This window comes from Cohnella abietis, from assembly GCF_004295585.1.
Taxonomy (GTDB): Bacteria; Bacillota; Bacilli; order Paenibacillales; family Paenibacillaceae; genus Cohnella; species Cohnella abietis.
On the sequence record NZ_AP019400.1, the window covers coordinates 2,375,316 to 2,432,986 of the forward strand.

A 57,671-nucleotide genomic window follows, 5' to 3' on the forward strand; every position below is an offset into this window, starting at 1 on the left:
TCCGTCCAATGGCAAGCTCGTTACCGGTCCCGCCAACTCGCCGGAGAACAGCTTTTTTCCGAACGAGGCAGGACAAAATTCCCATGCGTTATCTATGGGACCCGTTATGGACACGATGCTCGTCCGCGAGCTATTCTCTTTCGTCGCCCGATCGTCGCAGAAGCTCGGAATCGACGATGTTTTCCGCGAGAAGCTGGAGGAAGCTTTGGCGCTGCTGCCATCACTCTCGGTTGGACGCGCCGGTCAGCTGCAGGAGTGGCTGGAAGATTACGGCGAAGCGCAACCCGATCATCGGCATCTGTCCCACCTGTACGGACTGTATCCCGGTAACGAAATTACACTTGATCGCACTCCGGAGCTCGCGGATGCTGCGAGGGTAACTCTCGATAACCGGCAACGCGGCTCGAATCTGGAAGACGTGGAATTCACGCTCGCTCTATTCGCCGCGGGAATGGCGAGACTACGCGACGGAGACAAGGCACGCGAGCACTTGGGTTACTTGATCGGCGAGCTCTGCTTCGATAATCTGCTAACGTTCTCCAAACCCGGCATCGCTGGGGCGGAAGCGTACATCTTCGTTGCGGATGGTAACTTTGGAGGAGCGGCGGCGTTCGCGGAAATGCTGCTACAGAGCCATGCCGGCGAAATTCATGTGCTTCCTGCTCTCCCGGCTAGCTGGTCGGAAGGCAGATTTTCTGGTTTGCGCGCAAGAGGCGGTGCCGAAGTCGAGGCAGTTTGGGAAAACGGACGATTGGCTAAAGTCACGATTAAGGCGTCTGCCCCGGTTAATACGAATCTCCGTTACGAAGAACAGTATGTTCTCTTGCAGCTGGAGCCGGGACAATCGGTTTCCTTCGACGGAAGCTTGAGTGAAATCGCGCAGCGAAGCCTATAAACATACGAATGTAACTTTAAGCGACTGCGAGGAAATTCTCGTGGTTGCTTTTCCTTTATCAGATAGACGTGCGGGAAAGCGGTTTTTGTAAGATAATAGGAATAACATCATTGGAAGCGCTAACACTAAATTTCGGGAGGGGGTCTCGAATGAAGAAGTTTTCCAGCGTGTTTAGAAGCTTTCTAATTTCTTATATCGTTATCTTGATCATTCCAAGCATTGCCGGATTTATGTCCTACCGCACTTCCATATCAGTCACCCAGAAGGTATCGATCGAGAACGGTGTCACGCAGCTCCAGAAAAGCAAAGAGATATTGGAGCGGCGGATGGCGGAGGTCGAAGGATTTACGAGGCAGCTCGCTATCAATCCAGATTTGAACGTATTGATGAACGAGAAAAGCTCGGGAGATCAGGCTAACGTGTACGGTATATGGAAAATGCTTCGCAGCGTATTGACGTTCGGCCAGACCAACGATTTTCTCCAGCAGTTTTACATTTATCTGGGGAACTATAACGTCATCTTGACTCCGGGCTCGGCTTATTTCCGTCCCGAGCATTTTTATGACAACTTCCGTTATGAGGACGCCACGCTTTCGGAGTGGAAACAGGCTGTTCTCGGAAAAACTCACCGCAGCGAGATCATGCCTCTTCGCCCGTTCGTCAATAAAGGGACGGCGACTTCGGTCGTGACTTATCTGCAATCGTTTCCGCTAGATAGCTTCAGCGGTTCTTCACCCGCGGTTGCTGTCGTCATTATCGACGAGAAGACGATTGCCAACCTGATGACCGGCATTACCGACCGTTACGGCGGTTGGTCGTTGATCAGCGACGCTGAGGGCCGGACGATCGCTTCCCAGGGAACAGACATGCCGGACATGGCGAAGCTAGCGGAAGACAAGCACTTCGACAAGGACAAGACAAGCCAATTTTACGACGACGACCTCGTCATTACGATCCGTTCCGACACGAACGGCTGGGTTTATCAGGCGGGAATTCCCCGGCAAGTGCTTCTAGAGAACGCGAACCAGATCAAGTTCATGACTTGGACGGTAACTGGAATCGCGCTCGCGGTCGGACTTCTCGTCGGACTCGTGCTCGCTTATCGCAATAGTGCGCCTATCAATCGACTCGTGTCCGTCGTGAAAGAGCAGTTCGGGAAGGAAGAATCGGAAACGGCGAGCCGAAACGATTATGATTTTCTACACGGGAATATCGCGGAGATGATCCGTAACAGCAACCGGTTGGAGTCCGAGCTTCTCCGTCAGGTTCCGCTTGTTCGGGATGCTTTCCTGAAAAGGCTCATTTCCGGTGAGCTGCAGTCGCGGGAAGAAATATTCGCCGCCGCGGCGCAAGCGAACACTGGAATCTACGGTCATTCCGGCTACGTATGTATCGTTCAGATTCAAGGTTATACAGGCATGGACAGCGTCGAGATCCTAAACGAACTGAATGCGGCCCGACTGATTCTGAAGCAAACGCTGCTCGATCTTGCTGGATTTACGCTGGCGACCGACTGGGGCTCTGATCGCGTCGTTATCGTTTTCGCCTCGCGTGAGGCAGAGACGGGAACCGAGTTCGGCAGAACCGAGATCGCCGCCTTGTTGGACCAATTATCTCGTAAAGCGTTCGACGATTATAAAATCACGTTCACTGTCGCGCTCGGCGATCAGTTCGCTGCGGAGACCGAGGTCAATGTTTCCTATGAGCAGGCGAAACAAGCGATCGAGCACGCGCTACATTCGAACCGGAAAGGTATCGTCTGGTACGACGAAACCCGAATGGAAAGCGCCACTTATTATTATCCGCTCGACATGGAGCTGCGCTTGATTGGGACGATCAGGGCAGGAGAAGCCGAGGAAGCGAGGCGAATTGTCCAGTCGGTCGTATCATTGAACACAGAGCAAAGAGAATTGTCCGTCGAGATGTGGCACCAGTTAGTCGGCGAGCTCAAGGGAACGTTGCTTAAGCTGCTCGACCAGAAGATGTTTATCGAATCTGGCGTGTTCGAATCACTTAAGGATCGGATCATTTCGATACAGGCCGCAGACAGACGCGCGATCCAATCGGAGATTGAAGAAATCGCCAACGCGATGTGCGACGTCGTGGTCAGTCGGAAGAACGATAGTCATACGAGAACTGTGGAACAGATCAAAGCTTACGTCGGTGACCATTATTCGGATTCAGAACTGACGCTTTACCGGATTGCGGAGCAGGTGGAACGGCCGGAGAAATACATTTCTCAGCTGTTCAAGGACGTGACGGGATCGAATCTGTCCGATTATTTGGAAACCGTTCGGATGGACTGTGCGGTCAAGCTGCTGCTCGAAAACCGGTATACGGTGGACGAAATCTCGTCCCGCGTCGGCTATAACAGCTCGCATTCGTTCCGTCGCGCATTCAAGAGGGTAACGGGCATATCACCGAGCTCATATCGGCAGTCCGCGGAAGGGTGAAAGGAGGAAACACTTTGAAGAAGCTCCTCAGGTCAGGGTTCGTCGTTATTATGTTCATCGCGTTGTCCACGACCTTATTCGCATGTGATCGTTCCCAACCGGCGGAGGAGGTTACGAAGCCGATTCCAATTAGCATTTTCGCACAGCAGGAAGCGACTTACGATCTAAAGACGAATGAATTTTCCCGTTTGGTCGAAAAGAAGTTCGGCATCGCGTTCGACTGGAAGACGGTTCCTTACGAGGGAGCCAAGGAGAAAAGACAAATTTCGTTAGCGAGCGGCAACTATCTCGATGCCTATCTGCTTACGAGCTATATCGACCAATTCTCGCAAGCGGACGTCATCCGGTACGGGAAGCAAGGGATCTTCTATCCGCTCAACGATTTGATCGACCGCTATGCTCCGCATATTAAGGAAGCGTTCGCCAACGATCCCGGACTTAAGGCGCTCAACACGGCGCCAGACGGTAATATTTACGGCCTCGCCGCGTTTAGCGATTGTTTTCATTGCTCTTATCCGAACAAGCTATGGCTGAATTCCAAGTGGCTAAAGAAGCTGAAATTGAGCATGCCGCAAACGACGGAACAGCTGCGAACCGTTCTTCGCGCCTTCAAGAACGGCGATCCGAACGGGAACGGTCTCTCCGATGAGATCCCGCTAAGCGGCTCGACTGAAGATTTCGGCGTCCGTATTTTGCCTTATCTCATGAATGGTTTTGTCTACGACGACGATCGGACCTATTTATCGGTGAAGGATGGCAAAGTAGGTCTAGTCGCCGATAGTCAAGAGTGGAAAGAAGGGCTTGCTTACGTCAAGTCCTTATACGCAGAAGGTTTGATTGATCCGGGGGCGTTTACGCAAAGCGCGGATGCTTTTAAGCAGCTTGGCGAGAATGAAGGCGCGCAAATTCTCGGGGCGGGCACGGCGATGCATCCCGATATATTCGTGGATACAGGACCGGACAACCGAAGAGGTAGCGATTACGATCCGGTGCCTCCTTTGCAAGGCCCGTATGCCTCCTACTCGGTATTTTATGAAGCCGGTACGAAGCCCGGAGCGAAGTTTGTTATTACGGACAAAGCAAGTCCCGAAGCGCGCATCGCTCTAATCCGCATGGTGGATTATCTTTATACGCCGATTGGGCAAGCCAACGCCGAAGTCGGCAAAGAAGGCATTGATTGGCGAAAGCCCGTCAAAGGAGAAAAGGCGCTTGGCCCGGGAAGCGTGGCGGAATTCACGAGAATTCCGGTCAAGGAAGGCGAGCCTGCACGTAACTCGGGTTGGGGAGGGATGGGGCACTTCTATATGCCTAAAGCTTATCGAGATAGCTGGGTTCAGGACATGAATATTTACTCGCCGGACGGTTACGAACGGAGATTGTACGAGGCAACTAAGTTATACGAAGGGCATGAACCGACCGAGCTATATCCGACATGGCAAGTCTGGATAGAGCCCGGGGTTGCGGACGAGGTGAGTATACTGCAGGCGAACGTCAAAAATGAAATTGACCAGAGCGCATTGCAGTTTATTACGGGAGAGAAGGACTTGAATAAAGATTGGGGAGATTACGTCCAACGATTGCAAACGCTCGGAACCGACCGTTACGTCAAAATTATGCAGCAGGCCTACGATACCTGGTCGCGCGAGAACAAACCAATAAAATGACCCGAACCGATCGCGAGCTTTCCGCGGTCGGTTTTTTTCTATTTTTCCGCCCCCAAATAAGAGCGTTTTCACCAATCGAAAGCCCATCTGAGTATAGTCATGTCAACGTACCCTCATATCGCGGAAAAATGTCCTCCGGAAGTAGAAATGTCCCCCGTAAATCGGGGATTCTGTACGCTAAAAGACGCAATTGTACCTACCTCAGAGACCGGAAAATCACCTATGATCGGTCATATAGAAAGCGCTGTCATTCATCAAGGCACGTTTCAAAAGGGGGGGATCGATATGGAAGCTACAGGCAAACGTCTTAGTACAAGAAAGAGTATCGCAAGGCATTGGCAATTGTATCTCGTCATCGCACCGCCGCTGTTGTTCTTCTTAATTTTCAAATATTACCCGATGCTCAACGCAGTGCTAGCCTTCAAAGATTATTACGTTACGAAGGGGATTTGGGGTAGTCCGTGGGTCGGATTCAAGAACTTTGAATTGTTCTTCGAAAATCCGATGTTCTGGTCGCTCGTGAAAAATACGCTTCTAATTAGCTTTTACTTGCTGCTCGCAGGATTCCCGATACCGATATTGTTGGCCCTCATGCTGAACGAGGTACGCAATCGCAAGTTCAAGAGATTCATGCAGCTTGTGACCTTCGCGCCGTATTTTATATCCACAGTCGTCATGGTATCGATCATTATGCTGTTCTTAGCTCCGCGACTTGGTTTCGTTAATGTATTCATGAACCATTTGGGCATGGATTCGATCAACTTTCTCGGCAAGCCGGGCATGTTCTCTTCTATTTACGTGTGGTCCGATATTTGGCAAACGGCTGGCTACTCCGCGGTCATCTATCTAGCGGCGTTATCGGCGGTTGATCCGACGCTGTACGAAGCAGCTAAAGTCGATGGGGCGTCCCGTTTCCAGAAAATATGGAACGTCGATCTGCCGGGGATTTTGCCAACGATTACGATTATTTTGATTCTGAACGTGGGCAGCGTCATGGCGATCGGATTCGAGAAAATCTATTTGCTACAGAACAACCTCAACATCGCGAATTCGGAGATCATCGCCACATATGTGTATCGGGTCGGATTGTTGAATGCCAACTATAGCTTTGCGACGGCGGTTGGACTGTTCAATTCCGTCATCAATCTCGTTCTATTATTCTCGATTAATGCTTTGGCACGACGGTTCTCCAAATCCAGCATCTGGTGACGAAGAGGTGATCGCATGACAACTGTAACTCACAAAATCAAAGAATCATCGGGCGATAGAACGTTCATGATCGTCGTGTACGCGATCTTGGCCGTCGTGCTGATCGTCGTGCTCTACCCGCTGATCTATATTCTCAGTAGCTCATTTAGCAGTCCGTCCGCCGTATCGGCGGGTCGGGTATGGTTATGGCCCGTTGATTTCTCGTTGAGGGGCTATGAAACGTTGTTCAAAAATCCGCAAGTGCTGACGGGGTACGGAAACTCCTTGTTCTATACGGCGTCAGGCACGATCATTAGCGTCACACTTACCGTGATGATGGCTTATCCGCTGTCGCGTAGATCGTTTTTCGGTCGTAATGCGATCATGATGATCGTTACGTTCACGATGCTGTTCAGCGGTGGACTCATTCCGACGTATATGGTCGTCAGGGAGCTTGGCATGATTGATACGCGTTGGGCGCTGATCATTCCGAACGCGGTCTGGGTATGGCAAGTCATTATTGCAAGATCATTCTTCCAATCCTCCATTCCTGACGAGCTCGTGGAAGCGAGCGAGATCGACGGATGCAGCGATTTGCGTTTTATGGGAAGCGTCGTCATTCCGTTGTCCAAACCAATCATCGCCGTACTCGTCCTCATGTATGCCGTCGGGCAATGGAACGCCTATTTCGACGCGTTGATCTATCTGAAGACCGCGGATAAGTATCCTTTGCAGCTCATTCTGCGCAGCATCATTATCCAGAATAACAGCGGCAATTCGGTGATGGACGCGATGAAGCAGGTCGAGAGGCAGCAGCTGTCGGAATTGCTGAAGTATTCACTAATCGTCGTGGCTACGCTACCGGTGTTGATCATTTATCCGTTCGTGCAGCGCCATTTCGTGCAAGGCATGCTCGTCGGTTCGGTGAAGGGTTAGTCAGCATCAAGAGGAACAATTGCAGCAGCAAGCTCAACAATCGCAATTATTCTCATTGGAAGGGGTGATCGTCATGTAGCGCGCCGTCGGCAACTCCTGTTTACGCGGAACGCTTTAACGCATTAACCTATCCGATTATAAGAAAAGGGAGCGAAAAAAAGCAATGAAAAAGAGAATCGTAAGTCTGTTAGCGCTTGTCTTAATTGCGAGCATGGTCCTGGCAGCCTGCTCCAAAAACAACAACGATGGTGGTAAGTCTTCCTCATCCGCGCCGTCGGATTCCGGTTCATCCGCCGTATCCGAGCAGCCTTCCGGCCCGGTCAAGATAAAGATGTTCGCCGTTCAAGAGCCGAATATCGATCTGGCGACGAACAAATTCACCAAGTTCGCAGAAGAGAAGTTCAATATTAAATTTACTTTCGAAGCAGTTCCTTCGGACGGGGCGAAGGAGAAACGCCAAATCTCGCTCGCGAGCGGAGATTATCCGGATGCTTATATGTTAACAGCTTACGTCGACCAATTTTCTCAGGCTGATCTGTTGAAATATGGTAAACAAGGTGTACTTATCCCGTTGAATGACCTGATTAAAGAGTACGCCCCGAACATCCAGGCGGCGCTGGATAGCAACGCGGATCTGAAAGCGTTCAGCGTAGCTCCGGATGGCAATATTTACGGATTGCCTGCTTACACGCAATGCTTCCATTGCTCTTATCCGAACAAAATGTGGATCAACACGAAGTGGCTCGATAACCTGAAGCTGGAAATGCCGAAAACGACTGAAGATTTCAAGAAGGTTTTGGAAGCGTTTAAGAACGGCGATCCGAACCAAAACGGCGCGAAAGACGAAGTGCCTTTGAGCGGCTCCACGGAAGATTTCGGCGTTCGAGTTGTGCCGTTCCTAATGAACGCTTTCGTCTACGACGACGATCGCAATCATCTGCTTTTGCAGGACGGCAAAGTCGGTTCCGCGGCAACGACTGAGGCATGGAAACAAGGCTTGACGTATATCAAATCCCTTTACGACGAAGGTTTGATCGATCCGGGCGCGTTCACGCAAAATGCTGAAGCGTTCAAGAAAATCGGGGAAAACGGCGACGCGCAAATTCTCGGCGCTGGAGCGGGCATGCATCCGGCGATCTTCGTCAACATCGACGTTGGCAACAAAAACTCGAAGGACTATAACCCGGTAACGCCTTTGATTGGCCCGAGCGGACAGTCGCTCGCTACTCACGATGGCGGTGGGGTATCTCCTGGTGCGAAATTTGCGCTTACGAACAAAGCAAGCAAGGAAGCTCAGATTTCCATGATCAGGTTGGTTGATTATATGTTCACTACGGAGGGTCAGACGAACGCGGCTTCCGGCTTGGAAGGCATCGACTGGAGGAAGCCGAAGGACGGGGAAGTTGCACTCGGAGAAGGCGTAACGCCGCAAGTGGCAACGATACCTGCAGTCGAAGGAGAGGCTCCGCGTAACGCTGGTTGGAGCGGCATGGGACATTTCTACATGCCTAAGGAATACCGCGATAGCTTCGTGCAAGGCACGGACATCTACGAATCTGCCAACTACGAGCGTCGTCTATACCAAGCGACATTGCTCTACCAAGGGCACGAGCCGAAAGAATTGTTCCCGCTGTGGGCGATCTGGCTCGATCCGGCTGACGTCGACGAAGCAAGTATACTGCAGACTAACATCCGCACGTTTATCGATGAGAATGCTCTACAATTCATTACCGGCCACAAAAAACTCGACAAGGATTGGGACGGTTACATCAAAGGCTTAAGCGATTTGAAGCTTGGCCGTTACCTGGAAATTCTGCAAAAGGCGTATGACGGATCTACCTTCAAAAAATAAGGATCGGCACTAGAACCAGGCGCTTTATCGGAGCATAAAGCGCCTGGTTTTTATCTTATTCGATAAGGGAGCTGAATGATGTGATCAGGTTTCGTGCGTTCGGTAAGGTACGGCTATGGCTCATCGTTATCGCAGTAGTGCTGACGCAGTTCGCAATACCGCAAGCTCAGGGTAATGTCGCCCATGCGGCGAATAACGGACTGGGCGCGAAGCCGTATATGGGCTGGAGCAGCTACAGCATGCAAGTGTATTCGAACAGTTCTACATGGATTTCGGCAGCGCAGATTAAGGCGCAGTCCGACGCGATGCACGCTACTTTACAAGCGTATGGCTATGAATACATCAACATCGACGCTGGTTGGAACGGTGGCATCGACGCTTACGGCAGACCGGTGCCGAGTACGACGCTCTACCCGAATGGTTTTCAGGAAGTAATCAATTACGTGCACGCTAACGGTCAGAAGATCGGCTTGTACATGATTCCGGGCATCTCACCTCAAGCGTACAATGCGGACCTCCCGATTTACAACGCCCCCGGTTGCACCATGAAAAACATTGCCGTGCTTCCGCTGAGGACGGCGGACTATTGGAATCTCGGATATAAGATCGATTTTTCCAACCCTTGCGCGCAGAAATATATCAATTCCATCGCCGATTTATTCGGCGCGTGGGGTATCGACTTTTTGAAGTTTGACAGTGTTACGCCGGCTCTGGACATAACGACACGACGATCGACTCACGCGGCGACGTGGCCGCCTGGTCGCAGGCACTTGCCCCGCACGGTATCTGGTTTGAGCTCAGTTGGGCTCTTGACCACAGCTACGTCGATACATGGAAGCAATATGCGAACGGTTGGCGCGTCAATTGGGACGTCGAAGCTTATCAGCCCGGTGTAAAGCTGACCGAGTGGAACAACATCGCGCGCCTTTTTCCGGACGCCGCGACCTGGTGGCGGGATGCGGGACCGGGAGGCTGGAACGACTTCGACTCACTTAACATTGGCAACGGCGCGATGGACGGGCTGACGCAGGACGAGCGGCGTACGGCGATGACGTTGTGGGCAATGTCTTCTGCTCAACTGTACACGGGTAATGACTTGACTAACTTGGACAGCTTCGGCATCGGTCTACTCACGAACGAGGAGGTTATCGCCGTTAACCAGGCGGGACGACCTGCGCATCCGGTATCGACCGCTTCCAATCAGCAGGCATGGTACGCCAATAACGGGGATGGCACATACACGGTGGCGCTTGTTAACCTTGGTAGCTCTGCCGCGAACGTTACCGTGAACTGGAGTGATATCGGCTTGAACGGCGCCGCGACTGTCCGCGATTTATGGACGCATACGGATCTGGGCACATTCAATACCGGATATACCTCGACCAGTCTGCCTTCGCATGCTTCTCGTCTGCTCAAAGTCAGGGCATCGGGCGGTTCGGTGACTGCGAACGACGATGATACAGGTATTAAATATACGGGCAGTTGGCAACGCAGCTACAACCGCGGCTTAGGCGACTATTTGGACGACGTTCATTTTACTCAGACGAATAATGACTACTTTGAATATAATTTTAACGGAACAGGCATCGAGCTCATTACGGAGAAGGACTCTTCGCAAGGCAACGTCGACATCTACGTTGATAACGTCTTTAAGCAAACGGTGAATACCTATAACGCGACCCGCCAGTCCCAACAGACCGTATACGCGATCAGCGGACTATCGAACGGCTCTCATAAGCTGAAAGCGGTGAAGAAATCGGGAACATACATGCTGCTGGACAAATTGCGTTTTAGCGTGCCATCGGCGATTCTGGTCAACGATACGGACGGGGCAATTACTTATTCGGGGACGTGGATTTACAATGGCAGCTGCGGTTTTGGGGATTACCAGGACGACGTGCACTATACGCAGACAAACAATGATTACGCGGAGTATTCTTTTAACGGAACGGGCATCGAACTAGTAACGGAAAAGGATTCTTCGCAAGGAAATATCGATATTTACGTAGACAACGTCTTTAAGCAAACGGTCAATACGTACAACGCAACCCGGCAAGCTCAACAGACAGTATATCGGATCTCCGGACTATCGAGTGGCAGTCATACGATCAAAGCCGTCAAGAAATCGGGAACGTACATGCTGATCGATCAATTCAAAGTACTCAGCAATAAAATCCAGATTAACGATACCGATCCCGGAATCATCCATTCCGGCGCGTGGTCGCTTAACAGCAATCGCGGATTTGGGGATTACAACAACGATGTGCACTTCACGCAGACGAATAACGACTATTTCCAATATACGTTCAATGGCACGGGCATCGAGCTCCTGACGGAAAAAGAAGCTGGGCAGGGGGACGTGGATATCTACGTGGACAACGTATTCAAAACGACGGTTAGCACGTACAACGCGACTCGTCTGATGAACCAAGTCGTCTATCAAATAACGGGTTTGACTCCGGGCAGCCATACGCTCAAAGCCGTGAAGAAAACGGGAACTTATATGCTTCTGGATTCGCTTAGAGTAACACCATAATTGAAGACGCAGGCTCTCCACACCATTGGAGGGCCTGCCATTTTGGAGGCTATGCATGAACATCATAGATCGGCTAAGAAAGCATAATTTGCGCTACGACCGTCCGGCTGCTACCTTTTTCGAAGGGGCATTGCTCGGGAACGGCGGCTTAGGCGCCGTCGTCACGACAAGACCGGACGCGATCGTCATTCATTTCGGACATAACGACGTCTGGGACATCCGGATCGCCGAAAATCATAAGGACGATATCGGTACGTTCGAAGAAGTATTCGAGAGGTTAAAAGCGATTCCGTCCCATTACGCCTCTCTTGATGAAGACGACTGGTACCGCGAGTACGTGAAGATGGCTTCGGAAAACTACGCTTTTCCTTATCCGAGACCGATGCCTTGCGGCACGTTGCTTCTCGGTTTTGATCAACGGACGACAGAGGTGCTCGGTCACGAGCTTCATCTTGAAAATGGACTGTGTGAGGTTCACTTGCTGACGGAGGGCGTACGTTCGATACTCCAGGTTTTCGTAGATCAGAAATCGGATCGGTTGTGGGTCGCGATGAAGGACGAGCCTGGCGTTAAGGGGCTCGCTTCGACTCCGATTGAACGGATCAAGCTGATTCCCGACCCGGAGACACCGAAGGATCTGCCGACTTATTCTGCCATCGTGGACGAGGCGAACAGAAAATTGGCTTTTCGTCAGCCGCTCCCCTATGCCGTTAACGGAATCGAGGGAGATGCCGAGGACCGTACGTTCCGGTTGTTGGCGAAGGTGTCAGGGGCGGATTCATTGCAACGCGGAACGGGGGATACGGAAGCGTCGCTGTCGTTGAATGCAGGGTGGGTCATCTGCGCGGTGCTCGAGCATGGACTTTCTTCGAACGTTCCGTCGGTCGAAGAAGACCTGGAACCGCTCGAGAAACGATCGGATGGGAAGTCATTCCCGTTCAAAGATGCGCTTACGGAATCGGGATCGGTGTGGCAAGAGTATTGGTCCCGCTCGGGGGTTGCACTAGCCGACGAAACGCTCGAAGCCGTCTGGTATCGTAATCTCTATTTCTTTAACTGTTCGGTGAAGCCGGACGCTTCTTGCCCCGGCATATTCGCGAATTGGAGCTATGGGAAGATCGGCGCGGAATGGCACGGGGATTACCATATGAATTACAATACGCAGCAGCCGTTCTGGGTCGCTTTCTCCAGCAACCATGCTGACAAGCATCTGGCGTACGCGAACATGGTCGATCACGTTCTTCCGGTCAGTCGCAAGTGGGCGCGCGAGTACTACGGTATGCGGGGCGCGTATTTCCCACATTCCGCTTTTCCTGTGCGGATGACGATGATGCCTTATCCGGTCCCGCATTGGGGGTGGGAAATTTGCGAGACACCATGGACGGTGCAGAGCTTGTGGTGGCACTATCTCTATACGATGGATAAGACTTTTCTGGCGGATCGCGCGTTCGGCCCGATGAAGGACGCGGTATTGTTTATGGTCGATTATATGAAACGTCCGGACGCAATTGGCGAACAGTGGGGAGACGGTCTATACCATATTTTCCCCACCGTCGTGCCTGAGCTGTATGAGTTGACGCCCGGCTTCCGCAAAAATAGAGATTGTATCGTTGATTTGACGTTGACGAAGTTTCTGTTTCGCGCTTTCGCACAAGCTTGTGAAACACTGGGCAAGGAAACGGAGGAAGCTGCACTGCTCGCGGAGACTTCGGAAGTGCTGAGCCGGTTTCCGGCTTATCCGACAGCGCAATCCGGGCGGGGGACGGTGTTTGTTTCCGTCGCGGGAGAGGATCCAGAAGTTGTCTACAACGTGCCGAATGGCATCTCGACGGTGTTCCCGGGCGAAGACCACGGCTTGCATTCCCCGGCAGAAGAATACGCGATCGCTGTTCAGTCCTACCGCAATCACCGGAACGAAGGTGGCAACGACCTCGTGTTCTATCCTATGGCCGGAGCCCGGCTTGGTCAGCTTGATTTGGAGCGGTTCAAAAGACAAATCGCTTATTGCATGCTTCCGAATGGCACCTGCACCGATAAACTGCTGCAGTCTGGCGGGCGATACTCAGATACGACCCCGTTCGACTACATGGCTCCGATGGGCATCTGGTTCGAGAATTTCGCGCTTCCGGCCGTCATTAACGAATGCTTGATGCAGAGCTATACGGGTGTGATCCGGTTGTTTCCGAACTGGCCAGAAGATAAACCAGCTGAGTTCTTCACTTTGCGTGCCGTTGGTGGCTTCCTTGTTAGCGCTGCAGTGGACGAAGGCGAAGTAAGCTGGATCGAAATCGTTAGCGAGGCTGGTTCTAAGCTTCGATTGCACGATCCGTGGAATGAAGGTCGAATGCTGGAACGCGATACGACGGTAGGAGAAAAGATTAGGCTGGTGAAGCAAGCGTGAGAGGAGGACATAACGTGTTTCATAATCGTGAAGGACTGCCCCGATTAAGGGAGAAGCTGCAAAGCAAGGAACCTGCTATCGTCGCTTTTCTGGGAGGGTCGATCACGGAAGGCTACGGTGCCTCCGAGCCAGATAAGACGAGCTGGCGGGCATTGACGGAAACGTATTTCACGTCGGAGTATCCGGAAGTTCGGTGGACATTCGTCAACGCGGGGGTCGGTGGGACGAATTCCTCCTTAGGCGCTCATCGGCTGCGGTCGCATACTCCATTGGAAGAGGGGATCGACTTGCTGCTCGTCGAATTCGCGGTCAACGACAGTCAGCATCGCGCTCGCTCGGAGGAAGGGAGAGCAGAGACGATCCGCGGTATGGAGGGGATTTTAAGGCAATGCCGGACATTATCTCCATCTGCGGATATCGCATTCCTCTATTCGGCGAACGAGGACAATCTTGCGGAAGCCGAACCGTTTTTCATTGCGGTCCACGAAGAAGTTGCTGAGCATTACGGAATTCCTTCCGTATCGTTCATGAGGCATGCTCGGGATTGGCTCGACGCGGGCAAAGGAAAGTGGGAGGAGTTCGCTCCGGACGGCGTACATCCCAGCGATGCGGGCTATGCTTTGTATGCGGAGGCGTTGCGTGGGTTTCTAGAGCATGCGTTAGGTGGTTCCGAGGAAACCGGGCGACGGGTGGGCAGCCGAGAGCTTGTTCTTCCTGCTCCGCTAAGGGAGGACAATTACGAATTAGCCGACATGTTGAAAGCGACTAGTTTGTACGACGTACAAAGTATGAGTTGGAGCGATAGGCCCGAACCTCTCGTGAATTGGCGATACGACGCCAAGCACCTTGCTTCCGAGGAAGCCGGAGCGGAGTTCAGTTTCGAGGTTTATGGGCGAGGTGCGGGACTGCTTCTGTTGTGCGGACTGGATACGGGAATATTCGAATTCTCCGTCAATGGGGAGGAATATCGAGAATATAACCCGTTCGACGAGTGGTGCCTGCTCTTCAATCGTCCTGTAATGGCTTTGCTCGCTTCGCGAGAGCAGGAGGTGACGTTGCGGATTCAAGTCAGGAACACGACGCGCAAGGACGAAAGAAGCATCGGCAATAAGCTGCGGGTACTAAGAATACTACGCCATTAGGGTGACATTATCACAGCACAATAACAATTAGCCAATATTTACATTGACTTCACAAGTGCCAAGGTGTTATGATGTACTTCGTTGTTGCGTTGATTTTCTTGATGCGATACACGATATGCGGCCATGGCGGAATTGGCAGACGCGCTAGATTCAGGTTCTAGTGTCAGCAATGACGTGGAGGTTCGAGTCCTCTTGGCCGCACCATAAATTAAACTCAGGAAGCCTACTCCGGTATGGCTTCTTTTCTTTTTGTCTGTATGGTGGGATACTGTAATGGGAGGCATGAAATCAGCGTTGTTGACGGATTGTTGACGGAATTTTTTTCTTCGATTTCTTAGAGGGATCAAATTAATTAAATTTGCTCGCGAGCTCCCGGCTTACTTTCTTTGTAACGTGTACATAGATATCATCGGTGGTTTGTTTCTGCTTATGTCCTAAGCGTTCCTGTTTTGCTTTCATTGAAGCGCCGGCTTCTATGAAGAGTGTGGCGCTGCTGTGACGTAGATCGTGCAGCCTTCGTCTTCGCTATCTGCCGTATGATCATTCTCTCCGGGAGCTTTAGCTTCCGGTATTTTCCTTTTTAATCTTTAAGTATAATGTCTAAAAATGTAAAATATCAGTCTTATAATTCCTTATTTTTCCTCGTATGATTGGAACATTACATACGAGGAGGAAAAAAGCTAATGAAAAAAATGTTAACCCTGTCCTTAGTAACAATGTTTTTCCTTTCAATGATTTCCCTTAATCCGGCTTTCGCTGGTAATCGGGTCTGGGAGTATTCAGATGAGATGCCAAGCCCGCTGGTCGGATTTGGTATGGTGAATGTGAATGGGGATATATATTTTTTTGGGGGTCAGACTACCACAACTGTAACGAATAAAGTAGAAGTCTATAATCCAACTTCAAATACACGGATAGCAAAATCCAACATGCCGACTGCAAGAGCCGGGTTTTCAACTGTCACTCTAAATAATAAAATATATACGTTTGGTGGATTTTCGGGAAATGCAGCTACATATGATGGTGGGCCGTTAAACACTGTAGAAGTGTATGATCTTGCAACTGATACATGGGCTAGTAAGGCAACAATGCCATCTGCTCGTGGTTGGGCAACTGCAGCCGTATATAATGGGAAAATTTATGTGTTCGGAGGGCTGGTAAGTAAGTCTGAAGAAGCCTCGAATACGGTTTTTGTTTATGATCCAACCACTGATACATGGGCAAACAAAGCGAATATGCCAGTAATTCAATATGCTCCTTCCAGTGTTGTAGTAAATAATAAGATATATATTGTAGGGGGGAGTACTGGGGCGTCACGCGTACAAAATACATTGTGGGAATATACTCCTGAAAACGATACCTGGATTAAAAAAGCGGGTATGGCTACTGCAAGATGTGCTGTCGCTGCTGTTTACTGGGATGGAGTTATATATGCCATAGGAGGAGCTACTTCTTCGAGCGGCACTAATGTAGTAGAAATGTATGATATCTCTAGTGATACATGGAAGTCTGCTCCGAGTATGAATGATTCAAGATGGGGGCATGCTTCAACTGTTATTGGAGGGAAACTATCTGTATTCGGTGGAGGTACCCAGTTTAATGCGATTAGTAAATCAGTAGAAATACTTACTATAGAAGACCCCTCTACACCAATCTACGACGGTAGGGCCCTCCTAACGATCTACATCTCCGGTGGCCAGATCAAGGAATATGACCTGTCTGCAGCTGAGCTTAATGCCTTCATTACTTGGTACGATACCAAAGATGCCGGTACGGGTCCAGCTAAGTACAAGTTCATTAAGACATGGAACAAAGGACCATTTAAGGCTCGTACTGAATATGTGATTTTTGATAAAATCTTAACTTTCGATGTGGATGAATATGATGCAGTAAATCCATAACATTGCATGGCCCGTTGGCTTCGGCTGGCGGTTTTTTTTATTTATCTTGTAATAGAACATGTGTTCGTATATAATGAGCAAACACACATTCCGTTAGATGAAAAATATGATGCTGAGAAGGTGAAGCTAAGTTTGCGGTGAGACTTACATTGAGCATGGAAGGGTAATATAAATTAATTTAAAGGAAAATAACATGAAGGGAGATAAGCAGGGATATCGAATAAATACGAGCTTAATGGGACAAACAAATAAAAAGAACATCCGTTCCGAAGAACGTGAGTTCCAATTGCCAAGCATTCCATAATCAGGGAAGATAGGAATATATTTTGTATACAACAACTGATTATTGGAAGGTGTAAAAAATTGAAAGTCTTTCTACCTGATCAATTTAATAGAGATACCATGTATTCCTTCATTGATGAAGTTTTAAATGAAGACGCATTACCAAAATCAACAGAGTTTGACTTTGACTTTACAAGACTAAATTTTATTCGTCCGGTTGGAGTGACAGTCCTTAGTAATTTAATTGGAAGACTTCAAAAACACGGTTCAAAAGTTACGATTACTTATCGTGTCCCGGATAGAAGAAAAAAATTCTGTCCCATTGCATTTCTAGATGATTCAATGTTCTTCAAGCACTACTTAGGCTCAACGCTAGATGATACCGCTTCTCTCAGGCCAACAACAAGACCTTTAGCTAATGTTACCTATGATAGAAGCTATGCTTATTTAGAGGAATCGATGTCTTGGTTGGCGGGTAAACTAAGTTTAACTAAGGAGTCTTTAGGTGATATCAAGACTTGTTTGAAAGAAGTTTTTAACAACATCAAGGACCACTCTTCAGAGAATATTGGCAATATTTTTATCCAACAGTACCCAAGTGAAAATACTGTAATGGTCGCCATCTCGGATTTCGGTGTAGGGATTCCGCGTGCAGTCCAAAATAGCCATGCAGGGGTAGATGATGCAATGGCACTTCAAATGGCTGTAAAAGAGGGTTTTACAACGAAATCTACACCTCGTAATAGAGGGGCAGGACTTGATTTTCTTTTGCACAATGTGGTTAAAAATAACAAAGGATGTGTTTACATCCATTCTAATCATGGTATACTGAGGGCAATTCATCAAAATGATGGTGCAGTGATCACAACCAAAAAAACAAGTGGGTTTTATCCCGGCACATTATTGGAGATTGAATTTAGAACTGATACCATCGAGTATATTGAGGAGGAATTCGCGTGGGACGACTAATCAAAATCATTGATCACGTCAGCCAATGTTACTCAAATGCAGATGGGGAAATTATACAGATACTCTTGAGGGAAAGATTGAGGAGCGGACTTAAAACTTCACTTTCTTTTGCTGGTATAGACGGAGCATCATCTTCATTTATAAACTCAGCTTTAATTGAGCTGTTGGATGAGTTCAGTTTTGATTTTATAAAATCTCATTTATCATTTACAGACACAACAAAGACAATTAATGAAACTATTAAGAAACGCTTTTCCTTTGAGGTAAATGAAAGAAAAAAGCTCATTAGCGTTTGAGTGACTTTGTTTACCTAAGATAAAACCCCACTAACCTGTATGGTTGGTGGGGTTATTTCGTATGTTGTCATCAAAGGGAATATTATGTATTGTTGTGAAAGAGGAGGAGTGGACATCGTGGGTTTTTGGAACAGTTTGAAAAATGGCGGACTTGGAAAAAGCGGAGGCATAAAGGGGTTGTTCGAGGAGATTGGAGAGAAAGTCCGAAAAAGTGACCTAAGCGTGAGAGACGTCTATCAACCCTCACGAATACTAAAAAGAACTGGTGAGAAAGTTGTACATAAAGTCAGACAGAAATCAGAAGTTATTGCAAACAACATAAATTCAAATTTTGGAACAAAAGTTGAAAACTTCAATGATACTGCAGTAAAATTCTCTTCAAACATCAAAAATGTTAAAGAAGCGATCAATCCGTTCAGTTACAGTATAATCAAGAAAGAAGCGGATCTAAATATTGGGGACCATATCTATGTTTTTCGCCTCGGCTACTCGCATCATGCCATTTATATGGGTTCAAATAAAGTAATCCATTACTTGCGTGAAGAAGGCATTCGTATAGATAGCATAGATACTTTCGCTCAAGAAGCTGTTATTCAAGTGAAACATAGTGTTTGTACTCATGAACCTTCTGAGATTGTTCGAAGAGCATTTAGTCGGATCGGTGAACGTGAGTATGATCTGGTTTCCAACAACTGTGAACACTTAGCAAATTGGTGTCGCAATGGACGATAGCATACCTTAAATCATTCCGTTCAAAATGAGCAGGAGGGGTAACCTCACTGCTCTGTTTTTGTCGACTTTTTAGTTTTTTTAGTATGCAAATAAATCAGCTATGATTACTTCGCCAGGAGAACCAAGATTATAAATAGAATTAGTCGACAATTGAGTTGCACCGACATAAAGTTTAACACGTTTAACCGCCCCAATATCTACTTCTCCGCTCACCACTCCACTTTTCTCATCAATTTGAAACTCCTTAAACACTAAGCCAGATTCATCATTGAAAAACTACTTTTATTGGTTCGGCTCCAACTTTTACGGCAGCTTTGAATGAAATTTTTTGATAGTTTTTGTTTGTATTAAGAAGGATAGATTTAAGTAATAAACTATTGTTAACTTTTACGTAGAAACCAGATTTGAATGTTTCATTACCTACAGTTAAAAGGTCAGGATCGGTTGTTGGACTACCTCCATCAGCTTTTTCGAACAACTTTCCTTTTATCAAATCAACCTTATTATCTTTTGCTCCAATAGTAAGTTTGTTCGTTTTAGGGTCAAAGCTGGCCACATATCCCAAGCTCTCGGATAATTCATTTACCGGGACATAGACCTTGCCATTATACGTAATGGGCCTGATTTCTTTTCCTTTATTATCTTTGGGCGTAAAAGACTTACCGAGGATTTTTGTTGTGATTGCATAATTAATTGTTGCTTTGATGTTTTCGATCTTTGCCGCTGCAGTAACGGTAGCTGTTACTAAGGAAGCAGCTAATACGGCGGAGATAATGATTAGTGTTCTTTTTTTATCAGATTTTCTCCTAAAATTACAATATTTGATTACTTTCTCATTTATTAGACCAATTAAAGGAAATGCCCTCCTTTTGTAGAAAGGTGATATAGGGAGGTGTTACTATTAGTAAAGACAAACTTAGGTATGCTATTTTGAAGGAAATTTCCAATGGCAATACTCCACTCTCTGAAGAGGAGTTAAGCGTCGATGGAAAAGAATTCGACGATGCTGTAAATTTCTTGGTGAGAGAAAAGTATTTAATTGGCGTAGAACATTATGATGACAGGCCTCAATTGCACAAGATTGGACCGGAACTTACCGAAAAAGGTGAGAAGTATCTCGAAGAAAATAGCACATTTTCCAAAACTTACAGAGGTTTAAAAGAAATAAGAGATTGGTTATGGTTGTAGCACCTTCGGGTGCTTTTTCTTTTGCGATAGCTCAGGAAAAGTTTCCTTACCTCTAAAATCATCATTACAACCAAATTCCCTAAATCCTCGAAACTTTACAATCAAATATTTGCCCGAGGGCTTCGGCTTTCGGGATTTTTGTCATTTAACTTTACATATTCGCACCAGTTCCGTATAGCAACTTTACATTCATATGTTCTCAGAAAAAGCCCGTCGACCAATTAAGGTTGACGGGCTTTTCTTTGTTCATACTATTCTAAATGATCTATCGCGTATTGCGCTTCCTCTTTGGTGAATTTTTCTCCATATTCTGAAATCAATTGATCGTAAATGTCCGCATCTGACATATTCATTTCCGCATATGATTTAGCCATTCTTTGTGCATTTTTTTTCCAATCAATAGTGATATTATCTATGGCATATTGAGCGGCTTCTTTAGGAAAATTTTCTCCATATTCAGAGGTCAGTTGATCGTAAATACCCGCCTTTGACATATTCATAGTCTCTGCGTAGGATTCCGCCATTTTTAATGCCGCCCTATATTCTCTAGGCACACTCTTCTCAGTAGCTGCCGGTGTTGGCGTCTCTTTATCCACTACCGGTGCATTCGTTGCCTCGGTCACAGTAGCCGAACTCGTCGGTACTGATCCACTTGCAGGCTTGAGAACTTCATTTTCCGGAGAGCAACCAGAAAGAAGTAGAGCGGCCATCGCGCTAGTGATTAAAACTTTCTTCATTCCAAATCCCCCAATTATAGGAATAAAATCTATTCCTAATGTTACAATAAGTGGCGGATTTTGACGAGTACTGGTTTTCAATGAGTATCTATGTAAAGGGCTATTTTACAAGAAAGAGCAGGAGGGAAGACCTCGCTGCTCTTATCATCAGAACTAGTTTTTGGGACTGTTTGAGTTAGGCTTTATTTTCATAAGGCTCACGGAGGGCGATTACCTTTTTTGGTAATGATTCCTTCTGATTGATTAGAAACACCGCGCTTTCTATTATTCTTCCATAGAGACTAGAGATTAAAGAGATATTTCTTTAGCTCAAATCAAGGTGGCATATAAAACGACTTGGGAGCAAGTTGAGACTGATCGTCAACGAAGCGGGTTACTGACTTTATGATGATTTCCTTTGCAGTCGGCCCAGTAGGGCACATCATCTTTAATACACATCCACAACGGAGAGTTGAAGAGTGTGTTCAATTCACTCTCATTATTGTATCCATTGAAATTCACCGGTATAACAGGACCGTCGCGATGATAAAACCTAGGCATGAACTTAGCTGTTATATATTGCGGATGAGAGGACATAAACCGATATAGTCTAAGGATTCTTGTGATCGCCCTGGATTCAGCGTGTTCAAATCGTACGAATACATTCACCTTAATAATTTTGCCACTTTCCTGATCTGTGACCGATGAATGGAGACCCATTCTTAATATTATCAATTGGAGAGTTGGAGCTTTTAGGAATAGATACCACAACTGCATTACCAGAAAAATTACAAATCTCACAGCAATAGCTCAGAATTCAAGCATCGTTCTTAATTGGTCAACTGTAACAGGAGCAACAAGCTATATAGTTCAAAGGAGTACTACGGTTGGCGGTCCATATACAGCCATTGCTAGTAATGTATCAGGCACAACTTATTCCGATACCTCTGCGGTGGCCGGTACGACCTATTATTATGTTGTACTCGCTGTTAATTCTAATGGTCAAAGTGGTCCATCTAATGAAGCTTCTGCTAAAATAGAAGCTGCTTCCGGCAGCAGAGCCTTACTGACGATCTACATCTCCGGCGGTCAGATTAAAGAGTATGACCTTTCCGCAGCTGAGCTTAATGCCTTTATCTCCTGGTACGATGCCAAAGATACCGGTACGGGTCCTGCTAAGTACAAGTTTATTAAGACATGGAACAAAGGACCGTTTAAGGCTCGTACTGAATATGTAATCTTTGATAAGATCTTAACGTTTGATGTAGATGAGTATGATGCATTGAATCCATAACATTGTATGGTCCAGGGGCTTCGGCTCTTGGGCTTTTTATTTTAAACTGTAGATAAAGCAGGAGAATCGACACGAAACGCGAAAATGTTAACTACTGGAATATAACTTCAAGGAGTGGACTTGGTGAAATCTTTTTTAAGACTTACTGTACTTGTACTACTAATAACGGTTGCAGTTGGGTGTAGTGGGGGGAGTAGTTTCAAGCCAAATACCTTTTCGTCATCAGATATGTGTATTGTTAAGATCAATAACAAATCAAAGGTGTGTTACGGGGATTCCCGGTCTCAAGCTGAGAAAGTTTTGGGCTCAGGGACAAAGTCTCCATTCGGTTATGAGTATGATTTCGGGGTGAAATTAGCGTTTCGGGATGACAAAATTGTTTTCCTCTCTTTCGATGAAGATGCAAAAGGGGTTTATAGAACTGCACGCGGAGCCAAGATTGGAATGCTAAATAGCGACGTTAAAAAGCTATACGGCAATAAGTATTCAGGTGAAGACGGGATTTATTTAGGGTATTTTTATGATTCAAAAGACAAAAAGTTTATTGACGAGGTGCCACCGACATGGACAGACCCTAATTCTGATATTGGAGTGAACACTTTTGTATTACAAGCATATTTTGACGATAACGGGTACACAGATCGGATTATGTTGATTGATTACCAATATGCAATAAAAATGCAATGACAGCCGCATCAAATTACCAAGAGTTTGGGATTATCAAAGAGTATCTATGTAATTAGGAATCTTTGACAAGGTGCTTCCCGTTGATCTAGAAGTAGTAGTAAATCCATAACAATGTGTGGCCCGTTGGCTTCGTCTGACGGGCTTTTTTTATAAAAAAGAGCCCAGAAGGGCTCCATACTATTTAACCTTAAACCAAATGCCGCCCGTGCCATCATATTTACGACCGAACGCTAACAGTGGAGCAGAATCATCTTTCTGGACTTGGAATACTGCCCAGCCAGTGTTGGAAGCTCCTGTATATAAATTAGAGTCAAGTTTAGGATCGGGAGAAACGGCAAACGCCGCATAACCGTAATCTTTACCTGTAGTAGACACAAGAGTGAAGGATCCACCGCTGATACTTATTTGAGCGTCCGTTTTAGCGGTCTTTGTGACGGTAACACTAATCTTTGCGAGAAGATATTCAAATCCGCTCACCGCCTCAGAATTAAATTGATTAGCTTCTTGGATTAGCTTCCAAGCTTCTTCACCTCTAATTGCTTCGTCAACCGAAATAGTTGCGCTGTATTTTTCGATAATATTATCAATCGAGATGCTTGCCTTTGTTTTGAGTGGAGCAGGATTGCTGCGGGCTAGGCCGATATTCGACTTAGGAGCAGTTTTAGGTGTGATGGCTATCGTTTCAGTTTTTTTGTCGTAATTGTAATCTAGCCCGCCTATAAAATCGGTAATTGTTTTAATGGGGGCATAAAGAGTTCCGTTAATCTCACGAACATCTGTCTTGACTACTTTTCCATCGAGTTTTAATGTGTACTTTGTCGCTGCATAAGAACCTAAAGTGAATGAGGCAAGAATCAACAACATTACTGTAGAGATGATAAAAATTTTCTTCTTCATATTTACCTCGAGGTTGTCTCCATCGGCTGGAGGATTTGCTATCACATAATTACCTATAGTCTACATGAAATGTCTGGTCGTGGTGATATGTGGAAGAAAACCCAATATAAATAACCCCAATAACATATGGTCAGTAGGGTTTTATTCGAGTCTAGTTGAAGTGTATTTCTTAATCACTATGTAACCACTTATTATTACAATTTCTCCCAAAATTAAATTTCATTTTGCATCATATCCATTAATGAACTGTGCAAATCTTGATCTATTATTCCGGATAAGTCAATCCTATTAATTACAGCACGCTCAAGGTCGCTATTAATACTTTTGATTATAGTTTTAGATAAATCGCCTTCTATTTCTAATATCCCACTATATGTTGTCTGATAATATAACCCCCAAAACAATCCTATGTTTTTATTCAAGACCATTGTCTTTACTGAATCATCTTCTTCATGAAAGACATCAGAATCCATAGCAATTTTTTTGTTTAATGCCCAAATAATAAAATTATATACGTTTCCTTCTTTGTCTATTTTTTTAAGCTCAATAAAGTAATACAAAAATATTATTTGATGTATTGATTGGAATTGTACATAATTCAATATGAAATTATTAAGTTCATTAGTGCTAAGCTCTTCAGTTTTAACGCTGTTGAAATTTCCTAGAGCAAAGTATAAGTTATATTTAGTCTCCATTACGGTTTCACGTACTTGCTCCAAAGATGTGTTCATAATTGCATTTTGATCAAGTTGCTCTTGCAATGAAGAGGAAATTTGCTTGAATCCCGTATTCATATGATTAATTGTTTGTTCTAAGCTATCTCGCAATTCTGCCACTGTTTCATTTAATCGGAGAGATACTTGTTCATTCGTTCTATCAAGACTGGATGTTACACTCTCTATTCTTTTTGCAGAAGTGTCTAGTTTTTCATTTGAACTACCGTAAATAGAATTCTGATAAAATGCATAAATTAATGCAGCAACAGCCAGTATGATACTACTTAAAGTACCTGCAAATCCTATGTACGATACTACCTCATTACCGTTTTTACCGTAAAAAAAAGAAAACAAAAGCAATCCTGTCCAAACTAGGAAAGCTATCATGTACCTATAATGAAGCTTTTCTTTGTCATTCAATCAATTCGCCACCCTACGACATTTTTATACATAATATTCGAGGGGGCAAATGGAAAATCCTTCTTGTCTGAGCTTATTTCTTACACCCTCCACGAAATAGTCCCATTCCAAGAAAAAGACCTCCAACCCGCTTATAAAGCGTGGATGGAGGTCTTTCCAATTCATCTTATTTCGTTAACAACCAAGCGTCGATTTGCTTTTGCTTCTCGGCAATGATCTTGTCGAGGCCAGCTTGCTTCATACGTGCGTTGAACTTAGGAAGGAATACTTCAGGATCCACTGTTCCAGTTGCAATGCTAGGCAGCAACTCGTCTCTCACGTTCGCAACAGCTGCGATTTCTGTCTTGACTGGCTCAGCGTCGAAATTAAAGCCAAGGATTTTGCTCGGTACGCCAGAATCGTTATACTCTTTGAACAAATCCCATTTCTTGGTGTTTTGTCCTTTTGTGAAATGATTCAGGAATTGGTTTCCGAACTCCCAGAAAGCATTAGGGAAATAGCCGGAATTTTGTCCAGTTAAGCCAGGTGCGAAATCAATAACGTTATCGACGTCTGTTCTCACAAAATGTGTACCTTCTACGCCGTAGTTAAGGATATTGTTGACGATAGGATCTGTATTTACTAGCTCAAGGAACATCAAAGCGCGTTCAGGATTTTTGGATGACGATACTACTGCATTCATTGAACCTTGAGTGTCATTGGATGTGATAAAAGGTGTTGTAATAGAGAACTGTTCAAGCGGGAAGCCGTAGGATGCGCCTACTTCTTCATTAGCAAGTGGCTTTGTCGTTCCGCCTAGTAAGAAAACTTTCTTTCCTTTTCTATCTGGCGCGCCATCTTTTACGATTGCAGCATCTTTACGAACATATCCAGCTTTGTAGTACTTGTGCATTGTTTTGAATATCTCTTTATATTCGGGTGTTTCGTACTCATTAACTACAACTGTATCTTTGTTCTTGTACAGCATTCCGGGAATATTTTGATCGCCTACAGGATCAAAGTCAAGGAATGTCATAGCAAAGTTCATGTTATAAACCCCACCTAATGGAGAAACATTAGGGTCTTTTGCTTTTACTGTAGCTAAAATAGGTTCGAGATCTTCCAGTGTCGGTATTTTAGTCTGGAATGCTTTCAATTGGTCTTCCAAGCCATACTGCTTGGCAAGCTCCGTGCTATAAGCAAAGCCGTTCGTATGAGCGATTTCTTTACTTGTCGGGATAGCATAGATTTTTCCTGCAACTCTGGCGCCTTCAAAAAGAACCTTAGGTAAGTTTTCTACTGTTTTAGGAGCATATTTAGGCAGCAAATCGGTAATATCCGCGAAATATCCTTTGGCTACGCTTTGCGGGAATTGGCTCCAGCCTGCGGTGAACATAATATCTACATTAGAACCGGACGCGAGCAGAACAGGGAACTTATCCTTCCAGCTTCCCCAATCAACAAAGTTAAGATGTACAGTTGCGTTGATCTTGTCTTTCAAATAATCGTTTAGTGCTTTTTCAACTAGCTTAGTATCCTTTTGTGGAGCTGCTGGCAAATACCAGTTTAATTCAACAGGCGCAAGCTTCTCTTGCTCAGGTTCAGATGCTGTTTCAGTTGCTGCTTCAGTTGTACTTGCTGGTTGACTAGCTGTTTCTTTCGTTTCAGTAGCACTTGTCTTGTTGTTATTGGAGCCGCATCCCGTAAGAACCATGCTGAATGCAAATACGGATATCATGGCCCAAACTAATGCCTTTTTCGTAAAGCGCATCGTAATCCCCCTCAAAATTTGAAATATTTATTTACTAACCGTTTAGAAGCCTGTACACAGCGTCTAAATGGGATTAGCCCTTAATTGCGCCTATCGTCAAGCCTTTGACAAAATACTTCTGAAAGAAAGGGAAAGCTAGAATGATGGGGCCAATTGTAACGATACATAATGCCATTCTAGCACTTTGGCCTGGAAGATCAGCCATCGTCATTGCTCCCTGTCCTGATAGCGAAGATATCTGAATTAAATATTCCAACGTAGATTGAACCCGATACAGAAGGAACTGCAAAGGAATTAATTTTTCGTCGGTAATGTACAAAAGCGCTGTAAACCAGTCATTCCAGTAATGAAGAGTATTAAATAAGCCAATCGTTGCCAGCGCGGGCGTCGATAGTCTTAGAATAATAGAGAAGAAAATTCGCCATTCTCCTGCGCCGTCGATCTTCGCGGCTTCCACGAGAGAGTCGGGGATGCTGGAGGTGAAAAATGTTTTCATAATAATGACATACATTGGCGATACCAGCAAAGGAAAGATCAGAATAAATAGCGTATCGCTCCAGCCTAAGACATTGGAATAGATCATGAACGTCGGAACGAGTCCGCCATTAAATAGCATTGTGAAAAATACCAAGAAGGAGAAAAAGTTTCTATATTTGAATTCCTTTCTTGAAATCACGTAAGCATACAGAGCGATGATAAACACGCTGAGAAGAGTTCCAGCAATTGTTATGAATAAGGAAACGCCATAGGATCTAATAATTTGCTCAGTGTCGCTAAAAATATATTCATAAGCTTGAAAGCTGAATTCTTTCGGAAAAAAGCTGTATCCGTTCGCAGTTAGTGTGCTCTCGCTCGTAATGGATACCATGAATATTAGAATGAGAGGTCCAATACACAAGGCTACGAAAAGAACAAAGATCATATGAAAGAGAATGTTTGTCGGTGTGGAGATTTGATTTTCAATATTCGATTTCTTTTTAGCTATCGAAGCCATAGGAGTTCACCTCTTACAAATTATTAGAACAACACATGATCTTTGTTTATTTTTTTGACAATGAGATTGGCTCCAAGCACCAGCACTAAGCCTACGAAAGCCTGATACAGTCCTACTGCGGTTGACATGCTAGGATCGCCCATGACTCTTAAGGCATTGAACACGTAGGTGTCGATGACAAGGGTCACCGGATAAAGTGCGCCTGAATTCTGAGTGACTTGAAAGAATAGGCCGAAGTCCGCGAAAAATATTCTTCCAATAGATAATAGAGTTAAGATAATCATTAAGGGTGTTAATAAAGGAACCGTGATATTAATAGCTTGCTTCCACTTATTGGCTCCATCGATAACGGCTGCTTCGTATAATTCCGTATCAATGCTGGATATTCCAGCGAAATAGATAATGGTGTTAAATCCTAGTGTTTTCCATATGGTGACCAATGGGAGAATATAGAGCCAGTATTTAGGTTCCGAGTACCATGCAATCGCTTCAAACCCTAGTGGCTCGACAATGTATTTATTAATAAAACCGGCGTCAATACTGAAGAATGCGAAAGCAAGGAAAGAAACGACGACCCACGACATGAATTGAGGTAAAAACATGGCCGTCTGATAAAATTTGGCGAGCTTGCTATTTCTTATCTCGTTTAGCATGATGGCGCTCGGAACAGCGGTTACCAATGTTAGGATAATAAAAAGGCCGTTGAATAAGATCGTGTTGCGGGTAACGCTAAAGCCATAGGAGGTGTTGAGGAAAAATTCGAAATTCTTAAACCCAACCCATTCGCTTGAAAACAAGCTTGTGATAAAGTTTCCTGAACTCATCTTAAAGTCTTTGAATGCCAATATTACACCGAACATCGGAAGGTAATTATTGATTATCAAAACGGTCAGTACAGGGATCAGCATAATAAATAAGGCTTTGTTTTTGTTCAATTCATGAAATAAGGAATTTGATTTCTTCCGACCGCTCAGCTTGAGCATGATTGCCACTCCGTTTCTCTCTCTGTCTTTGCTTTACTGTTCCTATTATGGTTTCTATCCCCGTTAGGGTAAATGGACTCATCTATAGGGGAGTGTAAAATTCTATACTCTTTTTATGCAGGGAGAACAGAGACAAGGTTATGCAACAATACGCGAAATGGCACGATCGTTTAAACGATCGTGCCATTTCGCGTTGCGGAAGAGACTGTCGGGAGCTGCGCGATAGGATTCATTTAAGACCCATAGGGTTTAGAGGATTAAAGTTGGGAAAATAATAATGGTTAATGTTTACCGTCTTTGAAGTCACTGCTATATCAAGCAATGTATTCAGACGGCTGCTTTCCTCGAGCAACGATGGATCGTCTTGATTTCCTACGAGAGCTTCCTGATAGATTTTTTTGCGCGACCATTCTTCTAAGCTAAGTGGTGTATCGGGATAGACGGAATCATTGGGACTAGGCAGAAACTGTCGAAAATGCGAAGTGCCCATTTGAACGGTCAGGTCGCTCGCTTGTCTTTTAATAACAGGAATCATGCTGCTATGGGCGAACAATTGACCAATGTATTCATCAGAGTAGAGAAATTCCCACACCTTGGCTGCTTCTTTCGGGTAAGCTGTCCCCGAGCCCACGACATTCCAACCTGCTGTATCGATTTTAATTGCGCCTTTGCCTATACTTGCATTGTCTATCGCCGGAGGTAGGGCAACGCCCCAATCGCTCTTCGGAGAGAATTGGTCAAAGAGCAGAGAGGCTTGCCAGCTGGAGGCGATCATCATACCGATGTTACCGTCTGCGAATTGTGCCATGGCTTGACTGCTCTTCATGTTCTCCATTCCCGGAAAGACGCCGCCGTTATCATTCAGCTCTTTCATGGTTTTGAGCCAAGGCTTATATACGGTCAAATCGTACTTTCCTGCCTTATAGTCGTAAAAATGCACTCCGCTGTACCCGTTTATGGCTTCCATAGGCTGAACGAAATCCATCCATACTTCTCCCATGGGCATCGCAATACCATATTTGCTTCTACCGATTTCGTTATTGCTAATGATTTGAGCTGCTTCCACCAGCTTGGAGAAAGTCCTTGGTGGAAAGTCGGAATCTAGACCAGCTTCTCTAAATAAATCCTTATTGTAAATTAGCCTGTAAGTCAGTTGATTGGAGGGAAGAGAATACATGTGATCTAGGCTGTCTAAGAGCTCCCTAGAGGAGTTTACGGCCCAGTCGGGAAAGGAAGATAAAAACGCAGGGCTTATCATTGGAGAAAGATCGGTTACCCATTCCTTAGTGATATAGCTGTTTAGCCACTCTCTTGGGAGCTCATATACATCAGGACCACTTCCGGATGCGTTCAGTCTGTTCAGCGTTTCAATGTATCTATCAAGAGGGATATTAAGTAAATCAATTTGAATATTTTCCTTGTTATTCTCATTAAATTTGCTGATCGCTTCTTCTACGAATTTCGTTGAAGGAACTGACCATTGGGCGAATTGAATATGGATTTTAGCGGGTTGCGAATTCATCGAAGTCTCTACATCTTTCTGTACTGTAGCTTCCTCTTTATACAACTCGTCATTGCTACATCCAACGCCTAAACAGGTTAGCAACGTTATCGATAGGCTTAAGACAACGAACCATCTGCGTTTATTTTTCATTCTCTCACCTCTAGTGACCCTATTCATTTCATGTTGCGTTTTGGTTATTATTGTATTATATATTAAATGCAAACGATTTAAATAATTCTTTTTCAGCTAAATTCTAGTTGGGTTCTCTTTTAAAACCATCGCTATTCTCGGAAAAGGAGAGAGCCATTATGCCGTCTGAAAGACTGAGGACAAAATTCTTTAATAAGTTTCTTTTTACAATGAGTATAAGAAGTAGGCTACTACTATATTTCATCTTTCTTATCATGCTGCCAACCTCGATTATTTCGGTGACGATATATAATAAATCGAAGGATATTATTACCCATAAAATCAATTCCTCTCTGGAAGAAAAGTTAAATATTATTGCTTCCAACATTACACAAAAGTTTCAGGCTGTTAATAACACCTCCTCCGAAATTTATATGAATAGTGATCTCATTCATATTCTGTCGTCACAACGCCCAAGCGATACGACGGGAATTATTAGCGAGATGTCGAATATGGACAAGCTGCTTTCGAATTATACTGTGACGAATAATGCGCAAGATTTATTGCTCCCTAGAATCTATCTCTTTAATCGACCTGAATATCTATTGCACAGCTTTACGAATAAGGTGTCCGACCTCAGTCTGATCGAGAAGGAAAAGTGGTATACGCTGCTGCCTAACAGGGCTGAATATACGATTGTGGGATTGGATGAGGTGGTCGTTTCCTCTGTAAAGATCAAAACGATAAAGATCGCGAAACGGTTATTCGGACTTGATGATATGAGCATTAAATTCAGTGGTGTGCTTACCGTAGATATCGGAGCCGAATATTTTAATACCATCCTTGACCAATCCAAACCGACGATTGGTAGCTCAGCTTTCATCATAGACGATAACAAATCGATTATTATTAGCTCCGACGAGACCTTACTAGGAACCGTGTTCGAGCCGAACAAACGTGATAATATCCTATCAGCCTCTGAAAGAATAGAACCGTTAAACTGGACTCTCGTTTCTTTAACCCCTATGAATGAGTTAAATGGTGAATTGATTTCCTTCAATAAGGTCATCTATACTGTCATCATTATTTGTGGGATTGTTGCCTTTTTGATGGCCCTGTTCCTATCGGAAAATATTTCTTATCCGATCCGCAAGCTGGTTAAATCTATGAGAGTTGTACAACGTGGTAATTTTGATATCACCTTGGAATACAAAAGGAATGACGAGTTTGCATATTTATTTCATTCCTACACGAAGATGGTCGGAGATATTAAAGAGCTCATTGATAAGCTCTATGTGAGTGAGGTTATGAAGAAGGAAGCCGAGCTTAAAGCGCTACAGGCTCAGATCAACCCTCATTTCCTCTACAATACGCTAGATTCCGTGAATTGGATGGCATTAGAGCTTAATGCGACACGGATAAGCACCATGGTTACTTCACTGTCCAATTTTTTCAGATATAGCCTGAGTAAGGGAGAAACGATCATTTCTCTACGGGAAGAAAAGCTACAAGTGGAAAGCTATTTAATTATCCAAAAAATTCGTTTTCAGGAGAAAATGGACTACTCGATCGATTTTGCTAGCGACATTCTCGATAATCTGACTGTAAAGCTGATTTTACAGCCAATCGTAGAAAATGCGATTTTGCATGGTATCAATCAGGTGCGAGGCAAAGGAATGATTGTGATAACGGGTTCTAAAAGCGACTCCATTATCGAAATACGAGTCAGCGACAACGGAGCAGGCGCCGATATCGATGAGCTTAACTCTATCGTGGACAATCGCAGCCATTCGGCCTCATTTGCCTTGAAAAACGTCAATGAAAGAATAAAGCATTATTTCGGGAGCGAGTACGGAATTCGCTTCTCTAGCAATGAAGATGCAGGCATTACGGTCATCGTGAGGTTTCCCGCGGTCAAAACAATGGAGGGATTATATGTTAACAATGATCATAGCGGATGATGAATCCATTGTTAGGCAGGGACTAAAAAACATAGTGCGTTGGAATGATCTCGGAATAGAAGTCATCGCTGAAGCCAGGGATGGACAGGAAGCCTATGAGCTATGCCAGCAGCTTCATCCTGACATTCTCTTCACTGATATCCGTATGCCCTTAATGGACGGGCTAGAGGTGGCCATGAAGCTGGAGGAGCAGGGGAGTGATATCCGAGTTGTTCTGATCAGCGGTGCCCAGGATTTCAACTATGCCAAAACCGCGCTTGATATTAAGGCGGAAGGGTACGTGCTAAAACCCGTTATTGTGGACGAGCTTAACGAAGTGATTAGAAAAGTAGTCAACCGGATCAAGCTTGAACGAAAGCAACAGTCTGAGATGACACATCTTAAGCGACAGATTCATGAGCATTTTCCACTTATCCGGAATAATTTTCTGAGAAACTTGGCTAGTGGCGTATATGTTAACGCAACCTCAATTCAAAATAAATTAGATTATTTCCAAATCCCTATTCAGTCCGACGAAAGTCTTCTTGTATCCTCTCTGCAAATTGACGACTACGATAATAGGATCGAGAACCTGTCTGAGGAGGATAAGCAGCTTCTAAGCTTTGGAGTTACTAATATTATTGAAGAGATAGTTACCAACTATAACTCGGGAATAAGCTTCGGTATGAGCGAGAATGAATTTGTCCAGATCTATCATCAAAGCGCACTTTCTAACAGGAAATATACCGAAATATGTGCAGAAATCGCTTTGTGCTTGAAAAACTTCCTGAAAGTATCCGTTTCTATCGGAATTGGAAGGCCGATTGACAAGATATCATTGGTTCATACCTCCTTGGAAGACGCACGGTCCGCTTTGCAGTACAAATTCTATACGGGTCATAACTCTATCTTGGATATTAGCGATATCGATATCTTGAACGATACTCCTAACGAGAGCATCATTTCCTCCGAGCTATACGAGAATGAGAACAGATTAATGGGGTATATCAAGCTCGGGGATGTGGAAGGGGTCACGGAAACGATTAACGGCATATTCGACCATCTCTGTAATGGTAGGTCCATGACCGTGGAATACGTACAGGGAGTATGCTTCGAAATGGCATGTATCGCGTCTAGAACCGTTCAGGATCTCGGGGAAAGTATGGATAGTATCGCGGATGAGCGTTCCGTCGTTCTTGATGCGATCTATAGTAAGGAAACTATTGCGGACCTCAAAAGCTACATGTCGAATCTTTTTATAATCATCGCCGAATATTTCTCGAAAAAGTATAATCAGAAGAGTGCTAAAGTCATCCGAAAGATTAAAGATATTATAGATCAGAAATATAGCGGGGACATTAGCGTCGTCAAAATCTCTCAAGAAATCTATTTAACTCCCAACTATCTCAGCATGATCTTTAAACAGGATACAGGGGAAACGATCTCCGAATATATCACGAAGGTTCGCATGGAGCATGCCAAAAATTTGCTCAAAACGACCGATTTGAAAATTCTTGAAATTGCGGAGAAGGTCGGATACGACGACCCTCATTATTTTAGCAAAGCCTTCAAAAAGTATAGCGGAATTCATCCACAGAAGCATCGGCTATAGTCTGTGACTAAAGAAGAGAAGCTGCCCATAGTTAAGGGACAGCTTCTCTTCGTTGTACGGGTACGCAGATTACTGCTTAGGGAGCAAACTCGATGTAGTCTAGGTTGATATTTCCTGAATTGCCGGAATCGTATTTTATTTCAATCGTATTACTACCGGAATTGAGGACAACTGGTTCGGTAATCGTTGCCCAAGTGTTCCAATTGCTCGAATTAGCAAAGCTTAACACTTTAATCTTGACACCGTTAACGTACAGGGTAGCCGTTTTGGAGCTTCCTGTACCGTTAGCGTACCTAATAAGCAGACTATGAGTACCGGAAGGGGTAGTCACGGTCCATAACGCACTAGCACCGACAGAGCCGAAGTGATCAACGAAGCCCGTGCCTGAATATCCGGTATGATCCGTATTGACCCTGGCTCCTCCTGAAAGTGTAGCAAGCTCGGCCTCATATCTCGCAGAGTTCGTCGTTACATTTAACGCTCTACTGGATGAAGAGATGTTGGGAACGGCATCTCTGGCTTTTACGGTAAAGCTGTAAGCGGTGCTCGGAGCTAATCCGGTGCACGTAAAGGCTGTTACTGTGGAAGTACCACATAAAGTGGTGCCATCCCTGTAAATATCGTAACCCATAACGTCTACGTTATCTACAGAAGCCGCCCACGTTAGGCTTACCGTGGTGTCTGTTTTAGCTACTAGCCTTAAATTCGTGGGCACGGTAGGTGCTTCTGTATCTAAGAACGGGGAATTGAGCTCAATGTAATCCAAGTTGATATTGCCCGAATCGCCTGTATCATATTTAATTCCGATCGTATTTGTACCGTCATTGAGGGTTACTGGTAGCTTTACACTCCCCCAAGTGCTCCAGCCCCCCACATTCGGAAAGCTAATTGTGCTAGTTTTGGTTCCATTCACATAAAGGCTTGCCGTTTTAGGGCCTCCCGCCGAACCGTTCGCATATTTGATCAACAAGTCCTGCTTTCCAGATGAGGCGTTCACGGTCCAAAGGGTATTCGCACCAACTGATGCGTAATGATCGACAAAGCCGGTTCCCGAGTACCCGGTATGGTTCGAATTGACGTTAGCGCCTCCCGAAAGGGTAGCTAATTCGGCTTCATATCGGGACTTAGTAATCGTAGGAGGGCTAACGATTGGTCCGTTCTGAGTACTTGTTTGGACAACATCGGATGTCGAATCGGTTGTCATGAAGTAGTAGCTGTGTTCACCTAGAGGTAGCTTGGTCGTATAGGAATAGTCTTTGCCATCGGTATAGGTCACGTCGGAGGAATCCATTTCCTGCATGTTATGGATGACACCGTCGATAACGACTTGCACGGCGAAAGGTTTTTCGTTGTCCACGTCTTGGTAAGTGCTAGTGAAGACGAAAGGGGTAGCTGGAGTTCCTGTAGTCGCTGATAATGCTGTATTCGTAATGGTCGGAGCTGATCCGCTTGCCTGATTAACGGCAATGATTTCATCAATATAGAACGAGCCGGTTCCGCCATCCGTTTCACTCATCCATAAGACAAGATTTACGTTTTTCTTGTCCAGTAGCGGGAATTTATTCAGATCGAATAAAAGCGTCGTCCACTCATTGGATAAAGTAAGATTGCCTTCGCTAACCCCGTACGCACGCACCCCGTCTTCGATTTCGAATCGGACACGCAAATTGGGAGAGTCCGGATTTTTGACCGTTACCTGCATGTAGCGGTAGCCGGACCAATCCACGATGTCATGCCAGGACTGAATTTTAGCCTGCGATGAAGTTGATGAAGCTGTATGTTTGAAAATTCCAACATCGCGGCCATCTATCTTTTTCCGTTCGAAGGTTGCTACACCGCCATTCTGATTGTACCAATTTACCCAATCTAATTTTTTGGATCCGAACGTTCCCTCTGTATTGAAATTATCGTACAACAATGGCGTAGAAGGGGAAGGAAGGGGCGGAGCTACGGTAAAATGCGTATTAGCGTAGGTATCATAGCCTAAGCTGTCGGTTCCTTTTACCCTTACAAGTTTTTTCGTGAAAGGTTTCTGATAACTCACGTCGATCGTTCCTGTGTAAGTCCCATTATTGGATGTCATATTCAATCCGTTCAGGGTTACGTCAGAAATAGCCGATTCTGGCTCAGCGAATACCTTAACCACTCCTGTTACGTAATCCCCAATTTTCGGGCTTGTGATTTGAAGTTTAGTGGGAGTTGTTCCTCCCGAGGGATTCTCGTTATAGTTGGTAAGCGCAGTAATGGTATAGAGTAATCCGACTTGAATACTGATGCTGTACTCATTATAACGCCATTGTCCCAAATCATCCTGCCATAGAGGACGATCGACATACCAAGGGCTTTCGCTTCGATTGTCCTTTGTATCAGTTATGTTGGGGCCACTGACCATAGCGCCTGGAACGACAATGCCCTGGTTCGTGTTGGAATAGGATTCCTCGTCTAGACGGGTATGCACGAATTTCACCGTGTTCGAGCCGATGCCAGATACCCAGCTCGTATTCCATGGATTATTACCGAAAACCCAGTACATCCCTTTCTTCACTGCTCGTAATACGGAGGGATCACCGAACAATTCATAATATCGCATCAGATCCCCTAAATAGGAAACATGAGGCTCGTTAACACCAAATCCACTGAATTCATTTAACACACCGTAGGGTGTGTCCTCAGAAGAAGACAGGAAATAATCAACACTGGACTTCAACAATTTATGAATATGGGTTTTGGTCGCTGTATCAGCTACGGGGTAGAATTCTACCAGCGCCATCGGCCGCATATCCCAATAGTTCGTTGAGGTGACATCGGTAATCTCTAAGGTATTAATTCGATCTGTTGCACGCTGGTTGTAGGTGCTATCTCCTGTCAGCAAGTAAAGCTCCACCTCCGCCCATAGCAGGGCATTAGAGATTTGGCCTATCGTCTCATAGGAGCCTTGATCTTTATCCTGATTGTTATAAGCATAATCGTATGCCGTAATCGCATGTGATTCAGCGCTGGACACAAAAGCTGGATCCAATCCTGCCTGCTGGAATGCTCTCGCTGTCGCAGCCATCATACCGGCTGCTTTGGCAGAGCCTCCAACGCTTAGCCTACCGAGTTCCCGATCGTCACTATCGCCCGGTATGTTATTTGTGGATTTCTCAGGATGCACAAAGCCGGCGTTGTTGTTAATATTGTAGAACGCCCCGCCCAGTGCATCTACATACTTAATGCCGTATTCCGCGCCCCACCTGGCTTCGTCCAACAAATCTGGAATTCCATTGTTGTCTCTATCGTACTGTACCAACGGGGAAGAGGAGTTTCGTAAGTATGCCAGAGCAATTTCCCCGCCTACCCATTGGTTGCCGCCGTATTGGCCGTAATCACCAGCATCGTACCAGCCTCCGCTTAAATCGTAATGCTGGGTGCCGTCAGAGCTTACTGCATCGTCAAGATGTCCGGCAGAGTGGAACAGCTTTGCTGAAGGTGTTGTATTGGTATAACCTGGTGGCAACACGTCCACGGTAGCAACACCTGCCCGTTGAATCCGATAAAATGCGGTCATTTCGTCCAAATAGTCTGACCACATATTGGTCTGAATCGGAAACGCGAACGAAGTCGATCCGTTCGAGCTTAATTTAAATGCGGTACCTGTTGCTGCTAACGAGCTAAAGTCTGCTTGATAGACAAAGTTGTTCCAAAAAAAACCTTCATACTTCAACGTTCCTGAATAGGCTGTAGTCGTTCCGTTCAAAATCTGGAAAGATAAATCGGTCAGCTTATGATCCGAAACGACAAAACCATTTTTCTGATCTCCGGCTCCATACCCTGCTTGAGAGATGACCGACTGCACACCGACGACGGCGGCTTCCGTCCGCTTGGCTGGGAGATAGCAAATAACAGAAAAGCATAACAGTAGAGCGACACCTAGTTTACTTAATCTCATGATTCTCATTACATTCATCCTCTCTAAAATAGATTAGTTGAGCAAAAACATAACACGAAGTAATGAGTGCGCTTACATACATCACTGTATAGTTCAATCCTCTTGAGGGTAAATGGACTTAACTATACACAAGGGTAAAATACTACACATTTTCTATGTAACGAGTTGAATTCGATTCTAGGTCGTAAGCCTATAGTCCCGCAGGCTGCGGGACTAGCTCACCCCTTTAATTTGCTGCGATAGGCGGAGGGGGAGAGGCCGATGATTTTCTTGAATAGTCGGGAGAAGTAATAAGGGTCCTTAAACCCGAGCGAATGGCAAGTTTCCTTGACGCTAAGATCGGTTAAATCGAGCAGCTGACAGGCACGACGCATCTTCATGCGGTGATAATAATCGATCGGAGCGAATCCGGTGGCGGACTTGAACAACACGTTTAAGTGCTGCTTGGAAATTCGGGCATGATGAGCTAGCTCTTCCAATGTGAGAGTGTGCTCGAGCTTCTCCACCAAGTATTGCATCGCATTCTCGATATGGCGGCGTTTACGTTCTTCATCCTTGCGCGCGGGAATGAGCACAAGCAGACTGAGCATATAGGCTGTCGTCTGCGAAACGTGGACAAGATGGGGGATGGAGTAGGATTTGGCGGTCAAAGTATCGTAGATCTGATGAAACAAATTTATGAATTTCTCCGCGTCGCCGTGCGACAGATTCAAAGGACCGTGATCATTCACAAGCTCTTCTAAGTAATAAACCATCATCTCTCCTTTAAGATGAAACCAGAATATACTCCATGGGTTCACTTCGTCTGCTCCATATGAGTGAGGTGTTTTGGCGGGGATGATTACCAAGTCTCCCTCGAGCAAACTGTATTTAATATCGCCAATGGTTACCCACCCCTCGCCGCCAATGCAATAGATGACAATGGAAGAGTCGCAGCCATCCGGCCTTTCCCGATAATGGTGATTGGCATGGGGAAAGTATCCGATATCGGTAATATAGAGTGGGCGAATTAAGGGATGGGTTAACATCTCGCTCACGAGATAGGGTGGGAGCACGATGATTTTCTCTGAGTCGAAGCCTTCTGCTTTCTTTAGCATTTCGATTACCCCCGATTCGATAATAGCTTGATCGTAAACAAAAAACAGATTATTGTCCATCATATTCAGTGGATCGTGAATTGTCCGATTGGCCGTGTTCGGATAAATTGGTAATAGAGTCATAGCTAAAAAAACAGGAGTGAGTAAATTGTCTACTACCCCAGCGAATTCTCGTGTATGGGAAGAAATCGTCGAGATTCCCACCTATGGTGTCGGCATGCCAGATAAAAATCCAATGTTCCTCGAAAAGCGTGTATACCAAGGGAGCACCGGAAAGGTGTACCCTCATCCGGTAATCGATAAGATAGACGACGAGAAGAAGCCCCAGCCTTATCGGATGGTCATACTCGAGAACGATTATTTGCGTATCGAGATTATGCCAGAGCTTGGAGGACGAATCTACCGGGCAATCGACCGAACGAATCAATACGACTTTGTCTACTATAACCAAGTCATTAAGCCTGCTCTCGTCGGCTTGGCGGGACCCTGGATCTCAGGAGGAATTGAATTTAATTGGCCTCAGCATCATCGTCCAAACACATACGGCCCGGTGGAATATCGCTTAGAGAAGAGAGAAGACGGCAGTGCAACCGTATGGGTAAGTGAAATCGATCGCATGTACGGAACGAAGGTGACGGCAGGATTCACGCTATATCCGGACAAGGCTTATCTAGAGATATCCGCTCAGCTCTACAATCGTACTCCGGAGCCGCAGACCTTCCTATGGTGGGCGAACCCGGCGGTCGCCGTTAACGACCATACGCAATCTGTGTTCCCACCGGACGTGACCGCGGTATTCGACCATGGCAAACGTGACGTTTCGAGATTTCCAATCGCCACGGGGACCTATTACAAGATGGATTATTCCGAGGGTGTCGATATTTCCCGGTACAAGAACATTCCCGTTCCGACCTCTTATATGGCATACAAGTCCGATTATAATTTCGTCGGTGGTTATGATCATGCAGTGAAGGCGGGATTGCTGCACGTCGCGAACCACCATATCTCGCCGGGTAAAAAGCAATGGACTTGGGGGAATGGGGAGTTCGGACAAACGTGGGACAACAACCTGACGGATGAAGACGGACCTTATATTGAGCTCATGACGGGTGTTTATACGGATAACCAACCTGACTTCACATGGCTTCAGCCCTACGAGGAAAAAACTTTTAAGCAATACTTCATGCCATACAAGGATATCGGAGTCGTCAAGAACGCAACGATAGAAGCCGCGGTGAATCTTGAAATCGACGAGCATTCCGGGACGGCCAGTGTTTATGCCTACGCGACTTCCCTCTTCGCGGGAGCGACGGTCGAGCTTACCGGCGCGGGCCGAACATACATGAAGGAGACGGTGACGTTATCTCCTACAGAGACGTTCCATTCCTCGATCAAGCTGGACACAAACGTTCAAGCGCATGAATTGTCAGTAACGATTAGAAATGCGGATAATCGTGTGCTTGTTGCCTATACGCCTAAACAGCCGGAAATTGAGGAAGTCCCCGAGGCGGCCAAGCCGCTCCCGGAGCCATCCGAGCTACGCACGAACGAGCAGCTCTATCTGGCCGGCCTACACCTAGAGCAGTACCGACATGCGACATTCGAGCCCGAAGCGTATTATCTAGAGGGGCTGAAGCGGGATGAGGGGGATATTCGGATCAATGTGGCATACGGAACGTTGCTTCTCCGAAGAGGCCAGTTCTCGGAAAGCGAGAAACATTTTCGTACAGCGGTCAAAAGCGCGACATGGCGCAACCCAAATCCCTATGACGGCGAAGCTTATTATCAGCTAGGAGTTTCGTTGAAAATGCAGGGGCGCTTAGAGGAAGCTTTTGCAGCGTTATATAAATCGGTCTGGTCCGCGGCATGGCAGGACGTTGGATACTTTTCTCTGGCACAGATCGCGACGGAAAAAGGTTCGATAGAAGAAGCTTTGGAATTGGTAGAACGTTCGCTCATTCGCAACTCCCGCAACTATAAGGCACGAGATTTGAAGTCAGCCTTGCTGCGCAAGCTCGGCAGATTGAAGGAGGCAGCTACCTTCAGCATCGAGACCATCCGCTTGGACATTGCCGATTTCGGAGCATACAACGAGCTAAAACTCACCTATGAAGCATCTGGCGATGTGAAACTTGCACAAGAGGCTTACGAGAAGCTTCTCAGCTTGTTACGGAAAGATGCGCATAACCATTTGGCGTTAGCTGCCGATTACACAAGTGCTGGCTTGTTCGCGGAAGCAATCGGTGTACTGAAAATGATCGCTCCCGGCGAAACGGATGCTACTTATCCAATGGTACATTACGCGCTCGGATATTTGTACGCTTTAGCCGGCGATAAAGAAGCCTCTTCAAGACGTCTGCATGCCGGACGCAAGGCCTCTCCGGATTACTGTTTTCCGAATACGCTGTTCGATCTTGCCGTCTTGCAGTTTGCGATCGCGGAGAACGCGAACGATCCGAAAGCCCATTACTATTTGGGTAACCTGCTCTACGATAAGAAAAACGAGAGCGAAGCCATCCGGCATTGGGAAATTTCCAGTTCAATTGAACCGTCGTTCCCGATTGTGAACCGAAATTTGGCATTAGCCTATTACAACAAGCTAGGCGATGCGGGCAAAGCCCGCCAAGCGTTGGAGCAAGCGTTCGCTTGTGATGTAACCGACGCTCGCGTTTTCTATGAGCTTGACCAGCTATATAAGAAAATTGAAATGTCGCCTGAGGAACGATTGGCAAGGCTGGAAGCTCATCTCGAGCTTGTTCGGGCAAGAGACGATCTCTACTTGGAGTATGTAACCTTGCATAACAGGTTGAAACGTCATGAGACGGCAATTAATCTACTAACTTCGCGCAAGTTCCATCCCTGGGAAGGGGGAGAAGGCAAGACGACTGGACAATATGTTCTCGCGCTTGTCGAGCTTGCTAAGTTGAGCTTGTCCGTGCATCGATATGATGAAGCAAAGGATTTGCTATTGAGAGCACTTGTTTATCCGGATAATTTGGGAGAAGGCAAGCTGTCTGGCGCACAGGAGAATAACATTTTCTATTATCTCGGATGCGCGTATGAAGGATTGAATCTCGCGGAGCAAGCGGACAATTCGTTCAGGATAGCGTCCCAAGGGCTTGAGGAACCAACGAGTGCGATGTATTATAACGATCAGCCGCCGGATATGATTTTTTACCAAGGGCTGGCGTGGTTAAAGCTAGAAAATGCCAAAGAAGCGAAGAGACGATTCAACAAGCTAATAGATTACTCTGAGAAACATCTATTTGACGAGGTCAAGATTGATTACTTCGCGGTTTCCCTTCCAGACTTCCTCGTGTTCGAGGACGATCTGAACAAGCGGAACGAAATTCACTGCCGTTATATGAGAGGATTAGGTCTACTAGGTCTTGGTCGTCGGGAAGAGGCTGCGGAGGAGTTGGTCCATGCACTTAGGTTGGATGGCAATCATCTAGGCGCATTTATTCATTTACCTTAAGATAAGCTATTGTAAAGGAGCGTTTGCATGTCAATCCAATATTGGGAACAGCTAAATCTTTTTGAATTACGTACAACATCCTCTTCTTATGTATTCGGAATCAACGCCAAGGGTACGGTTCAGCATCTCTATTGGGGAGGGCATGTAGAAGCTGAGGAGTGCGCCTACTTGTTGAAAGGCAAGCAGCATAGCTCCTTCGATGCAGATATAGATCGGGAGACGGAGGAGTATGGGGGATGGAGCGGCTGCAGCTATGCGGAGCCTGGATTAAAGCTAGCTTACAGTGATGGCGTCCGAGATCTGAGATTACAATACAAAGGCTTTGAAATCATTCAACAGAACGTATTGGTTATTCATCTGGCGGATGAACATTATGGGCTGCGGGTAGAAATTCATTATTGTGTCATTCCCGAGCATGATCTGATCGAACGTCACGTGAAGGTCGTGAACGATGAAGAGCACCCAATCCGGATTGATCAGGTAATGTCCGCCGTGTGGTCCGTGCAAGCACTTCCGGAGTACCGGCTAACGCACGTGACAGGCCGTTGGGCTGGGGAATTTCAATTAAGATCAAATCAGTTGTCCGAGGGGAAAAAGGTTCTTGAATCCAGAAGAGGATTTACGGGTCCGCATGCTAATCCATGGTTTGCTCTGGATAACGGCAAAGCTGACGAAACATCGGGCAAGGTGTGGTTCGGAGCTCTGGCATGGAGCGGCAATTGGAAAATAGTAGCCGAGAAGACGACCTTCGGACATGTGCGTATCGCTGGCGGCATCAACGATTTCGACAGCTCCTTCCAGTTAAAGTCGGGAGAAGCTTATACATCGCCCGTATTTGTTGGAGGCATCAGCTCCGGCGGCTTCGGTGAGATGAGCCGAAAGCTCCATAAGTACCAACAAGATTACGTGCTTCCGACACGCCAGCTTAGGAAAGTTCTCTACAACTCATGGGAAGCGACTGAATTTGCCGTTACGGTACAAGGTCAGATGGAGTTGGCCAAGCAAGCGGCCAAGCTTGGCGTTGAACGCTTCGTTGTGGATGATGGCTGGTTCGGCAAGCGCAATAGCGATCGTGCAGGATTAGGGGATTGGCAGGTTAATCCGGAGAAGTTCCCGAATGGCTTGAATGAGCTTATAGATCGGGTTAAGGGATTGGGTATGGAATTCGGCTTATGGGTAGAGCCCGAATCGGTTAATCCGGACAGTGAGCTCTATAGAAAACATCCGGAGTGGGTTTACCAATTTCCAACCCGTGAAGGCACGCAGCTTCGCAATCAATTGCTGCTGAATTTGGGTTTGCCCGAGGTAAAGGAATTCGTTCTGGATTTTATGACTAAGCTGCTATCTGACTATGATATTAAGTTTATTAAATGGGATATGAACCGAACGATAACAGAGCCTGGAACTGTGTCGTTGCTGCAGCAGCAAGCGGGCGAGTCTATATGGATTAAACACGTCGATCATCTGTATGAGATTTGGGCTGAATTAAGGGCAAGATTCCCGCATGTGGAATTCGAGACGTGCGCTGGCGGTGGGGCTAGAATCGATCTCGGAATATTAAGATATGCCGATCAAGCTTGGATCAGCGATAATACGGATGCGAGAGATCGCTTGACGATTCAGGAAGGGTTCACTTACGCATACAGCCCTGCAGTCATGATGTGCTGGGTTACGGAATCGCCGCATGGGTTCAATGACCGGAGTCTACCGATGTCGTATCGCTTTCACAGCTCGATGATGGGCGGATTAGGCATTGGGGCGAATATTGGCAAATGGTCGAATGAAGAGCTTGAAGAAGCCAAAAGATACGTAGAGCTCTACAAGGAAATCAGGCACATCGTACTGCACGGAAGTCTGTATAGGCTCGAGTCGTTGCAGCGCTCCAACATAGCGGCATATCAATATATAAGCGAGGATCAACAGGAAGCGGTTATCTTTACGTTCCTTCAATCGCAGCATTTCGGTTCGGAGCAGAGAAGCTTGCTCTTGCAAGGGTTGGATCCAGCGGCGTCCTATGAGGTGTCCCGAGTTGGATTGGAGGCGGTTATTCGGCACGGCTCCAATCTGATGAATGTCGGCATTCCGCTCTTACTTAAGGGAGATTATTCGAGCGAGCTTATTCGTTTGAAACGGAAACAAGATTAGGTCGAAAGCGGAAAGTTCCTTAACTGTAAGGCCGGTCAGGCTCGGCTGCTGACCGGTTTTTTGTGCATTGTAAAAAGTTTAAAATCAGTACCCTATTTAAGACACCATACAGTTTATAACCTACCGCGTCCCGCCGTAACCTACCGTATACTGCCACATCCTGCCACATCCTACCGCAATCTACCGCATCCAACCGTAACTAACCGCATCCTACCGCATTCCACCGCATTCCACTACTCCCGCTACAATCCGCATAACGACTACGATCTTGCCTGCGGCAGCGGGTGTCCTAGCTAACAAACCGTATCGTGCTTATTACAGATAAATGGACTACTTATTTGTTCTTACGAACTCCAGTGGCGTTATTGAGGTAAATATAGGAGGAAATGCGCTACTTTACTGGATATAAGATGTGTGAATATAGCCAAAACCATTAAGATTTCATTAAGATTGGGGACTGTTTTATCTATTACAATAAATATTTAAGCCTAGTAGATAACGTTGATCATCTTAGAACTTGCTATCGAAACTGAAGGTGAATTGAATTTACTCGAGAGGATGAATCAAAAGTGGGAAAATGGAAGAGTAAATGGTTTAGCGTATTAATGGCGGCAGTCTTGCTGGTTGGCGTAGTATGGCCGGGGCTGGGTATACATAAGGCGAAGGCCGCTGGGCCAAAGATTATTTATGTGAAAATGGCGACAGATGGCGGTAATGATGTAAACGATGGGATAAGCTGGGCCACGGCTGTCGCGACGTTACAGCTAGCCTTGGATAAGGCAATTGCCGGGGAACAAATATGGATTGCTGCGGGAACGTACTATCCTACTAAAGGAGTAGAGCGTGAGCGCCATTTCGAAATGAAGAACGGCGTTGCCATATACGGCGGATTCGAGGGGAATGAAGATTCAGATTTTTCGCTCGACGATCGCGATTATACCACCAATAAAACGATACTAAGCGGTGATTTTGACGGGAACGACACAAGTAAAGCGTACCATGTGTTTTATCATAATAAATTGGGTTTAGATCGAACTGCAATACTGGACGGCGTGACGATTACCGGTGGGAATGCAGATAATGGGAATGAACAATATTCTGGCGGCGGGATGTTTAACGACAGCAGCAGCCCGACCTTGACGAATGTGACGCTCAGCGGTAATAAGGCTTATAATGGCGGCGGGATGTATAACAATAATAGTAGCCCCACCATAACGAATGTGACGATTAGTGGCAATAAAGCTAATTATGGCGGTGGGATTTATAACTTTGGTAGCAGCCCCACCTTGACGAATGTGACGATTATTGGCAATACAGCTGATTCTGGCGGTGGAATGCAAAATGAATATGTTAGTCGCCCCACCTTGACGAATGTGACGATCAGCGGCAATGCGGCTACTAATAGAGGCGGCGGGGTGTATAACCCTGGTAGTGGCAGCCCAATCTTGATTAATGTGACGATCAGCGGTAATACAGCTGTATCTGGCGGCGGGATGTATAACTTTTTGTACAGTAGCCCCATCTTGACGAATGTGACGATCAGCGGCAATACAGCTGAATTTGGCGGTGGAATCTATAACGGTAATGTTAGCAATCCCAACATACGCAACAGTATTATCTGGGACAATAACAGCGAAAATGGTTACAGCGTGTTTAATAATAATTCCGGTATTATTGTGGGGCCTTCCATTCCAAACATAAATCATAGTCTCATCGAAGGATCAGTAGGCAGTGACAACAGTTGGAACGAAGATTTTGGAGTTGATGGGGGTGGAAATATAGATAAGGACCCTATGTTCCAAGATTCTAAGCGAGAAATTACTGAACCAACAACCGCAGGGAATTACAGATTAAGAACCCATTCACCTGCCATTAACACGGGGGACAAAAGGGTATTTGCTGTTGGACAAAATCCGGATCTATCGGGCATTTCCACCGATCTTGACAGGAAAAAACGCATTGTGGGTGCACAGGTCGATATGGGAGCCTACGAATATCAAACGGTCAAAGATTTGAAGGCATCGCCAGCGACAGTCAACATGAAACTAGAGGCGAACAACGCCCGACAGCTGTTCGTGGAAGCCATCTTGTCGGATGGTACTGAGGATGAAGGTACTGAAGATGATTTAACAAACTCGACAAAAGGAACCACATATTCGAGTGGAGATCCGACAGTTGCAACGGTAACAAAGGATGGGCTGATAGTAGCCAAGAAGGCAGGCACTACAACAATCACGATATCTAATAGCGGCGTAACGACTACCGTCGAAGTTAACGTTACCAGCACAAGCAGCAGCAGTGGCGTCTGGATTCCGTCGGGAGACGCCCATTTACGTGAGCTCATATTACGTGCAGACGGCAAGACAATTCCGTTAACGCCTGTATTTGCCGCGGATACGACCGAATATCGCGTTGAAACAGCAGCGTTGCAGGTGGATCTAACAGGGACGGCCGTACATTCTTCGGCGAACGTTACCATGCAGGGTAAAACGGTTAAAGACGGGATTCGAGTTGACCTGCACGAGGGTAACAACGTTTTTACATTCCTCGTGACGGCTGAGAATGGAGCGACTAAGACGTATACCCTGACGGTTAAAAGGATTAAAGAGGGACAGGAGCCTCCGCACCAGCCCGTATCCTTTACGGATATTAATGGACATTGGGCGGAAGTCATGATTTTGCAAGCGGCGACAAAGGGAATTGCCTCCGGTTATCCGGATGATACGTTCAGACCGAATCATTCGGTGACCCGTGCTGAATTTGTGGTTATGCTAGCCAATACCATGCAGTCGATTCATGGTGGCAATACATCCCCACAGAACAATAAGGATTTGGATGCCAGCCTCGCCTTTACAGATGCAGACAAGATTGGAGCATGGGCGAAGGAAGCGGTGGCGTATGCGGTGGAAGCAGGCATCGTCAATGGCTACAAAGACGGTAGCTTCCGACCGAATGCACGCATCACCCGCGCCGAGATGGCGAAGATGATCGCGCATGCGCTCGGACTTACGCTTGAAGCGAACAAGGCAACCGCGTTCGCCGACGATGCTAACATCCCTGCATGGGCGAAAAGCGCAATCGAAGCGACCCGAAAGCTGGGTATTGTCAGTGGCCGCGGCGGCAACCGCTTCATCCCAATGGGAGAGGCGACACGCGCGGAAGCGGCAGTGCTACTACTAAGGATGCTGGATCACAAATAACACCTGCACAATATTAACACCTGGAATTAAACGCTTATCTCATATGAAGCCTTGCTAAGCAGGGCTTTTTTCTTTTTTGTATTTTCCATAGTCAAATCCATTATCGCCAAAACCATTAAGATTTCATTAAGATTGGGGACTGTTTTATCTATTACAATAAATATTTAAGCCTAGTAGATAACGTTGATCATCTTAGAACTTGCTATCGAAACTGCAGGTAAATTGAATTTACTCGAGAGGATGAATCAAAAGTGGGGAATTGGAAGAGTAAATGTTTTAGTGCATTCATGGCGGTAGTCTTGCTGTTCGGCGGATTGTGGCCGGGGTTGGGTATACATAAGGCGAAGGCGGCTGGGCCAACGATTATTTATGTGAAAATGGCGACAGATGGCGGTAATGATGGGAACGATGGGATAAGCTGGGCCACGGCTGTCGCGACGTTACAGCTAGCCTTGGATAAGGCAATTGCCGGGGAACAAATATGGATTGCTGCGGGAACGTACTATCCTACTAAAGGAATAGAGCGTGAGCGCCATTTCGAAATGAAGAACGGCGTTGCCATATACGGCGGATTCGAGGGGAATGAAGATTCAGATTTTTCACTCGATGATCGCGATTATACCACCAATAAAACGATATTAAGCGGGGATTTTGACGGAATTGATGGGAACAAAGCGTACCATGTGTTCCATAATTATAGCAATGGTATAGATCAAACTGCATTACTGGACGGCGTGACGATCACTGGTGGGAATGCAAATGGTGGGGGTATGGATAGTAATGGCGGCGGGATGTTGAACATTGATAGTAGTAGCCCAACCTTGGCGAATGTTACGATTAGCGGCAATACAGCTGATTATGGCGGCGGCGGGTTGTATAACTATTCAAAAAGCAGCCCAACCTTGACGGATGTTATGATCAGCGGCAATACAGCTGAATATGGCGGCGGGATGTATAATAACACTAGCAGCCCAACCTTGGCGAATGTTACGATTAGCGGCAATACAGCTGAATATGGCGGCGGGATGTATAATAACAATAGAAGCCCATCTATGACGGATGTGACGCTCAGTGGCAATACAGCTTTTGCTGGCGGTGGGATGTATAATTACACTAGCAGCCCAACCTTGACGGATGTTACGATTAGCGGGAATACAGCTTATTATGGCGGCGGGATGTATAACAACACTAGCAGCCCACCTATGACGGATGTTACGATCAGCGGCAATACAGCTGATTATGGCGGCGGGATGTATAATTACACTTGCAGTTCAGCTATGACGAATGTGACGCTCAGCGGCAATGTAGCTAATAAGAATGGTGGAGGGGTTTATAACCTTGATAGTAGCCCCTCCTTGACGAATGTGACGATCAGTGGCAACAGTTCTGGTTCAGGCGGCGGGATGTTTAACCTGCGTACTAGCAGCCAAACCTTAACGAATGTTACGATAACTGGCAATACAGCTACGGATAATGGCGGCGGGATGGTTAACTTTAGTAGCAATCCAACTTTGACGAATGTGATTTTAATCGGCAATACAGCTACTAAAGGGGGCGGGATGTTCAACAACGGTGGCAGCCCAACCCTGACGAATGTTACACTCAGCGGCAATCAGGCTACGGATGCTGGGGGTGGGATATATAACTTTGTTGGGAGTAATCCTAACATACGAAACAGCATTATCTGGGGGAATACCAGCGGAAGTGGTTACGGCATCATTAATGAATCTGATGTTCCTAATTCCCCTTCCAAGCCAAACCTAAATCATAGTCTCATCGAAGGATCTGGGGGCAGTGGTAATTGGAACACTGCTTTTGGAATTGATGGGCGCGGAAATATAGATAGAAATCCGATGTTCCAAGGGGATTACAGTTTGAGGTCCTATTCACCTGCCATTAACAAAGGGGACAATAGTGTATTTGCTGCTGGACAAAATGGACAAAATCCGGATCTATCCGGCATCCATACTGATTTTGGTGGAAACCCACGTATTGTTGGGGCGCTGATCGATATGGGAGCCTACGAATATCAAGGATTAGCAACAGCGATCGACAAATTGAAGGCATCGCCTGCGCCAGTCAATATGAGACTAGAGGCAAACAAGACCCAACAATTGTCGGTAAAAGCTACTTTGTCGGATACGACTACGGACGATGTAACTAGCCCAACTTTAGGAACCACCTATACGAGCGATGATCCAACAGTTGCAATGGTAACAGCGGATGGGCTGATAGAAGCCAAGAAAGTAGGCTCAACGACAATCACGATAACGAACAGCGGCATAACGACTACCGTCCAAGTTAACGTATTCAGCTTCGACAAATTGAAGGCATTGCCTGCGCCAGTCAATATGAGACTAGAGGCAAACAAGACCCAACAATTGTCGGTAAAGGCTACTTTGTCGGATACGACTACGGACGATTTAACTAGTCCAACTTTAGGAACCACCTATACGAGCAATGATCCAACCATTGCAACGGTAACAGCGGATGGGCTGATAGAAGCCAAGAAAGTAGGCACAACGACAATCACGATATCTAATAGCGGCATAACGACTACCGTCGAAGTTAACGTTACTAGCACAAGCAGTAGCAGTGGCGCCTGGATTCCGTCGGGAGACGCCCATTTACGTGAGCTCATTGTACGTGCAGACGGCAAGACAATTCCGTTAACGCCTGTATTTGCAGCGGATACGACTGAATATCGCGTTGAAACAGCAGCGTTGCAGGTGGATCTAACAGGGACAGCCGTACATTCTTCGGCGAACGTTACCCTGCAGGGTAAAACGGTTAAAGACGGGATTCGAGTTGACCTGCACGAGGGTGACAACGTTTTTACATTCCTCGTGACGGCTGAGAATGGAGCGACTAAGACGTATACCCTGACGGTTAAAAGGATTAAAGAGGGACAGGAGCCTCCGCACCAGCCCATATCCTTTACGGATATTGATGGACATTGGGCGGAAGTCATGATTTTGCAAGCGGCGACAAAGGGAATTGCCTCCGGTTATCCGGATGATACGTTCAGACCGAATCATTCGGTGACCCGCGCTGAATTTGTGGTTATGTTAGCCAATGCTAAGCAGTCAATTCATAGCGTTAACACGTCCCCACGGAACCATAAGGATGCAAGCCTCACCTTCATCGATGCAGACAAAATTGGAGTATGGGCGAAGGAAGCGGTGGCGTATGCGGTAGAAGCAGGCATCGTCAATGGCTACAAAGACGGTAGCTTCCGACCGAATGCACGCATCACCCGCGCCGAGATGGCGACGATGATCGCGCATGCACTCGGACTTACGCTTGAAACGAACAAGGCAACCGCGTTCGCCGACGACGCTAACATCCCTGCATGGGCGAAAAGCGCAATCGAAGCGACACGCAAGCTAGGTATTGTCAGTGGCCGCAGCGGCAACCGCTTCATCCCAATGGGAGAGGCAACACGCGCGGAAGCAGCGGTTCTGCTGCTAAGAATGCTGGATCACAAAGACGATTAATAACGTTATTTTAGGTAAGCCTACATTCTCGAGAAGCCTGCTACGTTGGGGCTTCTTTTCTTCTGCAGATAATCGAAAATTTAAGCTAAGATTCACAACAGAAAGAGGTCACTATTTAATCGCAAGCTCAAACTGTACACAGTCACTTTCTTGCGCAGCTTCGATAAAAACGTCAACTAGGCTGCGCCCATAATCCCCTAAGCTCGTGATAAGCAAATCATTGTTAACTAGCGTAATATGCAAATTTTCATTAATTGAGCTCAGTACATCCCACAGCGCATCTAAATTATGACCGTAGTAGCTAGGGAAGCTAAGTTTACGTGCTATATAGCTATGAGCGACCTCAATGGATTCCATTTTCGCACCATTCAACGTTACTTGCTTCATTATCATGTCCTCCTAATAAAGCTGGGTAAAAGTTTGGTAATGGTCTTTCGTATAATAGATGAGGTCGTCACTTGAATACAATATTCTCTCCGAACCCCGATATCCACCTTTGTAGTTAACATCACATTCATACCACTTGCGTCCTTTTATACTCGGCAGCTTTCCTTCACGATTTCCGAAGTTGTCCCCACCAATGCTTTGCTTGTCTGTAATTTCCCACAGGTTACCTTTATTGCTTTCCCATCCTAAGGCCGTGGCTTCTTTCTTGGTTATAAAGTTTCCCGGCAATTTCTTATACAGATGAATATACTCGGCTACAGTCTCTGGTGTTGAGTAAGTTCCATCAATATGTATATCGGGGACAATTGCACTCGCAGTTGTGACTGGTGTTGTTTGTTGCGTATTGTTTTCGAAATCGGTGATTGTACATCCGCTTAGAATAATGAGTGTAAGAACAATTAATAGTAATCGTAATCCTATGCTTTTCATTTTAGCCATCCTTATGTGTAAGATTTTACTGATTTACTGCTCGGAAGAATGATCGTATGTGGCGATAATTATTTTACTAAGCCAGCTCCTGTTAACATTCACATTATTCTACTAACTAATGACCCTATTGACAACCTGTTTGCAGATTTCGGCGATTTTGATCAAACAAACTCCAAAAGACCGTCAGGATGAACTTTCCTAACGGTTTTTCTTATGGATGATTTGTTGCTTGGATTTCTAAAAACACATGGCGAGGGGCCGTAATCCCACGTAAATAGAGGGAAGTAGGTTCGTTTTGTCGGTCGGAAATTCAGTTTTTTAGTTTATCCAATTAATCGTGGACAATCATACAAGCACTAATAATAAAGATACATATCATGAATCAAGTTGCAATAAACAGCTTATGCGTTAGAAGTAGATGCGCTGAAATTAGTAGATTCTATTTAATTAGAGTGAGGTGTAAGCTTTGACGATACAACTTCAGAATCGGATTATTAACGGTAGTTTTGAAACGGGGATACTTCCTTGGGCAGAAGTTAATGTGGTTCTATCTCCTATATCTAAGGTGGGTATACAAAGTGCAGAGTTGCTTGGTGGAATCACGATCAGTGCTCTGCAGCAAGTTGTTCCTGGAAATCCAGGGGAAGGGATGTTTCTTTCTATATCGTTAGCAAAGAGTCAACCGGGTTTAAGTCCGCAAGTTACATTCACGGTTGAGTTTCTAGATGCAGCATTAGGTTTTCTTTCTACTGGACTTTTGCTAAATGTTCCTGTCGGATTTTTTAGTGATGCACAAGGAATTTCTTGGAAAGTGTTTGAGGGTATAACTGATGTTGCTCCTTTAAATACAGCATTTGCTCGAATAACGATAAATAGGACGCCTTTAGCAAGTTCAGCAGGGATACTTGTGGATGAAGTTATTTTTATGGCCGCAGTAGCGACAGCAGGGGCAACTGGTGTAACAGGAGCGACTGGGGTAACAGGGGCGACTGGGGTAACTGGAGTAACGGGAGCGACTGGGGTAACAGGGGCAACTGGGGTAACGGGAGCAACAGGAACAACCGGAACAACAGGAGCAACGGGGGACACGGGAGCAGCAGGTGTTACAGGATTAACTGGATCCACGGGTGTTTCAGGAGCAACCGGAGTCACAGGAAACACAGGAGCAACAGGAGCAACAGGTGTAACAGGAGCAACCGGAGCAACAGGAGCAACAGGAGAGACAGGAGCGACAGGAGCAACCGGAGCAACAGGAGTAACAGGAGCAACAGGAGCAACAGGAGAAACGGGAGTAACTGGAGACACAGGAGCGACAGGAGCGACAGGAGCAACCGGAGCAACAGGTGCAACTGGGGTAACCGGAGACACAGGAGCAACCGGAGCAACAGGAGACACAGGTGCAACTGGGGTAACAGGAGAAATCGGAGCAACAGGTGACACAGGGGCAACTGGAGTAACGGGAGCGACTGGGGTAACCGGAGCAACGGGAGACACAGGTGCAACCGGAGCAACTGGAGTAACAGGCGCAACGGGAGACACCGGAGCAACAGGAGAAACTGGGGCAACAGGAGCAACAGGAGCAACAGGAGCAACAGGAGCAACAGGAGCAACAGGAGCAACGGGAGCAACAGGAGAAACTGGGGCAACAGGAGCAACAGGAGCAACAGGAGAAACGGGAGCAACCGGAGCAGTCGGAGCAACCGGAGCAACAGGTGTAACAGGAGACACCGGAGCAACAGGAGAAACGGGAGCAACCGGAGTAACAGGAGAAACGGGAGCCACCGGAGCCACCGGAGCCACAGGAGCGACAGGAGCAACAGGAGAAACGGGAGCGACTGGGGTAACCGGAGCAACGGGAGCGACTGGGGTAACCGGAGCAACGGGAGACACAGGTGCAACCGGAGCAACTGGAGTAACAGGCGCAACGGGAGACACCGGAGCAACAGGAGAAACTGGGGCAACAGGAGCAACAGGAGCAACAGGAGCAACAGGAGAAACGGGAGCAACAGGAGCAACAGGAGAAACGGGAGCAACAGGAGCAACAGGTGAAACGGGAGCAACAGGAGCAACAGGAGAAACGGGAGCAACAGGTGAAACGGGAGCAACAGGAGCAACAGGTGAAACGGGAGCAACAGGAGCAACAGGAGCAACAGGAGAAACGGGAGCAACAGGAGACACAGGGGCACCCGGAGCAACAGGTGACACAGGCGCAACTGGAATAACGGGAGCAACCGGAGCAACTGGGGTAACGGGAGCAACCGGAGCAACAGGAGCAACAGGAGCAACAGGAGAAACGGGAGCAACCGGAGCAATCGGAGCAACCGGAGCAACAGGTGTAACAGGAGACACCGGAGCAACAGGAGAAACGGGAGCAACCGGAGTAACAGGTGAAACGGGAGCCACCGGAGCCACAGGAGCGACAGGAGCAACAGGAGCAACAGGAGAAACCGGAGCAACCGGAGCAATCGGAGCAACGGGAGACACCGGAGCAACTGGGGTAACGGGAACAACAGGTACAACTGGAGCAACAGGTGAAACGGGAGCGACTGGGGTAACCGGAGCAACGGGAGACACAGGTGCAACCGGAGACACAGGCGCAACGGGAGAAACCGGAGCAACCGGAGCAACAGGTGATACAGGGGCAACGGGTGCAACCGGAGACACAGGAGCAACAGGCGCAACAGGCGCAACAGGTGTAACTGGAGCAACTGGAGCAACTGGAGTAACTGGAGCAACGGGAGCAACAGGAGCAACAGGAGAAACGGGAGCAACAGGAGACACAGGGGCACCCGGAGCAACAGGTGACACAGGCGCAACTGGAATAACGGGAGCAACCGGAGCAACTGGGGTAACGGGAGCAACCGGAGCAACAGGAGCAACAGGAGCAACAGGAGAAACGGGAGCAACCGGAGCAATCGGAGCAACCGGAGCAACAGGTGTAACAGGAGACACCGGAGCAACAGGAGAAACGGGAGCAACCGGAGTAACAGGTGAAACGGGAGCCACCGGAGCCACAGGAGCGACAGGAGCAACAGGAGCCACAGGAGAAACGGGAGCAACAGGTGAAACGGGAGCAACAGGAGAAACGGGAGCAACCGGAGCAACCGGAGCAATCGGAGCAACGGGAGACACCGGAGCAACTGGGGTAACGGGAACAACAGGTACAACCGGAGCAACGGGAGACACAGGTGCAACCGGAGACACAGGCGCAACGGGAGAAACCGGAGCAACCGGAGCAACAGGTGATACAGGGGCAACGGGTGCAACCGGAGACACAGGAGCAACAGGCGCAACAGGTGTAACTGGAGCAACTGGAGCAACAGGAGAAACGGGAGACACAGGAGCAACCGGAGCAACTGGGGTAACGGGAGAAGCGGGAGCAACCGGAGCAACAGGAGTAACTGGGGTAACCGGAGCAACAGGAGACACAGGAGCAACAGGAGAAACCGGAGCAACAGGAGTAACTGGAGTAACTGGGGTAACCGGAGCAACAGGAGACACAGGAGCAACGGGAGCAACCGGAGCAACAGGAGCAACAGGAGCAACAGGAGCAACAGGAGCAACAGGAGCAACGGGAGCAACAGGTACAACAGGAGCAACAGGGGCAACAGGAGCAACAGGAGCAACAGGAGCAACGGGAGCAACAGGTACAACAGGAGCAACAGGGGCAACAGGAGAAACTGGGGCAACAGGAGTAACCGGAGCAACGGGAGCAACAGGAGCAACGGGAGCAACAGGAGCAACAGGAGAAACTGGAGGCACCGGAGCAACAGGGGCAACGGGAGCTACAGGGACAACAGGAGCAACAGGAGCCACAGGGACAACCGGAGAAACTGGAGCAACAGGAGAAACTGGAGCAACAGGAGCCACCGGAGCAACAGGGGCAACAGGGACAACCGGAGCAACGGGAGCAACCGGAGCAACAGGGACCACGGGAGAAACTGGGGCAACAGGAGCCACAGGAGCAACAGGAGCAACAGGGACCACAGGAGCAACAGGGACCACAGGAGCAACAGGAGCCACAGGAGCAACAGGAGGCACCGGAGCCACAGGAGCAACAGGAGGCACCGGAGCCACCGGAGCCACAGGAGTCACAGGAGTCACAGGAGTTACAGGAGTTACAGGAGTTACAGGAGCCACCGGAGCAACAGGAGCCACAGGAGCCACCGGAGCAACAGGGGCAACGGGGGCAACGGGAGCAACAGGGATAACTGGAGAAACAGGAGCCACAGGAGCCACAGGAGTCACAGGAGCCACAGGAGCCACAGGAGTCACAGGAGCCACAGGAACGACAGGAGCCACAGGAGAAACAGGAGCCACAGGAGCCACAGGAGGCACCGGAGCCACAGGAGCCACAGGAGCCACAGGAGCCACAGGAGCCACAGGAGCCACAGGAGCCACAGGAGTCACAGGAGTCACAGGAGTCACAGGAGTCACAGGAGTCACAGGAGTCACAGGAGTCACAGGAGTTACAGGAGCAACAGGAGTAACAGGAGTAACAGGAGTAACAGGAGTAACAGGAGTAACAGGAGTAACAGGAGTAACAGGAGTAACAGGAGTAACAGGAGTAACAGGAGTAACAGGAGTAACAGGAGTAACAGGAGTAACAGGAGTAACAGGAGTAACAGGAGTAACAGGAGTAACAGGAGTAACAGGAGTAACAGGAGTAACAGGAGTAACAGGGGTAACAGGGGTAACAGGGGTAACAGGGGTAACAGGGGTAACAGGAGTCACAGGAGTTACAGGGGTAACAGGCCCCAATTTTGCTGTAGAAGGTTTCTCGGCCTTTATTCCCTCTCTTGTCATTGCTGCTAGCACACAGCTAGCTAACTGGACCGTAACAAGCCCTTATTATAGCGGTCCTAGCTTTAACGCCACTAATGGAAATTATACCGTGCCAACAACAGGTAGATATACTATTTTAGCAACAATAAATTATTCTACTACCGCAGCAATAACCGTTACACTTGGAGCTGGAATTAATCCTTCATTTGTTGTCCAAAGAACATCGCCTACAGTTACCAATCTAATAAGCGGACTGTTTCCTATCTTAAATGTCAACGTTGCAGTAGTATTAACACTAAGAGCTATACTTGGAAATTCGGCAGTAACTTTGGCGGGTGAAGTTACCCTCAATGCAGGAGATGTAATTGGGCTCTTTTATGTAGCTAATGGGCTGACAGTCTCATTAGATTTAGGTAGCTCAACCTCAGCTGGGGTTGTCTGGTCCATCCATGAACTGACTTAACATTTACAAATAAACCAATATAAACGACATGAAAATGCGACTCGTTAGGTTCAACTAACGAGTCGCATCTTTGTTATAGTTATTAGGCGATTTTTATAATATTGATTCGAATTCTTGTAATGGAT

The 57,671-nt window shown here is 46.6% G+C and carries 39 protein-coding genes and 1 tRNA gene (2 of these 40 cut by a window edge); 25 read left to right on the top strand and 15 right to left on the bottom strand.

The features are described from left to right. From KCTCHS21_RS10110 to KCTCHS21_RS10155, 11 genes are all read left to right on the top strand, one after another. On the top strand, nucleotides 1–895 hold the end of the coding sequence (locus KCTCHS21_RS10110) for a glycoside hydrolase family 95 protein (RefSeq protein WP_232058146.1). It extends 1,520 nt beyond the left edge of the window; 895 of the gene's 2,415 nt are visible here — the last part of the coding sequence; its start codon lies beyond the left edge, outside the window; the stop codon is at nucleotides 893–895. Between the two features lie 149 nt (nucleotides 896–1,044). Beyond that, entirely contained in the window at nucleotides 1,045–3,348 is a 2,304-nt protein-coding gene (locus tag KCTCHS21_RS10115) for a helix-turn-helix domain-containing protein (RefSeq protein WP_130607345.1), read from the top strand. Nucleotides 3,349–3,362: 14 nt separating this feature from the next. Beyond that, nucleotides 3,363–5,012, top strand: coding sequence for an extracellular solute-binding protein (locus KCTCHS21_RS10120; RefSeq protein WP_232058147.1), 1,650 nt, complete (start codon nucleotides 3,363–3,365; stop codon nucleotides 5,010–5,012). Nucleotides 5,013–5,297: 285 nt separating this feature from the next. Next, nucleotides 5,298–6,221, top strand: coding sequence for an ABC transporter permease (locus KCTCHS21_RS10125; RefSeq protein WP_130616441.1), 924 nt, complete (start codon nucleotides 5,298–5,300; stop codon nucleotides 6,219–6,221). A 15-nt stretch (nucleotides 6,222–6,236) separates the two neighbouring features. Continuing rightward, nucleotides 6,237–7,136: a carbohydrate ABC transporter permease gene (locus KCTCHS21_RS10130; RefSeq protein WP_130607347.1), complete on the top strand. Its 900-nt coding sequence runs from the start codon at nucleotides 6,237–6,239 to the stop codon at nucleotides 7,134–7,136. A gap of 163 nt (nucleotides 7,137–7,299) precedes the next feature. Beyond that, a complete protein-coding gene (locus KCTCHS21_RS10135; RefSeq protein WP_130607349.1) occupies nucleotides 7,300–8,988 on the top strand; it encodes an extracellular solute-binding protein in 1,689 nt (562 codons plus the stop codon). Nucleotides 8,989–9,068: 80 nt separating this feature from the next. Next, on the top strand, nucleotides 9,069–9,884 hold the full coding sequence (locus KCTCHS21_RS31670) for an alpha-amylase family protein (RefSeq protein WP_232058148.1): 816 nt from the start codon (nucleotides 9,069–9,071) through the stop codon (nucleotides 9,882–9,884). After that, nucleotides 9,773–11,524 carry a glycoside hydrolase family 27 protein gene (locus KCTCHS21_RS10140; protein WP_232058232.1) on the top strand — a complete coding sequence of 584 codons (1,752 nt, stop codon included), beginning with the start codon at nucleotides 9,773–9,775 and terminating at the stop codon, nucleotides 11,522–11,524. Before KCTCHS21_RS31670 ends, KCTCHS21_RS10140 begins: the two co-directional genes overlap by 112 nt. Before the next feature lie 25 nt (nucleotides 11,525–11,549). Beyond that, entirely contained in the window at nucleotides 11,550–13,925 is a 2,376-nt protein-coding gene (locus KCTCHS21_RS10145) for a glycosyl hydrolase family 95 catalytic domain-containing protein (protein WP_130607351.1), read from the top strand. Between the two features lie 14 nt (nucleotides 13,926–13,939). After that, nucleotides 13,940–15,067, top strand: coding sequence for an SGNH/GDSL hydrolase family protein (locus KCTCHS21_RS10150; protein WP_157994005.1), 1,128 nt, complete (start codon nucleotides 13,940–13,942; stop codon nucleotides 15,065–15,067). A gap of 117 nt (nucleotides 15,068–15,184) precedes the next feature. After that, nucleotides 15,185–15,271: transfer RNA gene (locus KCTCHS21_RS10155), tRNA-Leu, on the top strand. 144 nt (nucleotides 15,272–15,415) lie between these two features. On the opposite strand, the gene KCTCHS21_RS10160 is transcribed toward KCTCHS21_RS10155, so the two are convergent. Then, a complete protein-coding gene (locus KCTCHS21_RS10160) occupies nucleotides 15,416–15,580 on the bottom strand; it encodes a tyrosine-type recombinase/integrase (RefSeq protein ID WP_130616442.1) in 165 nt (54 codons plus the stop codon). 170 nt (nucleotides 15,581–15,750) lie between these two features. Here KCTCHS21_RS10160 and KCTCHS21_RS10165 point away from each other — a divergent pair, with 170 nt between their 5' ends. The 4 genes from KCTCHS21_RS10165 (at nucleotide 15,751) to KCTCHS21_RS10180 (ending at nucleotide 19,247) form a co-directional block, all read left to right on the top strand. Continuing rightward, complete coding sequence (locus KCTCHS21_RS10165; protein ID WP_130607355.1) at nucleotides 15,751–16,968, top strand: Kelch repeat-containing protein; 1,218 nt, start codon at nucleotides 15,751–15,753, stop codon at nucleotides 16,966–16,968. Nucleotides 16,969–17,331: 363 nt separating this feature from the next. Beyond that, the gene (locus tag KCTCHS21_RS10170) at nucleotides 17,332–18,219 is read left to right on the top strand and encodes an ATP-binding protein (protein ID WP_130607357.1); all 888 of its coding nucleotides are present in this window, start codon (nucleotides 17,332–17,334) and stop codon (nucleotides 18,217–18,219) included. Continuing rightward, nucleotides 18,207–18,515, top strand: coding sequence for an STAS-like domain-containing protein (locus tag KCTCHS21_RS10175; protein ID WP_130607359.1), 309 nt, complete (start codon nucleotides 18,207–18,209; stop codon nucleotides 18,513–18,515). Before KCTCHS21_RS10170 ends, KCTCHS21_RS10175 begins: the two co-directional genes overlap by 13 nt. A gap of 117 nt (nucleotides 18,516–18,632) precedes the next feature. Then, nucleotides 18,633–19,247 carry a lecithin retinol acyltransferase family protein gene (locus KCTCHS21_RS10180; RefSeq protein WP_157994006.1) on the top strand — a complete coding sequence of 205 codons (615 nt, stop codon included), beginning with the start codon at nucleotides 18,633–18,635 and terminating at the stop codon, nucleotides 19,245–19,247. A 78-nt stretch (nucleotides 19,248–19,325) separates the two neighbouring features. Here KCTCHS21_RS10180 and KCTCHS21_RS30875 read toward each other — a convergent pair whose 3' ends face one another. Further along, nucleotides 19,326–19,499 (bottom strand): hypothetical protein, encoded by a 174-nt coding sequence (locus KCTCHS21_RS30875; protein ID WP_157994007.1) that lies wholly within the window; start codon nucleotides 19,497–19,499, stop codon nucleotides 19,326–19,328. Between the two features lie 13 nt (nucleotides 19,500–19,512). Next, nucleotides 19,513–20,133 carry a stalk domain-containing protein gene (locus KCTCHS21_RS32030; protein ID WP_130607363.1) on the bottom strand — a complete coding sequence of 207 codons (621 nt, stop codon included), beginning with the start codon at nucleotides 20,131–20,133 and terminating at the stop codon, nucleotides 19,513–19,515. A gap of 44 nt (nucleotides 20,134–20,177) precedes the next feature. On the opposite strand from KCTCHS21_RS32030, the gene KCTCHS21_RS10190 reads away from it, so the two are divergent. Further along, the gene (locus KCTCHS21_RS10190; RefSeq protein ID WP_232058151.1) at nucleotides 20,178–20,435 is read left to right on the top strand and encodes a YjcQ family protein; all 258 of its coding nucleotides are present in this window, start codon (nucleotides 20,178–20,180) and stop codon (nucleotides 20,433–20,435) included. Between the two features lie 251 nt (nucleotides 20,436–20,686). Here the strand turns inward: KCTCHS21_RS10190 and KCTCHS21_RS32090 are convergent, their stop codons facing one another. Further along, the gene (locus KCTCHS21_RS32090) at nucleotides 20,687–21,172 is read right to left on the bottom strand and encodes an Ltp family lipoprotein (protein WP_130607367.1); all 486 of its coding nucleotides are present in this window, start codon (nucleotides 21,170–21,172) and stop codon (nucleotides 20,687–20,689) included. 676 nt (nucleotides 21,173–21,848) lie between these two features. Here KCTCHS21_RS32090 and KCTCHS21_RS31110 point away from each other — a divergent pair. Then, entirely contained in the window at nucleotides 21,849–22,445 is a 597-nt protein-coding gene (locus KCTCHS21_RS31110) for a fibronectin type III domain-containing protein (protein ID WP_130607369.1), read from the top strand. Nucleotides 22,446–22,568: 123 nt separating this feature from the next. Then, on the top strand, nucleotides 22,569–23,132 hold the full coding sequence (locus tag KCTCHS21_RS10205) for a hypothetical protein (protein ID WP_130607371.1): 564 nt from the start codon (nucleotides 22,569–22,571) through the stop codon (nucleotides 23,130–23,132). Nucleotides 23,133–23,309: 177 nt separating this feature from the next. Here the strand turns inward: KCTCHS21_RS10205 and KCTCHS21_RS10210 are convergent, their stop codons facing one another. The 6 genes from KCTCHS21_RS10210 to KCTCHS21_RS10235 form a co-directional block, all read right to left on the bottom strand. Continuing rightward, on the bottom strand, nucleotides 23,310–24,029 hold the full coding sequence (locus KCTCHS21_RS10210) for a hypothetical protein (protein WP_130607373.1): 720 nt from the start codon (nucleotides 24,027–24,029) through the stop codon (nucleotides 23,310–23,312). Between the two features lie 212 nt (nucleotides 24,030–24,241). Then, a complete protein-coding gene (locus KCTCHS21_RS10215; RefSeq protein WP_130607375.1) occupies nucleotides 24,242–25,165 on the bottom strand; it encodes a hypothetical protein in 924 nt (307 codons plus the stop codon). A gap of 166 nt (nucleotides 25,166–25,331) precedes the next feature. Then, entirely contained in the window at nucleotides 25,332–26,915 is a 1,584-nt protein-coding gene (locus tag KCTCHS21_RS10220) for an ABC transporter substrate-binding protein (RefSeq protein ID WP_130607377.1), read from the bottom strand. 73 nt (nucleotides 26,916–26,988) lie between these two features. Next, nucleotides 26,989–27,909: a carbohydrate ABC transporter permease gene (locus tag KCTCHS21_RS10225; RefSeq protein WP_130607379.1), complete on the bottom strand. Its 921-nt coding sequence runs from the start codon at nucleotides 27,907–27,909 to the stop codon at nucleotides 26,989–26,991. A gap of 23 nt (nucleotides 27,910–27,932) precedes the next feature. Further along, the gene (locus tag KCTCHS21_RS10230; protein ID WP_130607381.1) at nucleotides 27,933–28,892 is read right to left on the bottom strand and encodes an ABC transporter permease; all 960 of its coding nucleotides are present in this window, start codon (nucleotides 28,890–28,892) and stop codon (nucleotides 27,933–27,935) included. Nucleotides 28,893–29,121: 229 nt separating this feature from the next. Beyond that, nucleotides 29,122–30,546: an ABC transporter substrate-binding protein gene (locus KCTCHS21_RS10235; protein WP_157994008.1), complete on the bottom strand. Its 1,425-nt coding sequence runs from the start codon at nucleotides 30,544–30,546 to the stop codon at nucleotides 29,122–29,124. Nucleotides 30,547–30,755: 209 nt separating this feature from the next. Here KCTCHS21_RS10235 and KCTCHS21_RS10240 point away from each other — a divergent pair, with 209 nt between their 5' ends. Both KCTCHS21_RS10240 and KCTCHS21_RS10245 read left to right on the top strand, forming a co-directional pair. Continuing rightward, nucleotides 30,756–32,486 (top strand): sensor histidine kinase, encoded by a 1,731-nt coding sequence (locus tag KCTCHS21_RS10240; RefSeq protein WP_162309303.1) that lies wholly within the window; start codon nucleotides 30,756–30,758, stop codon nucleotides 32,484–32,486. Then, on the top strand, nucleotides 32,461–34,077 hold the full coding sequence (locus KCTCHS21_RS10245; protein ID WP_130607387.1) for a response regulator transcription factor: 1,617 nt from the start codon (nucleotides 32,461–32,463) through the stop codon (nucleotides 34,075–34,077). Before KCTCHS21_RS10240 ends, KCTCHS21_RS10245 begins: the two co-directional genes overlap by 26 nt. Before the next feature lie 76 nt (nucleotides 34,078–34,153). Here the strand turns inward: KCTCHS21_RS10245 and KCTCHS21_RS10250 are convergent, their stop codons facing one another. Next, nucleotides 34,154–38,014: a glycoside hydrolase family 9 protein gene (locus KCTCHS21_RS10250; protein ID WP_162309304.1), complete on the bottom strand. Its 3,861-nt coding sequence runs from the start codon at nucleotides 38,012–38,014 to the stop codon at nucleotides 34,154–34,156. A gap of 209 nt (nucleotides 38,015–38,223) precedes the next feature. Further along, nucleotides 38,224–39,225 carry an AraC family transcriptional regulator gene (locus KCTCHS21_RS10255; protein ID WP_232058152.1) on the bottom strand — a complete coding sequence of 334 codons (1,002 nt, stop codon included), beginning with the start codon at nucleotides 39,223–39,225 and terminating at the stop codon, nucleotides 38,224–38,226. A gap of 25 nt (nucleotides 39,226–39,250) precedes the next feature. Between KCTCHS21_RS10255 and KCTCHS21_RS10260 the strand changes: the two genes are divergently transcribed. From KCTCHS21_RS10260 to KCTCHS21_RS10275, 4 genes are all read left to right on the top strand, one after another. Further along, a complete protein-coding gene (locus tag KCTCHS21_RS10260) occupies nucleotides 39,251–42,580 on the top strand; it encodes a DUF5107 domain-containing protein (RefSeq protein ID WP_232058153.1) in 3,330 nt (1,109 codons plus the stop codon). A 27-nt stretch (nucleotides 42,581–42,607) separates the two neighbouring features. Continuing rightward, nucleotides 42,608–44,725, top strand: coding sequence for an alpha-galactosidase (locus KCTCHS21_RS10265; protein WP_130607391.1), 2,118 nt, complete (start codon nucleotides 42,608–42,610; stop codon nucleotides 44,723–44,725). A 569-nt stretch (nucleotides 44,726–45,294) separates the two neighbouring features. Then, complete coding sequence (locus tag KCTCHS21_RS10270; protein ID WP_130607393.1) at nucleotides 45,295–47,925, top strand: S-layer homology domain-containing protein; 2,631 nt, start codon at nucleotides 45,295–45,297, stop codon at nucleotides 47,923–47,925. A 287-nt stretch (nucleotides 47,926–48,212) separates the two neighbouring features. Further along, on the top strand, nucleotides 48,213–51,422 hold the full coding sequence (locus KCTCHS21_RS10275) for an S-layer homology domain-containing protein (RefSeq protein WP_162309305.1): 3,210 nt from the start codon (nucleotides 48,213–48,215) through the stop codon (nucleotides 51,420–51,422). Between the two features lie 111 nt (nucleotides 51,423–51,533). Here KCTCHS21_RS10275 and KCTCHS21_RS10280 read toward each other — a convergent pair whose 3' ends face one another. Together KCTCHS21_RS10280 and KCTCHS21_RS10285 are read right to left on the bottom strand one after the other, a co-directional pair. Further along, nucleotides 51,534–51,809 (bottom strand): barstar family protein, encoded by a 276-nt coding sequence (locus KCTCHS21_RS10280; protein WP_157994009.1) that lies wholly within the window; start codon nucleotides 51,807–51,809, stop codon nucleotides 51,534–51,536. 12 nt (nucleotides 51,810–51,821) lie between these two features. Beyond that, the gene (locus tag KCTCHS21_RS10285) at nucleotides 51,822–52,298 is read right to left on the bottom strand and encodes a ribonuclease domain-containing protein (protein WP_130607400.1); all 477 of its coding nucleotides are present in this window, start codon (nucleotides 52,296–52,298) and stop codon (nucleotides 51,822–51,824) included. Nucleotides 52,299–52,764: 466 nt separating this feature from the next. Here KCTCHS21_RS10285 and KCTCHS21_RS31475 point away from each other — a divergent pair, with 466 nt between their 5' ends. Then, nucleotides 52,765–57,546 (top strand): NTTRR-F1 domain, encoded by a 4,782-nt coding sequence (locus KCTCHS21_RS31475; RefSeq protein ID WP_408621776.1) that lies wholly within the window; start codon nucleotides 52,765–52,767, stop codon nucleotides 57,544–57,546. 82 nt (nucleotides 57,547–57,628) lie between these two features. Here KCTCHS21_RS31475 and KCTCHS21_RS10295 read toward each other — a convergent pair whose 3' ends face one another. Beyond that, a protein-coding gene (locus KCTCHS21_RS10295) for an alpha-helical endospore appendage domain-containing protein (RefSeq protein WP_130607402.1) crosses the window boundary here: on the bottom strand, nucleotides 57,629–57,671 show its end. 791 nt of this gene lie beyond the right edge of the window; the window shows 43 of its 834 coding nt (coding positions 792–834); its start codon lies off the right edge, out of view; it ends in the stop codon at nucleotides 57,629–57,631.

Coding starts and splice junctions, on each gene's coding strand:
- KCTCHS21_RS10280 (WP_157994009.1), bottom strand. CDS start 51,809: ATGAAGCAAGTAACGTTGAATGGTGCGAAAATGGAATCCATTGAGGTC.
- KCTCHS21_RS10135 (WP_130607349.1), top strand. CDS start 7,300: ATGAAAAAGAGAATCGTAAGTCTGTTAGCGCTTGTCTTAATTGCGAGC.
- KCTCHS21_RS10130 (WP_130607347.1), top strand. CDS start 6,237: ATGACAACTGTAACTCACAAAATCAAAGAATCATCGGGCGATAGAACG.
- KCTCHS21_RS10250 (WP_162309304.1), bottom strand. CDS start 38,014: ATGAGAATCATGAGATTAAGTAAACTAGGTGTCGCTCTACTGTTATGC.
- KCTCHS21_RS10265 (WP_130607391.1), top strand. CDS start 42,608: ATGTCAATCCAATATTGGGAACAGCTAAATCTTTTTGAATTACGTACA.
- KCTCHS21_RS10255 (WP_232058152.1), bottom strand. CDS start 39,225: ATGACTCTATTACCAATTTATCCGAACACGGCCAATCGGACAATTCAC.
- KCTCHS21_RS10165 (WP_130607355.1), top strand. CDS start 15,751: ATGAAAAAAATGTTAACCCTGTCCTTAGTAACAATGTTTTTCCTTTCA.
- KCTCHS21_RS10220 (WP_130607377.1), bottom strand. CDS start 26,915: ATGCGCTTTACGAAAAAGGCATTAGTTTGGGCCATGATATCCGTATTT.
- KCTCHS21_RS10230 (WP_130607381.1), bottom strand. CDS start 28,892: ATGCTCAAGCTGAGCGGTCGGAAGAAATCAAATTCCTTATTTCATGAA.
- KCTCHS21_RS10275 (WP_162309305.1), top strand. CDS start 48,213: ATGGCGGTAGTCTTGCTGTTCGGCGGATTGTGGCCGGGGTTGGGTATA.
- KCTCHS21_RS10235 (WP_157994008.1), bottom strand. CDS start 30,546: ATGAAAAATAAACGCAGATGGTTCGTTGTCTTAAGCCTATCGATAACG.
- KCTCHS21_RS10225 (WP_130607379.1), bottom strand. CDS start 27,909: ATGGCTTCGATAGCTAAAAAGAAATCGAATATTGAAAATCAAATCTCC.
- KCTCHS21_RS10285 (WP_130607400.1), bottom strand. CDS start 52,298: ATGAAAAGCATAGGATTACGATTACTATTAATTGTTCTTACACTCATT.
- KCTCHS21_RS10245 (WP_130607387.1), top strand. CDS start 32,461: ATGTTAACAATGATCATAGCGGATGATGAATCCATTGTTAGGCAGGGA.
- KCTCHS21_RS10240 (WP_162309303.1), top strand. CDS start 30,756: ATGAGTATAAGAAGTAGGCTACTACTATATTTCATCTTTCTTATCATG.
- KCTCHS21_RS32090 (WP_130607367.1), bottom strand. CDS start 21,172: ATGAAGAAAGTTTTAATCACTAGCGCGATGGCCGCTCTACTTCTTTCT.
- KCTCHS21_RS10210 (WP_130607373.1), bottom strand. CDS start 24,029: ATGAAGAAGAAAATTTTTATCATCTCTACAGTAATGTTGTTGATTCTT.
- KCTCHS21_RS10125 (WP_130616441.1), top strand. CDS start 5,298: ATGGAAGCTACAGGCAAACGTCTTAGTACAAGAAAGAGTATCGCAAGG.
- KCTCHS21_RS10115 (WP_130607345.1), top strand. CDS start 1,045: ATGAAGAAGTTTTCCAGCGTGTTTAGAAGCTTTCTAATTTCTTATATC.